The organism is Streptomyces sp. NPDC040405 (assembly GCF_055595765.1).
This window is the reverse complement of the sequence record NZ_JBVIVI010000006.1, coordinates 339,055-396,725: the sequence shown is the minus strand read 5'-3', so window position 1 is coordinate 396,725 and position 57,671 is coordinate 339,055. Positions and strand designations below refer to the sequence as shown.

39 protein-coding genes and 2 pseudogenes (2 of these 41 only partly in view) are annotated in these 57,671 nt (G+C 71.4%); 14 read left to right on the top strand and 27 right to left on the bottom strand.

Annotated features, from left to right (window positions below; genetic code table 11):
• The 4 genes in view from ACZ59A_RS26075 to ACZ59A_RS26060 are tightly spaced (each overlapping or abutting the next) and all read right to left on the bottom strand, a layout consistent with a single transcriptional unit that may run on beyond the window.
• Positions 1–1,014, bottom strand: the 5' portion of a protein-coding gene (locus tag ACZ59A_RS26075) for a Gfo/Idh/MocA family protein (RefSeq protein WP_470963164.1). 132 nt of this gene lie to the left of the window's left edge; 1,014 of the gene's 1,146 nt are visible here — the first part of the coding sequence; the start codon lies at positions 1,012–1,014; its stop codon lies off the left edge, out of view.
• Positions 956–1,816 carry a carbohydrate ABC transporter permease gene (locus ACZ59A_RS26070; RefSeq protein WP_470962763.1) on the bottom strand — a complete coding sequence of 287 codons (861 nt, stop codon included), beginning with the start codon at positions 1,814–1,816 and terminating at the stop codon, positions 956–958. Before ACZ59A_RS26070 ends, ACZ59A_RS26075 begins: the two co-directional genes overlap by 59 nt.
• Positions 1,813–2,790: a carbohydrate ABC transporter permease gene (locus ACZ59A_RS26065; protein WP_470962760.1), complete on the bottom strand. Its 978-nt coding sequence runs from the start codon at positions 2,788–2,790 to the stop codon at positions 1,813–1,815. Before ACZ59A_RS26065 ends, ACZ59A_RS26070 begins: the two co-directional genes overlap by 4 nt.
• On the bottom strand, positions 2,787–4,139 hold the full coding sequence (locus ACZ59A_RS26060) for an ABC transporter substrate-binding protein (RefSeq protein ID WP_470962757.1): 1,353 nt from the start codon (positions 4,137–4,139) through the stop codon (positions 2,787–2,789). The genes ACZ59A_RS26065 and ACZ59A_RS26060 overlap by 4 nt, the downstream gene beginning before the upstream one ends.
• Before the next feature lie 230 nt (positions 4,140–4,369).
• Here ACZ59A_RS26060 and ACZ59A_RS26055 point away from each other — a divergent pair, with 230 nt between their 5' ends.
• Complete coding sequence (locus ACZ59A_RS26055) at positions 4,370–5,617, top strand: ROK family protein (RefSeq protein WP_470962754.1); 1,248 nt, start codon at positions 4,370–4,372, stop codon at positions 5,615–5,617.
• Between the two features lie 136 nt (positions 5,618–5,753).
• Here the strand turns inward: ACZ59A_RS26055 and ACZ59A_RS26050 are convergent, their stop codons facing one another.
• The gene (locus ACZ59A_RS26050) at positions 5,754–6,986 is read right to left on the bottom strand and encodes an MFS transporter (RefSeq protein WP_470962751.1); all 1,233 of its coding nucleotides are present in this window, start codon (positions 6,984–6,986) and stop codon (positions 5,754–5,756) included.
• A gap of 134 nt (positions 6,987–7,120) precedes the next feature.
• Positions 7,121–8,071, bottom strand: coding sequence for a LysR family transcriptional regulator (locus tag ACZ59A_RS26045; RefSeq protein ID WP_470962748.1), 951 nt, complete (start codon positions 8,069–8,071; stop codon positions 7,121–7,123).
• A 153-nt stretch (positions 8,072–8,224) separates the two neighbouring features.
• Between ACZ59A_RS26045 and ACZ59A_RS26040 the strand changes: the two genes are divergently transcribed.
• The 7 genes from ACZ59A_RS26040 to ACZ59A_RS26010 are packed head-to-tail and all read left to right on the top strand — an operon-like array spanning position 8,225 to position 15,151.
• Positions 8,225–9,244, top strand: coding sequence for a fumarylacetoacetate hydrolase family protein (locus ACZ59A_RS26040; protein WP_470962745.1), 1,020 nt, complete (start codon positions 8,225–8,227; stop codon positions 9,242–9,244).
• Positions 9,241–10,197, top strand: a complete 957-nt coding sequence (locus ACZ59A_RS26035) for a cyclase family protein (protein ID WP_470962742.1) — start codon at positions 9,241–9,243, stop codon at positions 10,195–10,197. Before ACZ59A_RS26040 ends, ACZ59A_RS26035 begins: the two co-directional genes overlap by 4 nt.
• 34 nt (positions 10,198–10,231) lie before the next feature.
• Positions 10,232–11,362, top strand: coding sequence for an FAD-dependent oxidoreductase (locus ACZ59A_RS26030; RefSeq protein WP_470963161.1), 1,131 nt, complete (start codon positions 10,232–10,234; stop codon positions 11,360–11,362).
• Positions 11,359–12,357, top strand: a complete 999-nt coding sequence (locus tag ACZ59A_RS26025) for an amidohydrolase family protein (RefSeq protein ID WP_470962739.1) — start codon at positions 11,359–11,361, stop codon at positions 12,355–12,357. Before ACZ59A_RS26030 ends, ACZ59A_RS26025 begins: the two co-directional genes overlap by 4 nt.
• Before the next feature lie 44 nt (positions 12,358–12,401).
• Positions 12,402–13,340: a VOC family protein gene (locus ACZ59A_RS26020; RefSeq protein ID WP_470962736.1), complete on the top strand. Its 939-nt coding sequence runs from the start codon at positions 12,402–12,404 to the stop codon at positions 13,338–13,340.
• Positions 13,341–13,385: 45 nt separating this feature from the next.
• The gene (locus ACZ59A_RS26015) at positions 13,386–14,363 is read left to right on the top strand and encodes a fumarylacetoacetate hydrolase family protein (RefSeq protein WP_470963158.1); all 978 of its coding nucleotides are present in this window, start codon (positions 13,386–13,388) and stop codon (positions 14,361–14,363) included.
• The gene (locus ACZ59A_RS26010; RefSeq protein ID WP_470962733.1) at positions 14,360–15,151 is read left to right on the top strand and encodes an SDR family NAD(P)-dependent oxidoreductase; all 792 of its coding nucleotides are present in this window, start codon (positions 14,360–14,362) and stop codon (positions 15,149–15,151) included. The genes ACZ59A_RS26015 and ACZ59A_RS26010 overlap by 4 nt, the downstream gene beginning before the upstream one ends.
• 51 nt (positions 15,152–15,202) lie before the next feature.
• On the opposite strand, the pseudogene ACZ59A_RS26005 reads toward ACZ59A_RS26010, so the two are convergent.
• Positions 15,203–16,540: pseudogene (locus ACZ59A_RS26005) on the bottom strand ((Fe-S)-binding protein); the annotation flags it as partial.
• Between the two features lie 331 nt (positions 16,541–16,871).
• On the opposite strand from ACZ59A_RS26005, the gene ACZ59A_RS26000 reads away from it, so the two are divergent.
• Positions 16,872–17,792, top strand: coding sequence for a LysR family transcriptional regulator (locus ACZ59A_RS26000; RefSeq protein WP_470962731.1), 921 nt, complete (start codon positions 16,872–16,874; stop codon positions 17,790–17,792).
• A gap of 6 nt (positions 17,793–17,798) precedes the next feature.
• Here the strand turns inward: ACZ59A_RS26000 and ACZ59A_RS25995 are convergent, their stop codons facing one another.
• A complete protein-coding gene (locus ACZ59A_RS25995; RefSeq protein WP_470963155.1) occupies positions 17,799–19,208 on the bottom strand; it encodes an amino acid permease in 1,410 nt (469 codons plus the stop codon).
• Between the two features lie 308 nt (positions 19,209–19,516).
• Between ACZ59A_RS25995 and ACZ59A_RS25990 the strand changes: the two genes are divergently transcribed.
• A complete protein-coding gene (locus tag ACZ59A_RS25990; RefSeq protein WP_470962728.1) occupies positions 19,517–20,617 on the top strand; it encodes an AI-2E family transporter in 1,101 nt (366 codons plus the stop codon).
• Positions 20,618–20,715: 98 nt separating this feature from the next.
• Here ACZ59A_RS25990 and ACZ59A_RS25985 read toward each other — a convergent pair.
• Positions 20,716–21,346, bottom strand: a pseudogene (locus ACZ59A_RS25985) (amidohydrolase family protein); the annotation flags it as partial.
• Between the two features lie 86 nt (positions 21,347–21,432).
• Here ACZ59A_RS25985 and ACZ59A_RS25980 point away from each other — a divergent pair.
• Complete coding sequence (locus tag ACZ59A_RS25980; protein WP_470963152.1) at positions 21,433–22,545, top strand: alpha/beta hydrolase-fold protein; 1,113 nt, start codon at positions 21,433–21,435, stop codon at positions 22,543–22,545.
• A gap of 24 nt (positions 22,546–22,569) precedes the next feature.
• Here the strand turns inward: ACZ59A_RS25980 and ACZ59A_RS25975 are convergent, their stop codons facing one another.
• From ACZ59A_RS25975 to ACZ59A_RS25940, 8 genes are all read right to left on the bottom strand, one after another.
• Complete coding sequence (locus ACZ59A_RS25975) at positions 22,570–24,270, bottom strand: ABC transporter ATP-binding protein (protein WP_470962725.1); 1,701 nt, start codon at positions 24,268–24,270, stop codon at positions 22,570–22,572.
• Positions 24,257–35,215: an amino acid adenylation domain-containing protein gene (locus ACZ59A_RS25970; RefSeq protein ID WP_470962722.1), complete on the bottom strand. Its 10,959-nt coding sequence runs from the start codon at positions 35,213–35,215 to the stop codon at positions 24,257–24,259. Before ACZ59A_RS25970 ends, ACZ59A_RS25975 begins: the two co-directional genes overlap by 14 nt.
• 76 nt (positions 35,216–35,291) lie before the next feature.
• On the bottom strand, positions 35,292–37,079 hold the full coding sequence (locus tag ACZ59A_RS25965) for an ABC transporter ATP-binding protein (RefSeq protein WP_470962719.1): 1,788 nt from the start codon (positions 37,077–37,079) through the stop codon (positions 35,292–35,294).
• Complete coding sequence (locus ACZ59A_RS25960; protein ID WP_470962716.1) at positions 37,076–38,131, bottom strand: iron-siderophore ABC transporter substrate-binding protein; 1,056 nt, start codon at positions 38,129–38,131, stop codon at positions 37,076–37,078. The genes ACZ59A_RS25965 and ACZ59A_RS25960 overlap by 4 nt, the downstream gene beginning before the upstream one ends.
• 87 nt (positions 38,132–38,218) lie before the next feature.
• Complete coding sequence (locus tag ACZ59A_RS25955; protein ID WP_470962713.1) at positions 38,219–39,118, bottom strand: ABC transporter ATP-binding protein; 900 nt, start codon at positions 39,116–39,118, stop codon at positions 38,219–38,221.
• A 39-nt stretch (positions 39,119–39,157) separates the two neighbouring features.
• Positions 39,158–40,222 (bottom strand): FecCD family ABC transporter permease, encoded by a 1,065-nt coding sequence (locus tag ACZ59A_RS25950; protein ID WP_470962710.1) that lies wholly within the window; start codon positions 40,220–40,222, stop codon positions 39,158–39,160.
• Positions 40,219–41,277 (bottom strand): FecCD family ABC transporter permease, encoded by a 1,059-nt coding sequence (locus tag ACZ59A_RS25945; protein WP_470962707.1) that lies wholly within the window; start codon positions 41,275–41,277, stop codon positions 40,219–40,221. Before ACZ59A_RS25945 ends, ACZ59A_RS25950 begins: the two co-directional genes overlap by 4 nt.
• Before the next feature lie 17 nt (positions 41,278–41,294).
• Positions 41,295–42,665, bottom strand: a complete 1,371-nt coding sequence (locus ACZ59A_RS25940; protein ID WP_470962704.1) for a lysine N(6)-hydroxylase/L-ornithine N(5)-oxygenase family protein — start codon at positions 42,663–42,665, stop codon at positions 41,295–41,297.
• A 246-nt stretch (positions 42,666–42,911) separates the two neighbouring features.
• Between ACZ59A_RS25940 and ACZ59A_RS25935 the strand changes: the two genes are divergently transcribed.
• On the top strand, positions 42,912–43,859 hold the full coding sequence (locus tag ACZ59A_RS25935; RefSeq protein ID WP_470962701.1) for a methionyl-tRNA formyltransferase: 948 nt from the start codon (positions 42,912–42,914) through the stop codon (positions 43,857–43,859).
• Positions 43,860–43,942: 83 nt separating this feature from the next.
• Entirely contained in the window at positions 43,943–44,311 is a 369-nt protein-coding gene (locus ACZ59A_RS25930) for a hypothetical protein (RefSeq protein WP_470962698.1), read from the top strand.
• A gap of 70 nt (positions 44,312–44,381) precedes the next feature.
• On the opposite strand, the gene ACZ59A_RS25925 is transcribed toward ACZ59A_RS25930, so the two are convergent.
• The 10 genes from ACZ59A_RS25925 to ACZ59A_RS25880 form a co-directional block, all read right to left on the bottom strand.
• Positions 44,382–45,380, bottom strand: coding sequence for a sugar phosphate isomerase/epimerase family protein (locus tag ACZ59A_RS25925; protein ID WP_470962695.1), 999 nt, complete (start codon positions 45,378–45,380; stop codon positions 44,382–44,384).
• Between the two features lie 25 nt (positions 45,381–45,405).
• Positions 45,406–46,602 (bottom strand): Gfo/Idh/MocA family protein, encoded by a 1,197-nt coding sequence (locus ACZ59A_RS25920; protein ID WP_470963149.1) that lies wholly within the window; start codon positions 46,600–46,602, stop codon positions 45,406–45,408.
• Positions 46,603–46,653: 51 nt separating this feature from the next.
• The gene (locus ACZ59A_RS25915; protein ID WP_470962692.1) at positions 46,654–48,096 is read right to left on the bottom strand and encodes a sugar porter family MFS transporter; all 1,443 of its coding nucleotides are present in this window, start codon (positions 48,094–48,096) and stop codon (positions 46,654–46,656) included.
• Between the two features lie 59 nt (positions 48,097–48,155).
• Positions 48,156–49,661, bottom strand: coding sequence for a CoA-acylating methylmalonate-semialdehyde dehydrogenase (locus tag ACZ59A_RS25910; protein WP_470962689.1), 1,506 nt, complete (start codon positions 49,659–49,661; stop codon positions 48,156–48,158).
• Between the two features lie 9 nt (positions 49,662–49,670).
• Positions 49,671–51,551 (bottom strand): 3D-(3,5/4)-trihydroxycyclohexane-1,2-dione acylhydrolase (decyclizing), encoded by a 1,881-nt coding sequence (iolD, locus tag ACZ59A_RS25905; RefSeq protein WP_470962686.1) that lies wholly within the window; start codon positions 51,549–51,551, stop codon positions 49,671–49,673.
• Positions 51,548–52,420, bottom strand: coding sequence for a Cgl0159 family (beta/alpha)8-fold protein (locus ACZ59A_RS25900; protein WP_470962683.1), 873 nt, complete (start codon positions 52,418–52,420; stop codon positions 51,548–51,550). Before ACZ59A_RS25900 ends, iolD begins: the two co-directional genes overlap by 4 nt.
• 4 nt (positions 52,421–52,424) lie before the next feature.
• Positions 52,425–53,402: a 5-dehydro-2-deoxygluconokinase gene (iolC, locus tag ACZ59A_RS25895; RefSeq protein WP_470962680.1), complete on the bottom strand. Its 978-nt coding sequence runs from the start codon at positions 53,400–53,402 to the stop codon at positions 52,425–52,427.
• 114 nt (positions 53,403–53,516) lie between these two features.
• Positions 53,517–54,410 carry an ATP-binding cassette domain-containing protein gene (locus ACZ59A_RS25890; protein ID WP_470962677.1) on the bottom strand — a complete coding sequence of 298 codons (894 nt, stop codon included), beginning with the start codon at positions 54,408–54,410 and terminating at the stop codon, positions 53,517–53,519.
• Between the two features lie 5 nt (positions 54,411–54,415).
• The gene (locus ACZ59A_RS25885; RefSeq protein WP_470962674.1) at positions 54,416–55,492 is read right to left on the bottom strand and encodes an ABC transporter permease; all 1,077 of its coding nucleotides are present in this window, start codon (positions 55,490–55,492) and stop codon (positions 54,416–54,418) included.
• On the bottom strand, positions 55,492–56,517 hold the full coding sequence (locus ACZ59A_RS25880) for a sugar ABC transporter substrate-binding protein (RefSeq protein ID WP_470962671.1): 1,026 nt from the start codon (positions 56,515–56,517) through the stop codon (positions 55,492–55,494). The genes ACZ59A_RS25885 and ACZ59A_RS25880 overlap by 1 nt, the downstream gene beginning before the upstream one ends.
• 219 nt (positions 56,518–56,736) lie before the next feature.
• Between ACZ59A_RS25880 and ACZ59A_RS25875 the strand changes: the two genes are divergently transcribed.
• A protein-coding gene (locus tag ACZ59A_RS25875) for a LacI family DNA-binding transcriptional regulator (protein WP_470962669.1) crosses the window boundary here: on the top strand, positions 56,737–57,671 show its 5' portion. It continues 100 nt past the right edge of the window; 935 of the gene's 1,035 nt are visible here — the first part of the coding sequence; it begins with the start codon at positions 56,737–56,739; its stop codon lies beyond the right edge, outside the window.

Genomic DNA, 57,671 nt, shown 5'->3' with positions numbered 1-57,671 from the left:
GATACGGACGGCGGCCACGCCGTCGCGGGCGCTCACCCGGGGCGGCGGGCCGCCCGCGAACGCCTCGGCGAACTCGCGTATCTGGGTGAGGTAGGGGGACTCGCCGAAGTCTCCGGCCGGGATCCCGTCCTCCTCCTCGGCCACGGCGCCGGTGACGCGCAGGCCGGGCGCGGCGAGCGAGTCGTAGCGTATGGTCCCGCCCGTTCCGGCCACGTGGAAGGTGGTGCGGAACCGGGTGGCCGGGGGCGCCCAGACGCCCACGACCTGGCTGATCACACCGCCCTCGTGGGTGAGCACCGCGCCTCCGGTGGCGACCGCGCCGACCGGGGCGGGGGCGGTGAGGTGGCCGCGCTGGTAGGCGTGGACGCGTACGACCTCGCCGAACAGCCAGCGGGCGATGTCCAGGTCGTGGATCATCTGGTCGACCAGGATGCCGCCGGAGCGGGCGGGGTCGGCGAACCAGCGGCTCCAGGTGGGGTAGCGGCCGGTGCGGGTGAAGCGGGCGACGGCGACCCGGCCGAGTTCGCCGTCCGCGAGGGCGGCGCGGAGCCGGGCGTAGGCGGGGAAGTAGCGCACGACGTGCCCGGGGTAGAGCAGCACCCCGGCGGCGTCGGCGGCATCCGCCATCTCCTCGGCGTCGGCGGCGGTCAGCGCGAGGGGCTTCTCGCACAGGACGTGGGCCCCGGCGGTGAGGGCGGCCAGCGCGATGTCGCGATGGGTGTCGGTGGGGGTGCAGATGTCCACCACGTCGGCGCCACTGATCGCGTCCTGCAGCGAGTCGGCCGCCGTGGCGCCGAATTCGTGGGCGAGCGTGGCGGTGTGAGGGTCGGGCGCGTAGACGCGTACGCGGGCGCCGAGCGCGGCCCAGGCGGGCAGGTGGGTGCGGGCGATGCCGCCCGCGCCGATGAGCGCGATGTCGAGTTCTGCCATGGCCTTTCCTGCCTTTTGAGGGCGTCTAGCCTTTGAGGGCTCCGCTGAGCACCCCGTTGATGAAGTGCCGCTGGAAGAACAGATAGACGAGGACGACGGGGGCGATGACGATCAGGGTGGCCGCCGCGAGGAGCGGGATGTCGACCTCGTACTGGCCGGTGAACAGGCCGAGTCCGGCGGGTGCGGTGCGTCGGCTCGGGTCCTGGATCAGGACCAGCGGCAGCAGGAACTGGTTCCAGCTCCAGACGAAGTAGAGGACGCCGAGGGTGGTCACGGCGGGTCGGGAGCTGGGCAGCAGGACCCGCCACAGCGTGGTCCACGACGAGGCGCCGTCCAGCCGGGCGGCCTCGATGAGGCTGCGCGGCATGGTCGCGAAGTGTGCCCGCATCCAGAACACGCCGAACGGCATGAACGCGCCGATCTCGGCGAGGGCCAGGCCCGGCACGGTGTTGGTGAGCCCGACGGCCCGCAGGTCGTAGTAGAGCGGGATGACGGTGACCTCGACCGGGATGGCCAGGCCGAGCAGCAGATACGCGTAGAGCTTGCCGCGGCCGGGGACGTCCATGGTGGCGAGCGCGTATCCGGCCAGGGTCGCGCACACGACGGCGGCGGGCACGACGCTGAGGGCGATCACCGCGCTGGACCGCAGCAGGGTGCCGAATCCGGCGGCGGACCAGGCGTGGCCGAAGTTCTCCAGGTGGATGCCGCGAGGCCAGGCGAAGCCGGTGAGCGGTGTCCCCGCGGGCTGGAGCGCGGCCAGCAGCAGGGAGAGGAACGGGATCAGCACGACGGCCAGGAACACGGCGAGGACGGCAGGCGCCGCGAGCCTGCCGGCGGCCGGGCGGGCAGTGGTGGTGGCGGCCGGAGTGGCGGTGGCGGTGGTCACGGGGCCTCCCTGGCGAGCCGGTTGATCACGAGGACGGCCACCGAGATGACGGCGGTCAGGACGACGGCCAGGGCGCTGGCGAGGCCGACGGCGCCGCCGCCGAAGGCGAGGCGGTAGATGAGGATGCCGGGGACGACGGTGGTGTTGCCGGGGCCGCCGCCGGTGGTGATGTAGATGAGGTCGAAGCTGGAGAGCGCGGCGATCACGGTGATCGACAGGGCGACCGCGATCTCGGGCCGCAGCAGCGGGACGGTGATCGACCGGAACTCGCGTACCGGGCCCGCGCCGTCCATCCGGGCCGCCTCGTAGATCTCCTGGTCGATGCGCTGGGTCCCGGACAGGAACAGGACCATGCACAGGCCGGAGACGACCCAGGTGCCGATGAGTCCGACGGCGGGCAGCGCCCAGGTGAAACTGCCCAGCCACGAGTCGGCGAGCCCGCCGAGGCCGATGGCGCGCAGCACCTGGTTGAGGGTGCCGTCGTCGGCATACACCCAGCGCCAGATGATGGCGACCGCGACCAGCGGGAGGACCTGGGGCAGGAACAGCAGCGCGCGGATGAGGGCGGTGCCGCGCCCGGTGCGGCGGGCGACGATGGCCGCCGAGACCAGGCCGAGGCAGATGGGCAGGACGGAGAAGAACACGATGAGCGCGCCCGCGTGCCAGGACGCGGCGCGCAGCTGCGGATCGGCGAAGACGCGCCGGTAGTTGTCGAGGCCGACGAAGGACGGCAGGGTCACGCCGTCCCAGTCGAAGAGCGACAGATAGGCGGTGTGCAGGGCGGGGAGGACGGCGAAGAGGGTGTACGGGAGGAGGGCGGGCAGGACGTACAGCAGCGCCACGGCCCGGCGGCGGCGCCTTCGTCCCGCCCCGGCCGTCGCGGGTGCGGTCCGGGCCGGGTGCGGGCGGGGACGCTGCCGGGCGGCGCGGGGGCGGCGGTGGGTTCCGGTGGCGAGGCGGTCGGTGGCGGTCATGCGTGGTAGTTCTCGTAGTCCTGCTGGAGGTTGGCCAGGAACTTCTCCGCGCTCACCTTGCCCCCGGCGAGCAGCTGGAGCTGGGTGGTGAGGGTGTCGGCCATGGTCGTGGTGGAGGCGTTCTGGATGAACGGCTCCAGGCCGGAGTTCTTGACGATGCCCTGCCAGCCCTGCTGCACCTCGGCGAGCAGTCCGCTCTGCCGGGGCATGGCGGCCGCGTCGGGTGCCATGAAGCCGCCCTTGGCGATGACGGGAGCGGCGCCCTTGCTCGCGGCGAAGTCCAGGAAGGCGGCGGCGACGTCGGGGTTGTCGCACTTGCTGGAGACGCTGTAGTAGACCCCGGCGCCGGTGGTGCGCGACGGCGCGCCACGGGTGGCGGGCGGCGCGTTGACGTAACCCGCGTCGTCGCCGAGGCCCTTGGCGACGGCCGCCGCGGCCCAGTTGCCGCTGATCCGGAAGACACCCTGGCCCTTGGCGAAGGCGGCGGTGGCGTCGTTGTCGCTGAGGCCGTTGGTCCTGGCGGTGACGTAGCCTTCGTCGACCCAGCGCTTCAGCGTCCGGGCGGCCTTCAGCGCCTCCGGTCCGGTAATGGTGGCGCCCTTGTGGCCGAAGGCCCATGCCTCGCGGTCGGCGGGCTTCATGAAGACCGAGAGCAGGACGTTGAAGGGGTGGTTGAGGCCGCCGTCGAGGTTGCCTTCGACGAGCGCGGTCTCCCCGGCCGCCTTGGCCTTGGCGAACATGTCCTCGAGGTCGCCCAGGGTGGCGGGCGGGAAGCGCAGTCCGAGCTTGCGGGCCTTGGCCTTGTTGTAATACACGCCCTCGAACGACAGCCCGGCGGGCACTCCGTACAGCTTCCCGGTGCCGACGGTCCTGCCGTCGTCGGAGAAGGTGATCTGGTCCAGGCCCGGGAACTTCTTCGGCCAGCCGTACGCACGGCTGTACGCGCCCATGTCGAGCAGCAGCCGACCGCGGACGAGGTTCTGCATGCCGGAGGTGAACTGGGCGATGTCGGGGGCGGTGTCCGCGGACATCGTGGTGTTGATGCTCTTGAGGTAGTCGTCCCAGCCGGTGTACTGGCGCTTGATGGTGACGTTGGGGTACTTGTCCATGAATGCCTTGACGAGGCCCGGCGTCATGGTGGTGTCGTCCGCGTCGGCGAGCACGAGGGTGAGCTTCTTGCCGGTCGGCACGGCGGTGGAGGCGGGCCCGGCGCTGCTCTTCTTGGCCGAGGAGCCGGGCGTCAGGCTGCCGCATGCGGCGAGGGCGGAGGCGCTGACCACGCCGGTGGCGGCGAGGAAGGCACGTCGGGACAGGGCGGTGGAGGACAGGGGCTGCGGGGTGGGTCTCACGGGGGCTCCTGAGACGGCGAGGAGGAGGTGCCGGGCTTCGCGGGGGAAGCGGCGGGGGCCCTGTGCGGGGGAGGCAGGGCGTGTTTTAATAAAGCAGTTGCCTTTCATAATCGGCATGACGCAAGGGCGCGTCAAGAGCCGATCCGAGGTCGGTGTCAGAGGTCGGTGTCAGCGATCACTGTCGGAGGCCGACAGCAGGAGCCGACGCCAGGAGGCTGAATCCGTTGGTCATGCCCAGGGGTCTCGGGGGCCGCGACGACGGGTCCCCCGCCACGGCCGCCGTCCCGCAGACGCGCTGGCCGATGGACCACGACGCGGAGCCGGGCCCGCCCCTGCCCGCGGTGGTCGGCGTGGCGGACCTGCGCGCCACGAACGCCGCCGCCATCCTGGCCGCCGTCCGCTCCACGGAGCGCCACCCCCGGCTGTCGGAGCTGGTCAAGGCCACCAAGCTGTCCCGCCCCACGGTGGAGGCCATCGTGGACGAGCTGGCCGACTGCGGCCTCATCGAGACCGCCGCGGCGGAGTCCGCGCGCGGCCAGCGCTCCCCCGGCCGCCCGGCCCGCCGGTTCCGCTTCCGGGCCCGGGCAGGCTTCGTCGTCGGCGTCGACGTACGGGCCCGGTCGGTGACCGCCTGCCTCGCCGACCTGGACGGGCGATCGGTGGCGGTCGAGCGCAAGGCGGTACGTGCCGACCTCACCGGCCGCGCCCGCGCCCGCGCCGTGACGACGGTGATCGACGCCGCCGTCGGCCGGGCGGGCGTCGACACCCGTCGAGTGTGGGCCGCGACGGTCGGCACCCCCGGCCTGGTCGACCGGGACAACCTCACCATCCGGCAGGCCGACAACCTCAAGGACTGGGCCCGGGCGGACATCGTCGGCATCCTGCGCGACCGGCTCGGCTGCCAGGTGACCGTGGAGAACGACGCCAACCTCGCCGCGCTCGGCGAGCGGTGGCGCGGCGTCGGCGGCGACACCGACGAGATGATCTTCGTGCTGCTGGGTGAGCGGCTCGGCGCGGGTGTGATCACCGGTGGCCGGCTGCTGCGGGGCCACCACGGGGCGGCCGGTGAGATCGGCTTCATCCGCTTCCCCGGCGAGCCCGCTCCCCCGCCCCCGGGCCTGGCGCCGCAGGCTTCGGACACCGTCCGGAACGCGGCCGCGGGCGACCCGGACGCGGCCCGGGCCGTCGCCTCGTACGGACATCGGCTGGCCGACGGCATCGCCCCGGTCCTGCTCGCGCTCGACCCGGCGCTGGTCGTGCTCGGCACCGGCCCGTTCGGCGCCCCCGACCTGCTGCCCGCCGCCGAACTCCTCCTCGACGCCGCTCAAGCCCACGCCGACGGCCTCCTCGTGGACCCGCCGCGCTGGCGGCTGTCGGCCCTCGGCGACGAGGCCGTGATCACGGGCGCGGTCCGCCTCGCGCTCTCCTCCGTCGAGGCCGTGCTGCGCACCCGCCCCACCAGCCTCGCCCCGAAGTAGGCGCCGAGGCGGTGCCCGCGCCTCGGGCTTCGTGCTCCAGCCGCACGCCAACGCGGGCAGGCACCATGGCCCAAGTTCGAGGCCGACAGCGCGGTCCGGTTCTTCAGTTCGACCTGATGGGTCGTCGGCGTGCGCGTCAGCGCTGCTCGAGTTCAGCGGCGGTCGCCACGGTCCGGCGGTGGCGGCCGCGCAGGAGCCCGGCCGCCACCGCCGCGGAGACCAGACTGAGGAGGCCGACGGTGGCGGCCATGCTGCCGACGGCGGACTCCACGCCGATCAGCACGAGGGGGCAGAGGAACTCGCCCGCGAAGAACGCCGCCGTCCACAGGCCGGTGCCACGTCCGCGGTCGGCGTAGCCCAGCCTGGACATCGCCACCGTGAGCAGCGAGGGCAGCAGGACACCGGCGCCGAGGCAATTGACGACGCCGCCGATGATCAGAAGTGCCGGGGAGCCGGAGAGGCCGATCACGGCGAAGCCCAGGGCGCACAGGGCGAAGACCGCCGGCAGCCTGCCCTCGGGTCTGCCGGGCAGCCTGGTGAAGGCGATCGCACCCGCCACGGTGGCAGCGCTGGCGAGTGCCGTGGCCAGTCCGATGGCCCCGGTGGACGTCACGCCCATGTCATCGAGCAGATACGGCATTTCGACGGGCACGGTGTAGAAGACCGTCCCGCCGAACACCGTCAGCCCGCAGATCCCGGCCAGCCTCCGCACGGGAAAGGGGCGGGCCTCGGCGGCCTTTTCGGCCGTGGCGGCGGTCGGCCCGCGCCTGGGTAGGGTGGCGGCCATGGCGGGCGCCAGGAGGAGGCCGATCGCGTAGATCCAGAAAGGCGCGCGCCAGCCCGCCGAGCCCGCCGCACCGCCGATCACGAAGAACGCGGTGGCGGAGGCCGAGGCACACATGGTCTGCAGAGCGAGGTAGCGGTCCCGGGCCCGGCCGGTGTAGTAGTCGCCGATCAGCGTGGTACAGCACGTCATGATCGCCGCCTCCGTGATGCCGACCAGGACGCGGCTGGCCACGATCGCGGCGAGCGAGTCCAGCCACAGCGGAGCGGTGCCGAACACCGCGTACAGCACGGTCGCGCCGACCAGCAGGCGCGTGCGGCCCAGCCGGTCGGCGATGACGCCCGCGAACGGGGCCAGCAGGGCGAGCGCGAGCGCCGGGATCGTCAGGACGATGGGGACGAGGGTCTTCGCGCCGGGCACCGAGGCGAAGTGGTCCTGCATCTTCGGCAGCACCGGAGCGATCAGGACGGCGCCGAGGACCGGCAGGCAGCTGCCCGCCATGAGGAGCGTGGCGCGCAGCGCGCCGCCCGTCTTCTCGGCACTCGTGGCGGGGTTGGAGGCGGGCAGGGAAACGGATCCGGGCATACGGGGACTCCACATGCGGCCACGGGGGTGCGACGCCGTACAGCCGCAGGGGCATCGGTGCACCCGAAAGGGGACGGCGCCCGGACAGCGGGCGCGGGAACTGCCCCGACTATCGGCCACACCGGCTGCCGCGCCTAGTCCTCGCGCGATCGGAAGTCCGGATCGCTTTCATCCGCCGGATCGATACCCATCGATGCCGCCACCCGGGCGGCCGCCTCGCGCAGCCACATGTGCGCGGCGTCGTGCGTGTGCACGGGATGCCACCACAGGGCCTGCTGAAGGGTCACCACCTCGTAGGGCGGCCGCATGATCCGCACCGGGCAGACACCCCGCAGGCGCTCCGCGAGCAGTCGCTGGACGAGGGCGATGCGGCGGGTTCCGGCGACCAGGAACGGCAGGGTCAGGAAGCTGTCGACGGAGACCTCGGCCCGGGGCTCGATGCCGAGCATGCCGAGTTGGTGGACCGCCGGAGCGTCGTAGGTGCGCAGGTACGTCACCCAGGGCAGCCGTGCCAGATCGTCCCGGGTGAGGTGTTCGCCGACCTCGGGGTTGTCCTCGGAAACCAAGAACACCCACTGGTCCTGGTACAGCTCGGTGGCGGGGAAGCCGCTGATGATGCCGTGCGGCATGAGCAGGCCGTCGGTGGTGCTCAGCAGGGTGCCGACGGTGTCGACGATCCCGGGCGGTGTCTGGGTGAACCGCAGCCGGATGCCCGGCGCCTCCTGGTGGACGATCCGGGCGAGTTCGGCGCCGAAGACGGCCACGGCGTAGTCGGAGGAGACGAGGGTGAACTCGCGGGACTCGGTGGCCGGGTCGAAGTCGGCCTGGCTGGAGAAGACGCGTTCCAGCAGGTCACAGGCGGTGGAGGTGCGATCGAGGAGGACCTGGCCGAGGGCGGTGAGCTCGTAGTGGCCGCCGGAGCGGGAGAGCAGGTCGTCGGCGAAGTGGCGGCGCAGCCGGGCCAGGGCGGCGCTCATCGCCGGCTGGCTGAGGCCGATCGCCCGTCCGGCGCGGGTGACGTTGCGCTCCTCAAGGAGGGCGCGCAGGGCGACGACGAGGTTGAGGTCGAGGCTGGCCAGGTTCACGGCACGCTCCCACGGGTCCGGCAGGCGAAGACATAACAGAAGGCATGGCCAGAAGCTATAAACAGCATGGATGATGCGCATCCACAGAATCGATTTCCCAGATTACGGCAGGTGGGGCCAGATTAGTTGCACCGCACTGAGGAGGACACGTCCGTGTACCCAGCCGCCCCGTCCGCGCCTTTCGCCGGGCCTTTCGCCCTCGGCACTCTCTCCGCCACCGAGGCTCCCCCTGCTCCCGATGGCTTCGCCGGGCGTCCCTTTCCCGCCCTGGTAACGCCGCCCGGCCGGGTGCTCGACCTGCGTACGGCCCTCGATGCCCCGGGGCTCACCCTCCGCGGACTTCTGGAACGCTGGGCCGAGGTTCTGCCCCGGCTGAACGCCCTCGTCGCGGAGGGGTCCGGCGACTGGCGGCCACTTGAGGGCATGACGGTGCACGCTCCCGTCGAACCCCGGCAGGTCTTCCAGTCCGGTGCCAACTACCGGCAGCACGTGATCGACCTGGAGGTCGCCCACCGCTCCCCCGACGACCCACGCACGGCCGAGGAGGCGCGTACCGAGATCGGGGAGATCATGGACCGGCGGGCGCGCGAGGACCTGCCGTACGTGTTCATCGGCCTGCCCGGCGCGATCACGGGCCCGTACGACGATGTCGTCCTCCCCGCATGGTCGGAAAAGCCGGACTGGGAGCTGGAGTTGGCGGCCGTGATCGGCAGGCCCGCGCACCACGTCGGTGTCGAGGAGGCCCTGGAGTACGTCGCCGGTTACACGATCGCCAACGACCTCACCGACCGGGCGACGGTCTTCCGCCGGGACATGCCCGCCATCGGTACCGACTGGCTGCGCAGCAAGAACGCCCCCGGCTTCACCCCGCTCGGCCCCTGGATCGTCCCCGCCGGGTCGCTCGCGGACCCGGGTGACCTGCGGGTCACGCTGAAGCTGAACGGCGACACCATGCAGGACGGGTCCACCGAGGACATGATCTTCAACGTCGCGCGGCTCGTGTCGTACGTCTCCCAGGCCGCCCGGCTCCTGCCCGGCGACCTGGTGCTGACGGGCAGTCCGGCGGGCAACGGCATCCACTGGGGGCGGCTGCTGCGCGACGGCGACATCATGGAGGGCTCCATCACCGGGCTGGGTGCGCAGCGCACCCGGTGCGTCAGGGAGACCGGGTGAACCGCCACGACCCCGAGGGCGCGATAGGAGAGGCCGCCACGTCGTACTCGAACTGGGGACGTTGGGGCGAGGACGACCGCCTCGGCACCCTCAACTTCCTCGACGAGGCCAAGCGCCGCGAGGGAGCGGCCCTCGTCCGGCGCGGTGTGAGCTTCTCCCTCTCGCAGCGCTTCGACATGGACGGCCCGCAAAAGGGCTGGCGGCGGCGGACCAACCCGGTGCACACCATGCTGGACACCGGCACCGACGCGGCCCTCGGCAACCAGGGCTTCCCGCACGGCATCGGCGGCGCGGACGATGTGATCGCGATGCCCCTTCAGTGCTCCACGCAGTGGGACGGGCTCGGGCACATCTTCGACCACGGCAAGGCATGGAACGGGCGCGACGCCGCCAGGACCGTCACCTCCGACGGCGACCTCGTCACCGGTATCGAGCACATGGCGCCGTATGTCGCCGGACGCGGTGTGCTCCTCGACGTCGGGCGCGGCATGGGCGAGGACGGCGAGCTGCGCGACGGTTTCGCCATCACCGAGGAGCATCTGAGTGCGACGGCCGAGGCGCACGGCGTGCGCGTCGGCCGTGGCGACATCGTCGTCGTACGCACCGGTCAGCTCGCCCGCGTCCGCCGCGAGGGGTGGGGCGACTACGCCGGCGGTCCGGCGCCCGGCCTGTCCTTCAGCACGGCCGACTGGCTGCACCGTACCGAGATCACCGCGATCGCCACCGACACCTGGGGGTTCGAGGTGCGGCCCAATGAGTTCGAGGGCGCCTTCCAGCCCCTGCACCAAGTCGCCATCCCCCACATCGGGCTGCTCATCGGCGAGATGTGGGACCCGGACGCGCTCGCCGCCGACTGCGCGGCGGACGGTGTGTACGAGTTCTGGCTCACCGCCGCGCCCCTTCCCATCACCGGCGCCGTCGGCTCCCCGGTCAACCCGATCGCCGTCAAGTAACCAGCGGACAAAGGGAACTTCTGCCATGACCGAGATGACCAAGGCCCGCAGCGTCCTCGTCATCGGCGGCGGCGCATCCGGCAACGCCGTCACCATCCTGCTGCGCCGGGCCGGGATCGCCGTCGACCTGGTCGAAGCCGATCCCGGCTGGAATGCCACCACCGGTTCCGGCATCACCCTGCAGGGCAACGCCCTGCGGGTCCTGCGCGCACTCGGCGTGTGGGAACGGGTGGAGGCCTCCGGATTCCCCTTCGGCTCGCTGGGCGTGACCGCACCCGACGGCACCGTCCTGCACATCGCCGAGGACATCAAAACCGGAGGCGACGACCTGCCCGCCACGCTCGGCATGCAGCGCCCCCAGCTTCAGCGGATCCTCATCGACGCGGTCCGCGCCTCCGGCGCCACCGTACGCCTGGGCACCACCGCCGAGGCCCTGGACCAAGACCTGGACGGTGTCTCGGTGCGGTTCAGCGACGGCACGCAGGGCCGCTACGACCTGGTCATCGCCGCCGACGGCGTCCACTCCGCGACCCGCGCCGTGATCGGCATCGTCGACAGACCCGAACCCACGGGCATGGCCATCTGGCGCGCCTCCGCCCCGCGCCCCGCGGGCGTGGTACGCACCGACCTCGCCTACGGCGGCCCGGCCTACATCGCCGGATACTGTCCCACCAGCGAGAACACCCTCTACGCGTACGTCGTCGAGGCCCGCCGCCACCGGGAGACCATCGACCCGGCCAGTTACGCGGAGGAGATGCGGCGGCTCGCGCGGGGCTACGGCGGGGCGTGGCCGGAGATCGTGCGGCACATCACCGACGCGTCGAGGGTCAACTACACCTGGTTCAACCGGCTGCTGGTCGAAGGGTCCTGGCACCGCGGCCGGGTCGTACTGGTCGGCGATGCCGCTCACTGCTGCCCGCCCACCGTGGCCCAGGGTGCGGCCATGTCCCTGGAGGACGCCCTCGTGCTCGCCGACCTACTCACAAGCGGATGGGAGTGGAACGACGAGCTGTTCCAGGACTACTACGAGCGCCGCGCACCCCGGGTGCGGGCCGTTGTCGACGCGTCGGTGCAGATCGGGCAGTGGCAGCTGGACGGCGTACACGACGCCGATGTACCGGGCCTGCTGGTCCGCACGATGAACCTGCTGAAGGAGCTGCCGTGACGGCACCCGTCATCGATGTGCACGCGCATGTCCTGCTACCCGAGGTCGAGGCCCTGGTCGCGGAGCTGCCCGGGGCGGCTGAGGCCAGGGCACTCGACGCCCGTCGCAATGGCCCCGCGGCACTCGCTGTGAACGGCCCCATGGTGCGCGAGCGCGTTCCGAAGCTGACCGACGCGGGACTGCGGCTGGCCGCGATGGACACGCAGGGCGTGGATGTGCAGCTGGTCAGCCCCTCCCCCTCGCACTACCACTACTGGGCCGACGAGGAAACGGCCGACAAGGTCTACCGGCTCGCCAACGAGGCGACGGCCGCACACTGCGCGCGGGCCCCCGGCCGCCTGTACGGACTGGGCCTGATTCCCCTCCAGCACCCGGGCCAAGCCGTACCCGCGCTCGAACACGCCTTGGAACAGGGCCTGTTGGGGGTGGAAATCTCCAGCCACGCGCCCGAGCAGGAGCTGTCGGACCCGGCGTACGAACCCCTCTGGACGCGGGCCGAGCAGACCGGCGCGATCCTCTTCCTGCATCCCTTCGGCTGCACGCTCGACGAGCGCCTGGCCCGGTGGTACCTGTCCAACACCGTCGGCCAGCCCACCGAGAACGCCGTCGCACTGTCCCATCTGATCTTCTCCGGTGTACTGGACCGCCACCCCGGGCTGAAGGTGATCGCCGCGCACGGGGGCGGCTATCTGCCCACCCATATCGGCCGCTCCGACCATGCCTGGTCCGCCCGTTCCGACGCGGCCGCGGGCTGCGCACACCTGCCCAGCAGCTATCTGCGCCGCCTGTACTTCGACTCCCTCGTCCACGACCCTTACGTAGTGCGGGAGTTGATCCGCGTCGTCGGCGCCGACCGCGTCCTGCTCGGCTCCGACTACCCCTTCGACATGGGCACCGAGGACCCGGTCGGCGCGCTGCGCGCCGCCCGGCTGCCGGACCATGACGCCGATGCCGTACGCGGCGGCAACGCGGCACGCCTACTGCGCCTGATCTGACCTCCACCTGCCCCCGCCTGACCCCACACAGGAGGAAACCCGCCATGAGCGCACGTCTGCTCACCCACCTGCGGCACGTCGACCTCGCCGTGCCCGACTACGACAAGCAGCTCGACTTCTACTCCGGCGTCTGGGGCCTGGCCACGGTCGCCGAGGACTCCGGCATCTCCTTCCTGGCCGCCGAGGGCTCCCCGGAGCAGTACGTCATACGGCTGCGCAGGGCGGAGGAGAAGCGGCTCGACCTCGTCTCCTACGGCGCCGCGAACCGGGCCGACGTGGATGCCCTCGCCGAACAACTCCTCTCGGACGGAGTGCAGTTGGTCTCTCAGCCGGGCAGGGTTGACACGCCCGGCGGCGGATACGGCTTCCGCTTCTTCGACGTCGACGGACGCACCATCGAGGTCTCGGCCGACGTCCGGGTACGGCAGCACCGCAGGATCGAGGAGAAGGAGCCGATCCCGGTCAAGCTGTCCCATGTGGTCCTCAACTCCCCCGATCTGAACCGCACCCGGGAGTGGTACGAGCGCCACCTCGGCTTCCGTCTCTCCGACACCCTGCACTCGCCGCACATGGGCGAGGTCATGCACTTCATGCGGATCAGCAGCCAGCACCACTCCATGGCCATCGCCCAGGGCCCGCACACCGCGCTGCACCACGTCTCCTTCGAGATGCGCGGCATCGACGAGTACATGCGCGGCACCGGCCGTCTGCTGCGGGCCGGGGTCCGCAAGATCTGGGGCCCCGGCCGGCACATGGCGGGTGACAACACCTTCTCGTACTTCCTGGACCCCCACGGCAATACCGTCGAGTACACCACCGAGCTGGAGCAGCTCGACGAGGACACCTGGCACCCGCACGTCTACGACTTCTCCCGGCCCGAGGTCACCGACCAGTGGGGCACGGCCAACCCGATGAACGAACTGGTGGCCAAGGAGTCGTTCAACGACGTCGACCGCGGCGTGTTCGTCGCCCCGCCGGTCTGATCCCCCACCACATCCGACCAAGAAATCCGAGCTGGAGCCGTGACGATGCGCTTCGCCGCCTACGAACACCACCATCAGCAGCACGTCGCCGTCGTCGGGGACCACGGCGCTCTCCATCCGGTCCCCGGCGCACGATCGCTCACCGAGCTGATCCCGCCGCGGCCCGCGGACGCGGTGGCGGCGCTCCTCGACGCGGGCACGGCCGCCCTCGATGCCGCGGCCGGACCCCATGTGTCCCAGGTGCGGCTGCTGCCCCCGCTACAGCCACCCACCGTACGGGACTTCGTGACCTTCGAGGAGCACGTGGAGGGCGTGCGGCGGTGGGTCGACGGGACCGCCGGGGTACCGGATGCCTGGTACGACGCGCCGGTCTTCTACTTCACCAACCCCTACGCGGTCATCGGCCCGTACGACGACGTCCCTGTGCCACCGGGCTCGCACGTCCTGGACTTCGAGCTGGAGGTCGCCGCCGTCATCGGCCACGAGGGCCGCGACCTCACACCCGCGCAGGCCCGCGACCACATCCTCGGCTACACCGTCTTCAACGACTGGTCGGCCCGTGACCTCCAGTCCCGGGAGATGCAGGTGCGCCTCGGCCCGTGCAAGGGCAAGGACTCGGCCACCACGCTCGGCCCGTACCTGGTGACCGCCGACGAGCTGGAGCCGTACCGGGACGCCGAAGGCTTTCTGCGTCTCGCGCTCACCGCCGAGGTCAACGGAGAGGTGGTCGGCCGGGACCTGCTGTCCAACATGAGCTGGACCTTCGAGGAAATGGCCGCCTACGCCTCGCGTGGCACCCGGGTCCGGCCCGGGGACGTACTCGGCTCGGGCACCTGCGGCAACGGCGGCTGCCTCGCCGAACTGTGGGGCCTGCGTGGGGAACAGACCCCTTCCCCGCTGAAGCCCGGCGATTCCGTCACCCTCACCGTGGAAGGCATCGGTTCCGTGTCCAACACCGTGGTGGCGGGGCCCGCCCCAGTCCCGCTCCCCGCCGCCCGCCGACGCGCCCGGGAGCGGCCATGACCGTCCCGCGCCGCTGGGCGCACCTCCCCCCTCCGGCGGAGCCGAGAGCTCGCGGGAGGCTGACGGGCAGACTCCTGGTCGTCACGGGAGCCGCCCGCGGCCAGGGTGCGGCCGAGGCCGAGGCGCTCGCCCGTGAGGGGGCCCGGGTCATCGCGACCGACATCGAGCCGGTGGGCGATTGCCGCCGTCTGGACGTCACCAGCGACCAGGAGTGGTCCGTACTCGCCGCCGTGCTGCGGGAGACTTACGGCCAGGTCCACGGCCTGGTCAACAACGCGGGCGTCACATGGCGGGCCCGCCTCGGCGAGGTACGCCCGGAGGACTTCGACCGCGTCCACACGGTCAACGTCACCGGGCCCCTGCTGGGCATCCAGCATCTGGCCCCGCTGATGCCACCCGGCTCGTCCATCGTCAACGTGGGGTCCGCCGCCGGGCTCACCGGCCACTATCCGGTCGCCTACACGGCGAGCAAGTGGGCGCTGCGGGGCATGTCGAGGACGGCTGCGACCGAGCTCGGTCCGCGCGGTATCCGTGTCAACACCATCCACCCGGGTTTCATCGAATCCGAGATGACCGCCTCCGCCGCCCCCGCATTCCGCGAGGCCAACATCCGCGAGACCCCGCTCGGCCGCACCGGCACCGTTGACGAGATCACCCCGCTCGTCGTGTTCCTGCTGTCCGGCGAGGCGTCCTTCATCACCGGCGCCGAGATCCCGGTCGACGGCGGCCTCACCGCGCACGGAGGCGCCAAGTCGATCTCCGACGCCTTGCGCGCCGAGGCACCGTGAGGCGGCCGCCCGCCGTCCTCAGGAGGCCTGGCACGGTGACGCTCGTCAGCGGCCGAAGTTCCCGGCCAGGCCGCAACAGCCAGAATCCAGGCTGGTGTTGTCGACGCCCATACGGTGCAGCAGTGTGCCGTCGGCGCCGAACCCGGAGGTCGCGTGCTGGTGGCAGTGGGTCTGGCTGATCGAGCGGGCCTCGACGGCCGGCGGCTGCCAGTCGGGTGCGTGGTGGACGAGGAGTTCGGCGAGGGTGACGGTGGCCAGGGCGCGGGCGTCGTCGCCGCCCCCGTCGCCCCCGTCGCCCCCGTCGCCCCCGTCGCCGTCGAGCAGTTCGGGCAGGTCGCTCTTGAGGGCTGCCGTGCAGCTGGGTTCGAGGCCGACGACCGGGATGCCCGCGCGCACCGCGGGAGCGAGCACGGCGGTGGTGCGCCGGGCGATACGGCGGGCGGTGCCGAGCTGCCCGGTGGTGATCCAGGTCAGCCCGCAGCACTGGGTCCCGTCGGGAACCTGGACGCGGAACCCGGCGTTCTCCAGCACCGCCACCCCCGCGCGGAGGACATCGGGGGTGAAGTGGTTGTTGAACGAGTCGGCCCACAGCACGACCGGCCCCCGGTGGCCGTCGCCCTGCGGCGCGCGCCTGCGGAACCACGACAGGAAGGTCTGGTCCGCGAAGCGCGGGATCTCCCGCTCCGCGGCGATGCCGCCCAGCCGTTTGACCAGGGGCGCGAGCCGTGACGACGTCAGCGCGTTGACCAGCCGCGGCATGCGGGCGGCCGGACGGGACAGCAGGGGCAGCCAGCCCATGGTGTAGTGCGAGGCGGGCCGGACGCGCCGCTTGTAGTGGTGGTGCAGGAACTCCGACTTGTAGGTGGCCATGTCGACGCCGACCGGGCAGTCGGTGCCGCATCCCTTGCAGGACAGGCACAGGTCCAGCGCGTCGCGGACCTCGTGGGAGCGCCAGCCGTCGGTGATGACCTCGCCCTGGGGCATCTCGTGGAGCAGGCGGGCGCGGCCCCGGGTGGAGTCCTTCTCGTCGCGGGTGACCCGGTAGCTGGGGCACATGACGCCACCGCTCGGGGCCGCGGTACGGCACTTGCCGACGCCGACGCAGCGGCGGGTGGCCTTGGCGAAGTCGCCGTCGTCGGCGTGGAAGGGGAACACCGTCGTCAGCGGGAGCGGCGTGCGGTGCGGGCTGACCCGCAGGTTGCCGTCCATGGGCAGTGGGCGCACGATCATGCCGGGGTTGAGGCCGTTGTCGGGGTCCCAGATGCTCTCGAACTCCTCGAACAGGGCGATGACTTCGGGCCCGTACATGAGCGGCAGCAGTTCGGAGCGGGCCTGGCCGTCGCCGTGCTCGCCGGACAGTGAGCCGCCGAGTTCGGCGAACAGCCAGGCCCTCGCGGCGGGCAGGGTGTCGATGGCCGCGCGTGTCTCGGGTCGCCGAACACCTCTCCGCAGTCCGCCCGGGCGAGGGCGCGGGTCACCGCTGCCGGGTCGACGCCGCCGCTGCCTGCTGCTGTCGTGCTCACCGCGCCCGCTCCTTCTGTGCTCACCGCTCACGTGGGACACTCACCGGTCGTGTGCGCCCGGCCGTCCCACGATGTGGGCGCGCGCGGACCCTCCACAAGGCCCAGCAGGGCGATAGTCTTGACGGAAGAGGGCAAGCGTTCCTTATGCTCCTGGTGCACCGTCTCCGCCGTCCGCCCCGTGTCCCCGAGGAGCCGCGTTGCTCAAGCCCCAGCACCTCCTCACGCTGAAGGCCGTCGTCGGCAGCGGCTCGTTCGCCGTCGCGGCCCGCGACCTCGGCTACACCGCCTCCGCGATCTCGCAGCAGATCTCGGCCCTGGAGAAGGACACCGGTCTGGTCCTGTTCGAGCGGGAGGCGCACGGGATCCGTCCGACCGCCGCGGCCCACCGGCTGGTCGACCTCAGCGGCCGGGCCCTGGCCGCCCTGGACGACCTGGACCAGCAGGTGCGGGAGCTGGCCACCGGGGTCACCGGGCGGCTGCGGCTGGGCAGCTTCCCGACGGCGAGCGTCCGGCTGGTGCCCGCCGCGCTGTCGGCGCTCGTCGAAACCCACCCCCGGGCGCGGATCCAGCTGGAGGAGGGCGAACCGGAGGATCTCATCCCCCTGCTCAGCAGCGGCGACCTGGACATCGCCCTGGTCTACGAATACGGGCTCAGCCCCCGGCAGTGGCCCGACGGGCTGACCCGCCACCCCCTGCTGCGGGAGGACCTGGTCCTGCTGCGGGCCGCGGACAGCCAACTGGGGTCGGCTCTCCCCCAGTTGGCCGAGGCACGCTGGATCACCAGCGGGGAGGGCACGGCCGGGGCCCGCTCGCTGGTCCGGCTCTGCGCGGCCGCCGGGTTCGACGCGGAGGTCGCGTTCCGCAGCAACAACTACGACGTCGTACGGGAGTTGGTGTCCACGGGGCTCGGCGTGGCCGTCGTCCCGGCGCTCGGCCACGCGCCCAGCGGGGCGATCCAGGCCACCCGGCTCACGCAGCGGTCCGCGCACCGCCAGGTGATGGCGCTGCACCGCGCCGAGAACACCAACCCCCTGCTCCGCACGGTGCTCGACACCCTGCGGCGCGCGGTGCCCGGCGGCGAGCCGTTTCTGCACCCGGTCGAGGAGCCCGCGCCGTGATCTCCGCTACCGGGGCGGGACCTGGCCCGCCTCGGGCTCGGGCTCGTCGGAGTCCGTCATGGCGTCGAGGGCGTCGAGGTCCACCGAGTCCCCGGGCATGACGCGCCGGGTGCGGCGGTATCCGTACAGCGCGTAGATGAGCAGGCCCGCCACGAGCCAGCCGCCCATCCGGACCCAGGTCTCCCAGTGCAGGAACGACATGAGCCAGACGGAGAACACCATCCCGAGGACCGGCACGACGGGCATGCCCGGACAGCGGAAACCCCGCTTGAGGTGGGGCTTGGTGTAGCGCAGGACCAGAACGGCCGCACAGACCACCACGAAGGCCAGCAGCACGCCGATGTTGGTGAGGTCGGCGACGGCGTTGATGGGCAGCAGACCCGCGAAGACGGCGGCCACGCCGCCGATGACCCAGGTGGCGCGGTGCGGAACCTTGCGCTTCGGGTGGATGGCGCCGAACCACGCGGGCATCAGCCCGTCCCGGCTGAGGGCGTACCACAGGCGGGACGCGCCCATCATGAAGGAGAACGTCACGGTGACGATGCCGATCACCGCGCCGACGGCGATGACATTGGCCAGCCCGTTCAGCCCGACGCTCGCGAAGGCGCTGGAGATGCCGCTGTTCGGGTTGAGTTCGCTGTAGTTCTGGACGCCGGTGAGCACGATGCACACCAGGACGTACAGCACCATCGAGATCGCCAGGGAGAGCATCATCGCCTTGGGCAGCTTGCTGCGTGCCTCCACCGACTCCTCCGCGGCCGTGCTCAGGGCGTCGTAGCCGAACACCGCGAAGAAGACCGTCGCCGCACCGGTGAACGCCCCGTCGAGGCCGAAGGGGGCGAAGGGCGTCAGATTGTCGGTGTCGACCTTGGTGAAGCCGACCACGATCACGACGAGCACGATGGCGATCTTGACGAAGGTCAGAACCGTTTCCACCCGTGCCGAGGTGCGGGTGCCGCGCGTCAGCAGCCAGGCCACCCCCAGGCAGATCAGGGCCGCCAGCAGATCGATCCGGTGGCCGTCGCCGGTGCCGGGCGCGCCCAGCGCCCAGGTGGGCAGGTGGATGCCGACGGCGTCCAGCAGGAAGCCCATGTAGCCCGACATGCCGATCGCGACCACGGCGACGATGGCGGTGTACTCCAGCAGCAGGTCCCAGCCGATGATCCAGCCGACGATCTCTCCGAGGACGGCGGCGCAGTACGTGTACGACGATCCGGCCTTGGGGACCAGCCCGGCGAACTCCGCGTAGGCGAAGGCGGCGCACAGCGAGGCCGCACCGGCCACCAGGAACGAGATCAGCACGGCCGGACCGGCGACATTCTTGGCCACGGCCGCGGCCAGGGAGAAGATTCCGGCCCCGATGATGGCGCCGATGCCGATCATGGTGAGCTGGGTGAGGCCGAGCGTGCGCACCATGCGCTCACCGGTGGGCTGTTCGGAGGGAAGGGTGCGCCGGAAGACTCCCTGCGGCCCTCTGCCCAGCAAGGGCGGAAGGGGGTATTTCGGGGTGTGGTTCGGGGACATCGCTCTCTCCCTGTCGGCCGGCGGCGGCCCGGAGGCCGCCGTCGTGGCGGGATCACCACTGGCCCGAAACCATCGCCCACGGCTCGCGGTGGGCAAAAGACACCTCAGCGCGACAACTTACGGGCCTGAGGCCAAGCAAAGCTGGCGCAGGCACGGGGCCGGTGACACCGGGGAAGCGCGCATGGGGTACGGGTTGTCCCATGCCTGCCACGTTGAGTCCCACGAAATCCCGCGCCGCGCTCCGCGCATCGGCGCGTATTTCCCTTGAGTTGTTGCTGGTCCTGGTGATGGCCTCGGTGGTCCTCTGGACGCTGGGTCAGATGTGGTCGGTGGTCTGGCCGCTCGTCGTCGGCCTGCTCCTCACCACGCTGACCTGGCCCCTGGCCCATTTTCTGCGCGGGCACGGGTGGCCTCCCGCACTGGCCGCCTCGGCCGTGACCGTGCTGTTCCTCCTGGTCGCCACGGGCATCGTGGCGCTGATCGCCGTACCGGTGGCCTCCGAGTCCGGTCAGCTGACCAAGGGCGTGGCCGAAGGCATCCGCCAGGTGCGCGAGTGGGCCGCCGGGCCACCGCTGAACATCGGCGACGCCCAGATCTCCGAGGCATCCGACACCGCGGCCGCCCGCATACAGAGCAGTGCCGGAAGCATGATCACCGCGGTGGTGACGGGGGTGAGCACCGTGATCAACGGTGTGGTCACGGCCGTCCTGGCGCTCTTCCTGATGTTCTTCTTCCTCAAGGACGGCCCGCGGTTCCTGCCGTGGCTCGCCCGCCAACTGCCCGGTCGGCTCGCCACCGACATCCCGGCGGTGGCCGCGCGCAGTTGGGACACGCTGGGCACCTTCGTGCGTTCCCAGGCGCTGGTCGGGCTGCTCGACGCCATCCTCATCGGACTCGGCCTGTGGGCCCTGGGGGTGCCGCTGGTCCTCCCGCTGGCGGTCCTGACCTTCGTGTCCGCGTTCGTGCCCGTCGTAGGCGCCCTGTTCGCGGGCGCGGTCGCGGTGCTCATCGCGCTGGTGTCCAGCGGTGCGACGGACGCGCTGCTCACACTGGCCATCATCGTGGTGGTGCAGCAGCTCGAGGGCAATGTGTTCCAGCCCATGATCCAAAGCCGTGGACTCGGCCTGCACGCGGCGGTGGTCCTGCTGGCGGTGACGCTGGGCGGCAGCCTGGCGGGCATCGTGGGCAGTCTGCTCGCCGTACCGGTGGCCGCGCTGATCGGGGTGGTCTGGAAGTACGTGCGCGAGCAGCTGAGCAACCCGCCACTGGAGCCGGACACCGAAGAGGAGCCACTCTATTGAGGTTAGGCTAAGCCAAGTCACCCTGACGGTTCGTATGGGGTGGGGGCACCGAGCGCGTGGACGCGGATCCGGCGGATGCGTCCGCCGGGCCGCCGCCCCGGCTGGACGACCACGCTGACGCCGAGGCGCGCGAAGCGCGGGAGCTGGTCGGGGCGGATCAGACCGGCGCGCTCGACGCGGTGCCGGGCGCCGGGGCGCGGGCGGAGGCGCTGGGCCCGCTCCAGGGCGTCCAGGGCGATGTCGGCCGCGCGGTCGCCGATGGCGTGGACGGCGAGCTGCCCCCGGCCAGGTGGCCGTCCACGATCGTGTCCGCGAGCACCTCCGGGTCGTCCTGCACCTCCCCCCTTCGGTCCAGCCCTTCGTACAGGCTGCTGAGCGCGGCGGTCCGGGCCATCATGCCGCCGTCGGTGAAGACCTTCAGCGCGCCCACGGAGAGCCGGTCGTCGCCGAACCCGGTGCGCAGGCCGAGGTCGAGGGCCCGGGGGACACCATGAGCTGGACGCGCAGCGGCAACAGCCCTTTCTCGCTGGCGAGTTGGTAGGCACCCAGCTCGACCGGGCTACGGCCGAAGAGGGTGCCGCCGATGCCCGCCTCGGCGCAGGCGGTGACACCCTCGGCCAGGCAGGTACGGGCGGCGCGCCCGATGGCCTCGGCGAGGTCCGCCTGGGAGTGCGGCAGGCGCAGTGCGCGGGCGGCCCCCATGGCGCCCTCGGCCAGGAAACCGTTCTCAACTGACGTGAACGCCAAACTTAAGTTAGGCTCGCCTAATTGACAGGAGCTTATCCGTGTCCCTTCCTTCTCACAAGGAGACGTTCATGCGCCTGGGCGCGACCGGCAGGGAGAACGCCTTCGTCGAGTTCGGACTGCCCGGCACCCCCGGCACCGACGAGTTCTGGGCGGCGGCGGGGGCACCCGCGTCGTTACCCGCCGACGGTGGCTGGGCGACCCTGTTCCTGTGGCGCGGCTCCCCGGCGGCCCTCGCCTTCGAGAGCTGGCCGGAGCCGGTGCCGCTGTGCCGGTGGGGCGACACGGACTGCTGGTACGCCGAGGTGCGCATGCCCGCGCGGCTGCGGGTGACCTACCAGTTCCTGGTGGACGACGAAGCACACGCCGACCCGTTCAACCCCGTCGGTGCGGGCGGCGACCGGTCCATCGCCGCCACCCCGGACGCACCGGCCCAGCCGCACTGGCCCGTCGTCGGGGACACGGACGTACTGCCCCTCCCGCGCACCCGGATCCGCTGGAGCAGCGAACGGCTCGGCGGGCGGCGCACCGTGCGCGTCCACCCGGTGGGCGGCGGCGGGCCCGTGGTCCTGCTGCTCGACGGGGACGACTGGCTGTATCTGCACCCGGCCATGACCGCGTTCGACTCGGCCGTCGAAAGCGGCGACATGCCCGCCGCCACGCTCGTCTTCCTTCCGGCCAAGGACCGGGAGGCCGAGTTCGCGTGCAGGCCCGAGCTGTGGGAGGCGGTCCGGGACGAACTGCTGCCGCTGGTGGCGGAGTCCGGCGTACCGGCCGATGTGGACCGGCTGGTGGTCGCCGGGCAGAGCCTGGGCGGGCTGAGCGCGCTGTACGCGGCGCTGGAGTTCCCGGACCTGGTGACCCGTATCGCCTGCCAGTCGGGGTCGTTCTGGTGGACGCCGGACGCCATGGACCTGCCGGACCCCTTGGGCGGCCCGGTCGGCGGCGCCCTCGCCGCACGCCTGCGGGAGCGCCCCGACCTGTCCGGCCTGCGGGTCGCGTTCGACGTGGGGGAACACGAGACGCGGATGCTCCCCCACTGCGAGCTGACCGAGGCCCTGGCCGAACGGAGCGGCGCGACCGTGCGGGTCTCGCGGTCGGCGTCCGGCCACGACCGGGCGGGCTGGCGGCACGCCCTGCTCAGGGATGTCGCCTGGGCCCTGGGCCAACGGGCCTTCGGCTAGCGGGCACCCGGCTGGCAGGCCGGTTCACCTCGCCACCGCCGCGCAGTAGCCCTCGTCGGTGGCGAGGAGGCGGCGGTGGGTGTCCTCGGCGGTGATGACGCCGTCGTCCAGGACGAGGACACGGTCGGCGGCGTCCAGCAGGGCCGGGCTGCTGGTGATGACGATGGTGGTACGGCCCCGGCGCACCTTCGCGACGTTGCGCGCGATGAGCTGCTCGGTGACCGCGTCGACGGCCGTCGTCGGGTCGTGCAGAACGAGCACTTCGGTGTCGGCGGCGAGGGCCCGGGCCAGGGACAGCCGTTGGCGCTGCCCCCCGGAGAGGTTCGCACCGCGGTCGCGGACACCGTAGTCGAGCCCCTCACGGTGGAGGGCGACCACATCGGTCAGCATGGACGCCTCGACGGCCTCCGGCACCATCCGGCTGGTGCCCGACGGGTCGATGTTCGTACGGAGGGTGCCCGCGAAGATCTCCCCGTCGTACGGGTTCACCAGCAGATACGCGCGAACCGCCTCGATCGACAGGTCCGCGAGCTCCTCCCCGCCGACCCGCACCACGCCTTCGTACGCCTCGGGCGGGACGTTCACGGCGAGGAGAGACGCCAGGTCGGCCGCCGCGCGCGGCTGGTAGGCGGCGATCGCCACGAACTCGCCCGCGGCCACCTGGAACTTCAGCCCGCGCAGGGTGCCGTACCGGACGCCGTCGATCGCGAGGTCGCCGCCCGCGGCCGGGTGCCCCGGCCCGGGGGTCGTCATCGGCGGCGCGGCCAGCACCAGCGCCATCCGCTCGGCCGACGCGCGCGCCATCATCACGTACTTCGGCATCTCCGAGAACAGCTTGAGCGGTTCCATGATGAACTGCGCCAGCCCCACGGCCATGACGAGTTCCCCGATGTTGATCCGGCCGCTCCACGCCAGCGAGCCCGCCGTCAGGGTCACGGCCGCGGCGAGGACCGCGTTGAGGGCCAGCGCGGTGCCCGCGTACACGCCGTTCACCTTGGCGACCGTGATCGCCTGGTGCTTCGCCTCCGTGCTGACCTCGCGGTAGGACCGGAACGCCGCGTGGTTGCCGCCGAAGCCGTGCAGCGGGCGCAGCCCGGTGATCAGGTCGGCGACCTTCGCGCCCGCCCGCGCCACCCGGGCCTGCTGTTCCTGGGTGCTGGAGCCGATCCGCCTGGACAGCACGCTCAAGACCGACAGGATCGCGACGGTGCCCACGATCACCAGCAGGCCGAGGCGGATGTCGGCCAGGCCCAGCGCGACCGCCGCGACCAGCACCGAGACCATGGAGCTGATCAGCAGCGGCACCACCTCGATGATGTCGGCGGTCTGGTCGGCGTCCTCGGTGGCGATGGTGAGCACCTCGCCGGACTTGAGGTCCACCTCCCTGGCCACCGGCTGGAGTCCACAGGCGGCGACCTTCACCCGCCAGTGGTGTGCCTCGGTCGTGTTGGCCTTCTGCAGGATGCGCATCCCGAACCGCCACGACAGCGACACCGTCGTGATGATCACCGCCAGCGCGGCGATCGACAGGCCGAGCGCGCCGAGGCTCCGGTCCCGCATCGTGTGCTCGACGATCAGGCCGAGCGCGATGGGGAAGGCCGTCTCACCGGCCTGGTACAGGCCCATGAGGACGGTGCCCCAGGTCATGGCGCCGATGTTGCGGCGCAACGCGGTACGGAGGATGTGGGACCCCGGTCGGGGCCGCTGCATGTCAAGAGTTGTCATGGCGGGCTCGGTCATCGAGGTGGCGGGCAATCGCTTCCGGGGTTCGCAGGGTGAACAGGTCTCGGATCGTGACCACAGGACCGTACTCGCGGCGGAGCAGGCCGATCAGCCGCACCGCCAGCATGGAGTGTCCTCCGAGGGACACGAAGTCGCTCACCGCGCTCACCTCGTCGTCGTCCAGATCCAGTGCCTCGGCGAAGAACTCGCACACCACGGTCTCGGTCTCCGTCGCGGGCCCCCGCTCCCCCGCCGTGGTCAGCGCGCCCAGCGGCTTGGCCTCCGGCAGGGCCTTGGTGTCGGCCTTCCCGTTCACCGTCAGCGGGATGCTGTCGACCTGGGCGTAGTGCGTCGGGCGCAGGAAGTCCGGCAGTCCGGCGCCCACGTCGGCGGCGACCGTTGCCAACTCGGCGTCCTCCAGCACCAGATAGGCGGCCAGCCGGTACGCCCCGTCGACCTGCGGGTCGGGCTGGGCGACCGCGGCGACGAACCGCACCGCCGGGTGTGCCGCGAACACGGCCTCGACCTCGCCCAGTTCGACCCGGTGCCCCCGGATCTTGACCTGCTGGTCGGTGCGGCCCAGGTACATCAGGTTGCCGTCGGGCCGACGGATCACCAGGTCCCCGGTGCGGTACATGCGCTCGCCGGGTGCGCCGAACGGGCACGCCACGAAGCGATGCGCGGTCTGGGCGGGCTGGCCGAGATAGCCGCGTGCGATGCCGATGCCCGCCACGTACAGCTCGCCGGGGACCCCGTCGGGCAGCGGCCGCAGCCAGGGATCCAGGACATGGACGTCGGTGTTGTCGATCGCCACGCCCACCACCGGGTCCTGGCATTCGAAGGTGCCGACGCCGAGGGTGTTGATGGTGTACTCGGTGGGTCCGTAGAGGTTGTAGCCGACCGTGCCCTCGGTCTCGGCGAGCCGCTGCCACAGGGCCGGGGTGACGGCCTCGCCGCCCAGCAGCACCAGCGCGGGCCGCCCGGCCGGGTTGTCGAGCAGGCCCTCGGCCACCAGCTGCTGTGCGTAGGTCGGGGTCACGTTGATGACGTCGATCCCGTGCTCGAGGCAGTACTCGACCAGCCGGGGCGCGTCGCGGCGCAACTCCTCGTCGCAGATGTGCACTTCGTGGCCGTCGGCGAGCCACAGCAGCTCCTCCCACGACATGTCGAAGGCGAACGACACGGTGTGCGCGATCCGGAAGATCCGGTGGCCGTGCTCGGCCAGCACCGGTTCGAAGATCCGGCGCTGGTGGTTGATCAGCATGTTGGTGAGCCCGGCGTACTCGGTCACCACGCCCTTGGGCTTCCCCGTCGATCCGGAGGTGTAGATGGTGTACGCGGGGTGGCGCAGCCGGTCCGGGTCGTCCGGTGCGAACGTCCGATACGGCTCGGCCTCGGGCAGCGGGCGGTCCAGCTCGATCAGGTCGCCGGTCAGCCGGGGCGACACGGCGCTCACGGTGAGGATCACGTCCGGGCGGGCGTCCGCGACGATCGCGGCGATCCGCTCGTCCGGATGGTCCAGCTCCAGCGGCACGTACGCGGCGCCGACGCGCAGCACGGCGAACAGCGCCACGATCGAGTCGAGGGAGCGCGGGATCGCGAGGCCCACGGTCGTCTCGGGGCCGAGGCCGCGCCGGGCGAGCACACCGGCCACGGCGCGGCTGCGGTCCCGCAGCTGGGCGAAGGTCATGGCCGAGCCGTGGGCGACGAGCGCCACCCGCCGCGGGTCGCGGTCCGCCGCCCGGTCGAACCGGTCGACCACAGTGTCCGTGCCGATGTCCGTGCGCTCGGTCGGCTCGGGATCCGGTCCGAGGCCGGGCAGCGCGCCGACCGGCCCGGTCGACCGGGCCAGGTCTTCGAGCACCCGCAGATAGTCGCCGAGGAGACGGCGGGCGTTGTCGGCGTCCTCGTCGCGGTACTCCAGCTTGACCGTGAGCCGGTCGCCGGGCGTGACGACCCAGGTGAACGGGTAGTGGGTGGAGTCGTCGGCCGTCACCGAGGTGATGCCGTGCGTGGCGTTCATCTCGGCGAACGCGTCCATGTCCAGGAAGTTCTGGAGCACGAACAGGTTGTCGAACAGGGTGTCGTGCCCGCTGGCCCGCTGGATCTCGCCGAGCCCGAGGTGCTCGTGCTCCATCGCCTCGACCCTGGCCGTCTGGATGGCCGACAGATACGCGCCGACCGTGTCGTCCGGCCGGGCCCGCGTCCACAGGGGCACGGTGTTGAGGAGCACGCCGACGATGCCGTCCAGCCCCTCGCCCTCCCGGCCGGAGACGGTCACGCCGAACACGGCGTCGCTACGGCCCGTATGGGCGCCCAGCAGGAGGCCGAACGCGCCGGTCAGCACCGAGTTCAGCGTGACACCGTGTGCCCTGGCCGCTTCCCGCAGCAGGTCCGAACGCTCGGCGGACAGCGTGTGCACGAGAGTGGCCGGGAGGCCGTCGGTGAGGGACGGCGCCGGTCCGGCGAGCAGCGTCGGGCCGGGGAGGCCGGTCAGGTGTTCCGCCCAGAAGCGCTCCGATACGGCGGAGTCCCTGGCGTCGAGCGCCCGGGCGTGGTCCTCGAAGCTCGGCGTGGCCGGGACCGGTGTGGTCGACTCGCCCGCGAGGACGGCCCGGTAGGCGGCGAACAGGTCCCGCAGCACGATCTCGCGGGACCAGCCGTCCCACAGCAGCAGGTGGTAGCTGAACAGCAGCCCGTCGCGGTCGTCGGGCAGCCGCACCACGGTCAGCCGGATCAGCGGCGGCTCCGCCGGATCGAACCCGGTGTCGCGGTCCCGGGCGCGCAGGGCGTCGACGTCCGCGTCCGTGGCGAGAGCGACCGTACGGACAGCGACCCGGCGGCCCGCCCCCAGGACCTGGACCGGGTTTCCGTCGTCGTCGGTGGCGAATCCGGCGCCCACGACCGGGTGCCGCGCGATCACCTGCGCCATCGCCTCGGCCAGCGCGTCGGTGTCCAGGCGCCGGTCGAAGGTGAACCAGCTCTGCGCCACGTAGTGTCCAGCCGAGCCCGCCAGCTGGGCCTGGAAGTACAGGCCCCGCTGGAGCGGGGTGACCGGGGCCGTGCGCTCGGCCGTCATGGCGGCGTCCGCGAGGTGTTCCAGCGCGCGCCGCCAGTGCTCGGTGATCTCGTCCGGGATGCCCTCGGCGAGGGTGAAGTCGGCGTGCAGGCTTCCCGACGCCGCGTCGGTCCAGGCGTTGACCTCGACGGCGTACGGACTGCCCTGATCGCCACCGGTGAGGCGCAGGGCCTGGGACTCACCGCCCCGGCCGAGGTAGTTGAACAGCACCTGCGGGCGGGCGCCCAGCAGCGGGGCCGTCTGCGGGTTGAGGTATCTGAGCTGCCCGTAGGCGACGTGTCCGCGCTCGTCCGGCTGGCGTTCGGCCACCTCGTACGCCGCCGCGACGGGGTCGGTGTGCGCGGTGAGCCGTACGGGCGCGATGGAGGTGAACCAGCCGACCGTGCGGGTGTAGTCGTGGTGTTCGAGCGCCGGGACCCGGCCGTGCCGCTCCAGCTCGACCGCGAGGTCGGTGGGCGAGGGCTGGATGTGGGTCAGCGCGGTGCGCAGCGCGCCGCACAGCAGCTCGGTGAGACCGACGCCGAGAGCCGCGGGCGCGGTACGCGTCACGCGGTCGCTCACCTCGGGGTCGAGCACGACAGTGGTTTCGCGCGACTCCCCGATGTCAGGCAGCAGTCCGGGGGCCTGGAGGGTGGTGACCCAGTGGCCGAGGCCGTCGATGACCTGGGCCGACTGGAGGGTCAGCGCTTCGGCGTACTCGGCGTACGACGTGGTCGGCGGCGCCAGGGCCTCCCCGCGCAGGGCGGCGGCCAGGTCGTCCAGCAGGATCAGCCAGGACACCGCGTCGACGGCGAGGTGGTGCACGGTGACCACCAGGGTCCGGCTCGCCTCCCGCCACGAGAACCCGGCCACGTCCCCCGACTCGGGATCGAGCCGCCCGGCGGCCTCGTTCGCCACGGCCGTCACGTCGGTGGTGTCCGTCGTCACGACGGTGACCTCGCGGGCGGGCTCGGTGCGCAGCGCCCACACCCCGTGCTCGACGCGCAGCCGCAGCCGGAGGGCCGGATGCGCGGCCACGACGGCGTTCACGGCGCGCCCGACGTCGGCGAATCCGGTGCCCTCGGGGGCCACCACCATTCTGGCCTGGGCGAACCGGGCGAGCGATCCGCCCAGTTCCCGCTGGCGCAGGATGATCGGTGTCGGCGTCAGCGGGCCGTCCTCGCGGCGGGCGGGCGCGAGGGCGACCCGCGGTGTGCGCGCCCCCAGGTGCTCGGCGAGTGCGCGCGGTGTCCGGAACAGGAACACGTCCCGTGGCACGATCGGCAGGCCGAGGGCCCTGGCCCGGTTGATGACGGTGATGGCGACGATGCTGTCGCCTCCGGCGCGGAAGAAGTCGGTGTCAGCGTCCACGGCGGAGCCAGGCAGGCTTTCGGCGAAGATGTCGACGAGCAGGGGCAGTGCGGCCACCGCGGCGTCTTCGTCCGCGAGTGCGTCGTGGCTGGTCGCGCCCCGCGGCGGAGCCGCATTCGGATACAGCCCCGCGCCCGTTCGGGCGCGTTCGGTCAGGGCCTTGCGGTCCAGCTTGCCGTTGACCGTCAGCGGCAGGACATCGACCGGCAGCACCCGGCCCGGCACCATGTGCACCGGCAGCTTCGCGGACAGCAGGGCGGTGACATCGGCGGGCACCCGGCCCACGACGTGCGCGACCAGGTGGTCGCCGCTGTCCGCGACGGTGACGGCCACATCGACCACCCCGTCGAGTTCCCTGAGCGCGGCCTCCACCTCGCCCAGCTCGATCCGGAAACCCTTCAGTTGCACCTGGTCGTCGGCGCGGCCGGTGAACTCCAGCTCGCCGTCGAGGGTACGGACGGCGAGGTCGCCGGTGTGGTACATGCGGGAGCCGTCGCCCGCGAACGGGTTCGCCACGAACCGGCCCGCGGTGAGTCCCGGCCTGCCCAGGTAGCCGAGCGACACCTGATCGCCCGCCACATAGATGGCGCCCACCCGGCCCGGCGGCACGGGCCGGAGGCGGTCATCCAGCAGATAGGTGACCAGGCCGGGAATCGGACCGCCGATCGGGCTGACGTCGCCGCCGGTGCGGAAGTCCTCGTCGGTCAGCACCCGGTGGGTGACATGGACGGTGGTCTCGGTGATGCCGTACATGTTGACCAGCTCCGGCGATCCGGTGCCATGCCGCTCGACCCAGCCGCGCAGCCGCCCGAGGTCCAGCGCCTCGCCGCCGAAGATGATCCGGCGCAGCGCGGGCAACGGCTCGTCGGCATGCCGGTCGGCCTCGATGAACTGGTAGAACGCCGACGGGGTCTGGTTGAGCACGGTCACTCCGCGCTCGCGGACCAGCCGGTGGAAGTCGACCGGCGAGCGGGTCAGCCCGTACTCCGGCACCAGCAGCTCGCCACCGTGCGCCAGCGCGCCCCACAGCTCCCAGACCGCGAAGTCGAAGGAGAAGGAGTGGAACTGGACCCATACGTCGTGCGGGCCGAAGTCCATGTCGGGGCGGGTGTGCGCGAGCAGCGACACCACGCTGGAGTGCGGGACGACGACGCCCTTGGGCCTGCCGGTCGATCCGGAGGTGTAGATCACGTACGCGGGGTCGTGCCAACTCGCAGTGACAAAGGGCTCGTTGGATGCAGATGGCGACTCGTCCCCCTGTACCAGCACGCGGGCCCGCACCCCCGCCCGGGCCAGCAGCCGCGTGAAGCGCTCGCGCTCTTCGCGCTCGACGAGGACGACCTGCGGAGCGGCGTCGGCGAGGATGTACTCCAGCCGTTCGTCCGGGTACGCCAGGTCCAGCGGTACGTACGCGCCGCCCGCGCTGACGATCGCGACCAGGGCGACCACCTGCTCGACGGAGCGCGGGACGGCCACGGCGACCCGCTTGCCCGGCCCGGTCCCGGCGGCGCGCAGGGCCGAGGCCAGCTCGTCCTTCGCGGCGGCCAGTTCGCCGTAGGTGAGGGAGCGGGTGCCGCCGTCGAGGCGGCACTGGGTGACGGCGGTGGCGGCCGGGTCGCGGCGCGCGGCGGCGTCGAACAGCCCGCCCAGGGTGGTCGGGGCGACCGGCGCCGCGCTCCCCCGGGCATCCTCCGGAGTCAGGGCGTCGACCGGGGCGTCCGGGCGGGTGAGCAGGCCGGTGAGGGCCCGGGTGAACGTGTGCAGGATCGCCCGGGCGGTCGCCTCCCGCAGCAGTTCGCCGTCGTAGATCAGGTTGAAGCGCGGACGGCCGTCGAGCGCGCGCTCGACCACCAGCGTCAACGGGTAGTGCGGCGCGCCCTCGTTGACCATGTCGGTGATGACCAGCGTGTCGCCGGGCCGTCGCAGCCCGTCCACGTCGGTCGCCACGTCGAACACCACCAGGGTGTCGAACAGCGTGCCCGTCGCACCGGCCTGGCGGCCGATCCTGGCCAGGGAGACATGCTGGTGCGGCAGCACCGCGCTCTGGTGTTCCCGCACCGAGGCGAGCAGATCGCGGGCCGTGGTGGCACCGGCCCACCGGGCGCGCACGGGGATCGTGTTGATGAACAGCCCCACCATGTCCTCGATGCCGGGCACGTCCGCGTCCCGCCCGGACACCGTGGAGCCGAACACCACATCATGGCCGTGCAGGATGCCGCCCAGCGTCACCGCCCAGGCGCTGTGCACGGCCACGCTCAGCGGCACACCGGCCGAGCGGACGGCCGCGTCGATGTCGTCCTCCGGCTCCACGGCGGTCTCGGCGAACCGGTCGGACGGGGTGTGGCCCTCGGCGACCAGCGAGGGGCCGGGCAGGGCGGCGAGCTGATCGCGCCACACCCGGTCGCTCTCGTCGTCGTCGCGTCTCGCGAGCCGCCGTACGTAGTCGGGGAAGCCGCCGAGCGGGTAGCCGGTCCCCGGCGTGTGGTACTCGGCCAGCAGCGCACGGAGCATCGGCGGCACCGACCAGCCGTCGGCGATGATGTGGTGCACGGTCTGCACCAGGACGTTCCGGCCGGGGCCCCCACGGATGAGGGTGCAGCGCATCAGCGGGCCGGTGGCCAGGTCGAACCCGGCGCGGCGGTCGCGCTCGGCCAGGGCGCGGATCTCGTCGTCGGTGATGCCGGGGCGGTCCAGCGTGGTGAAGGGCGCCTCCACGCCGCTCTCCAGCACCGAGACCACCCGGCCGTCGGCCAGCGCCGTGAACCGCGCGGCCAGGTTCGGGTAGAGGGTGAGCAACCGGGTGGCCGCCGCCGCGAGCCGGTCGGCGTCCACCTCGCCGTCCAGGGTGAGCAGCTGCTGCTCGACGTAGGCGCCCGCCGAGTCGTCGTCGAAGACCGAGTGGAAGTACAGGCCCTCCTGCAGCGGGGTCAACGGCAGGATGTCGCGCAGCGCCGGGCCGTCCAGGGCATCGACATCGGCCTGCGTCAGCGGCACCGGGGCGAAGTCACTGGGCGAGTGGCCGCCCCGGTCGAGCGCGGCCAGCCCGGCCAGGGCCTCCTGGTAGTACGCGCCGAGCGTCGCGATGTCCTCGTCGGTGAACATCCCGTCCGGCCAGGAGATGGCGGTGACGAGTTCGTAGGCGCCGGTCGCGGCGGGTTCGGTGATCGCGTTGAACTCCAGGGCGCGCGGCAGGCGCATCCCCGGATCGCGCTTCTCGCCCAACTGCCCGGTGGATTCCGCGAGTTGCCAGTCCCCGGACGCGCCCGCCTCGAAGCGGCCCAGGTAGTTGAACAACACCTGCGGTGCGGGCGCGTCGAAAGCGGTGTCGTGCAGATACCGCAGGGCACCGTAGGAAACGCCGTTTCCCGGCACCCGGGCGAGGTCTTCCTTGACCGCTTTGAGCGCGGTGGCCAGATACTCCGGTGCGGTGAAGTCGGCTGCCGCGCCGGGGTCCACGGTCACCGGGAACAGGGTGGTGAACCAGCCCACGGTCCGCGACAGCTCCGGCTCGAAACCGGCGGCGTCCGCCACAAACCGCCCTTCGCGGCCGTGGCCCTCCAGTTCGATGTGCGCGAACGTCTGATCCTGTCCGAGATCGCGGCGCCATCGGGCGAGGGTGACGGCGAGCGCGGTCAGCAGCACGTCGTTCACACCCGCGTGGAATTTCGCGGGAATCTCGCCCAGCAGCGCGGCCGTGACCTCGGAACCGGCCGATACGGTCCGCACCCGCTCCCGCGCGACGGTGTCGGCTACCGACAGCGCGCGCCTGCCCACGGGTGCGTCCGCTCCCGGCAGGGGACGCCGGTAGTGGGCGCGGTCCGCGTCGAACGCAGTCTGCCCCAGCAGCTGCGTCCAGCGCCGGAACGACGTGCCCACCGGGGGCAGCGCGATCGGCTCGCCCGCGGCGAACTGCCCTCCCGCCGTGACCAGGTCGTCCATCAGGACACGCCAGGACACGCCGTCGATCACCACATGGTGGACGACCACCACCAGCTGCCGCGCCTCGCGCCGCAGGACGGCACGCAGCATCACACCGCCCGCCGGGTCCAGCCCGTCGGTGGCGAGCGCGACGCACTCCTCCAGCGGCCGGTCGCTCTCCCGCCACGACGCGACCGCCCGGTCCGCCTCCGGGATGTCGAAACTCCAGCGGTCGCCGCGCACCAGCCTGGCGCGCAGCATGTCGTGCCGCCGGACCAGGGCGGTGAGGATCGCGTCGAGGGCGTCGGCGGTCAGGTCCGCCGGGGTGTTCAGCACGACCGACTGCACGAAGCCACGAATCGCGTCCGTGGTCTCGCCGAGCCACCGCACGATGGGCGATTCCACGGCGGAACCGGTCGCGACATCGCCGTGGTCCACGGTGGCGGTGTCCTCGACGGTCGCCACCGCCGCCAGCGCCCCCACGGTGCTGTTGCCGAAGATGTGCCGCGCCGTGAGGTGCAGGCCCGCGTCGCGCACCGCGCCCAGCAGCGAGATCGCCAGCAGGCTGTCCCCGCCGAGCTGGAAGAAGTCCTGGTCGACACCGACCTCGTCCAGCCGCAGCACCTTCGCGACCGCCGCGCACAGCACGCGCTCGTTCTCGGTGGCGGGCGGAAGGAGCGAGCCCCTGCCGACGACGGGTTCCGGCAGTGCGCGGCGGTCGAGCTTGCCGTTCGCGGTGAGCGGGAACTCCTTCATCACGACGAGGTGGGCGGGCACCATGTACTCCACCATGTGCGCGGCGGCCCACTCCTTGACCTCGTCCGCGCGCAGCTCCTCGCTCCCGGCGGCCGGGATCACGTACCCCACCAGATAGGTGCCGCCCGCCGCGTTCTTCTTCGCGACGACGCAGGTGTGCCGTACCCGGGGGTGCTCCGCGAGACCGACCTCGACGTCCTCGATCTCCAGCCGCATGCCGCGGATCTTGATCTGGTTGTCGGCCCGGCCGAGGAAGTCCAGCGACCCGTCCGGGGCGAACCGCGCGAGGTCACCGGTCCGGTAGAGCCGGGAGCCGTCCCCCGCGAAGGGGTTCGCCACGAACCGGGAGGCCGTGAGGCCGGGGGCGTTGATGTACCCGCGCCCGAGGAGGAACCCTCCCGCGTACAGCTCGCCGCCGACCCCGACCGGGACCGGGCGCAGTTCGTCGTCCAGCACATAGAGCTGGGTGTTGGGGTTGGCCTTGCCGATTGATGTCGACAGGCGTTCCGCCGCGCCCCGGTAGATGACGTGCGAGACGCCGATCGTCGTCTCGGCCGGGCCGTAGCCGTGGTACAGCGGGATGTCGAGCCGGGTGCGGAACCGCTCGTACAGCTCCGGGGTCAGCACCTCGCCGCCGCACCAGACGTGCCGCAGGCTGTCCAGCCGTCCGGAGTCGCCCGCGATCTCCAGCAGGACGTCCAGCATGGACGACACCAGATAGGTGAAGGTGACGCGCTGCTCGGCGATCACGCTCAGGAGATGGTGCGGGTCGCGTTCGCCACCGGGCCGCAGGACCACCAGCCTGCCGCCGCGCACCAGCGGCAGGAAGATCTCGTTGATGGAGATGTCGAAGGACAGCGGCGCCTTGAACAGGGACGCGTCGTCGTGGCCGAAGCCCAGGATCTCGTTGCTCTGCCACAGCAGGCGCTCGCTGATCGCCTCGTGCCGGATCATCGCGCCCTTCGGCCGCCCGGTGGAACCGGACGTGAAGATCACGTACGCCAGGGCGTCCCCGGGGACGGCGACCCCGGTGTCCTGCGCGGGGTACGAGCCGTAGCGCCAGTCGCCGAGGTCGACGGCCACGGCCTCCGGTTCCCCCGGAACGTGCTCGCCCGAGTCGTTGAGCTGCGCCACGACCCGGGCATCGTCGATGACGACGGCGCGGCGCGCGGCGGGCCACCGCGGATCGAGCGGAACGAACGCGCACCCCGCCTGGAGCACGCCGAGCAGCCCGATCACCATGTCGGCGCAGCGGCCGAGGGAGATACCGATGACCTGCTCGGATGTCAGCCCGCGGTCGAGCAGATGGTGCGCCAACTGGGCGGACAGTTCGGCTGCTTGGGCGTAGGTCAGCGATCGGTGCTCATCGACGATGGCGACGGCGTCCGGCCGGGTCCGCGCCTGCTCGCGGAACATCTCCACGATGGTCGGGCGGACCCGGTCGGCGTGGGTGTCGTTCCACTCGGCCAGGGTCTCCAGCCTCGCCGCCACGCTGGACGGGCCGATGGTGCCGAGGGGACGGTCCGGGAAGTCGGCCAGGTCGTCCAGCGCCAACTGAGCGTCGGCGGTGACGACGCCTTCCGGGAGGGCGATGCCGCGGTCGTCCGCGCCGACCTCCCAACCGCCCGGCCCCGCCCCGCCGTTGTCGACCCAGCCGAGGACGTCGGCGAACAGGGTGGCGGGGGTGAGGTCGATGCCGTCGGGGCTCAGGCCCGTCGCCCAGTACGACAGCCCGATGGCGCACGCTTCGGCGATGGTCCGGTCGGAGAAGTCACCGGTTCGCCGTCGTACGTCGGCAGCGCGCGTGGGAGAAAGCAGTACGCGACGAGCACTCGGTTCCATCATCGAAGACTCAGCATTCCTTCCACGTCATGAAGACCTCGCCTGACATCAGGGGGCCTGGGCTGTGCATCCGGGATGCCTAGCTGCCTTCTCGCCAGGCCCGCCACAGTCGCGCGTACCGGCCGCCCAGAGCCACCAGTTCCTCGTGCGTTCCCTGCTCGACCACGCGCCCCGCGTCCAGCACGGCGATCCGGTCGGCCGCCATCGCCTGGGTCAGCCGGTGCGCCACGAACAGCGTGGTCCGGCCCGCGCACGCGGCCAGGACGGCCCGCTCCAGTTCGGCGGCGCCCTCGCTGCCCGCCTCCGCGGTCGACTCGTCGAGCACCACCACCGGCGCCCGGCCCAGCACCAGCCGGGCCAGGGCGATCTGGGCGACCTTGGTGACGTCCAGACGCTCGCCGCCTTCGCCGACCATGGTGTTCAGCCCGTCGGGCAGCGCGTCCGCCCACTCCTCGGCGCCCACCGTGCGCAGCGCGTCCCTCAGCTCGGCGTCGGTCGCCTCCGGCGCGGCCAGCCGCAGGTCGTCGGCGAGCGGCCCGGAGAACACGTGCGTGTCCTGCGTCAGGATGCTCACCAGGGCCCGCGCCCCGGCCTCGTCCAGACCGGCGAGGTCGGTCGGCCCGATGTGCACCGACCCGGCCTGCGGGGTCCCGATGCCCGCGATCAGCGCGGCCAGAGTCGTCTTGCCCGCGCCCGTCGCGCCCACCAGCGCGAGCGAACCACCGGCCGGGATCGTCAGGCTGACGTCCTGAAGGACCGGATCCTCGGCGTCGGGATAGCGGTACGTCAGCCCCTTCACCGTCACCGGGTGCGGCGCGGCGTCCGCCGGGGCGACGGCCGCGTCGCCCACCAGCCGGTCCTCCGCGGCCTCCCCCAGCACCCCGACCAGCCGGGTCAGGCTTGCGCCCGACTTCTGCGCCTCGTCGAAGGTGAACATGATGGAGCCCAGCGGGGTGAACAGCCGGTGGAACATCAGCGGGGCCGACGACACGTCGCCGAGGGTGGCGGCGTCGGCCTCCAACAGGGCGTATCCCACGACGAGGATCAGGGTCAGCCCGATGAACTCGGCGCGGTTCTCCCTGCCGACGAACCGGCCGAAGAACCGGAACACCTCGATGCCGAAGTCGCGCACCCGCCACGACTCACGGGTGACCTCTTCCCGGAAGGCGCCCTCCAGGCGGTACGCCCGGACCGTGTCGATCCCGTTCAGGCCGCTGATCAGCGCCTGCGCCCGGTCGGCCTGGGCCACCCGCTGCTTCTGGTAGAGCGGGGCGGACCGGGGGAGGTACCAGCGCAGGGCCAGCGCGTACGCGGGCAGCGCGCCCGCGCCCGCCAGGCCGAGCCGCCAGTCCAGTCCGAACATGCCGACCGTGGCGATGAGGACCAGCACGCCCGCCGAGAACACCGTGGGGACGGCTGTCCTGATGCCCTTGGACAGGACGGCCACATCGTCGCCGACCCGGGACAGCACGTCCCCCCGGCCGACCTGCTCGATCCGTGCGCTCGGCATCCCCAGCACCGCGCGGACGGCGCCTTCCCGCAGCCGCGCGAGCAGATCCGCGCCCAGCCGCCCGATCAGATAGGTCGACACCGCGGTGGCCGCCGCGCCGAGCAGCGCGGCGGCTCCCATCAGTACCCCGATGGTGACCAGGGCCGAGCGCGGTTCGCCCTCGGCAACCCCGTCGACCACCCGGCCGAGCAGCAGCACCGGGAGCACCTGGAGCGCCGCCCCGGCCACCGTGGTGAGCACGGTGGCGGCCGTCAGCCAGGGCACCGCGCGGCAGTGCGCCGTGACCCATCGGGTGGCCACGCGTCCGGTGGCCGTGCGCAGGGTGGCCGGGGCGGCGCGCGTGTCGGTGACGCTCACACCTGACCGGCCGACTTGACGAGCTGGTCGATCGCGTACGGCAGGGACAGCAGCGTGCTCTGGGACATGGCGGCGCCGACGGCCGGGCCCTCACTGTCCAGCAGGTACGACACGTTGCCCTTCTTCACGGCGTCCAGGTTGGTGAACAGCTTGAACTTCTTCAACGCCTGCTGGTCCGCCTTGTCGTTGATGACGAAGATGCGGTCGGCGTCGACCAGGTCGACCCGCTCCGGGGAGAGGACGGTGAAGAACTTTCCGTCCGCGACCTTGTCGACCTTGGTCTGATAGGTGAAGCCGATGCCCGTCACCAGCCGTCCGCGCACATCGGTGGAGGTGAACGGCGCCACCGAGTTCTTGTACCAGGACAGTGCGACGGCGGTCTGGTCCGCGAACTTCGGATGCGCCTTCTTGGCCGCGCCGAGCTTGTCCTGAATGCCCTGCACCAGCTTGGTGCCCTCGTCCTCCTTGCCCAGCGCCTTGGCGATCTGCACGGCGTTGTCCTGCCAGGGGGCGCTGAACGGCTCCTTCTCGCCCTTGGTGCGGCCCACGGTCGGGGCGATCTTGGAGAGCTTGTCGTAGGCGGCCTTGTCGATCTCGGAGTAGACCGCCACGATCAGGTCCGGCCGCAGGGAGGCGATCTTCTCGTAGTCGGGTCCGGCGTCGCCGTTCTTCATGACGACCTCGGGCCGGGTGTCACCCCACTTGTCCTTCACCCAGGGCCACTGGGTGTTGATGTCGGGCTTCTTGCCCGCCGGGTTCGGGTACTGGTCGACCATGCCGACCGGCTTGACGCCGAGCGCCAGCATGGCCTGATCGTCCGTGTAGCCGAGGGAGACGACCCGCTTGGGCGCCTCGGCGATCTTCGTGGATCCGAACGCGTGCTCCACGGTGGCCGGGAACGCGCCGGAGGCGGCGGCCGGGGCGTCGTCGCTCGTCTCGTCCGACGAGTCGGAACCGCATCCCGCGAGGAGGCCGACGCCGAGGGCCGCGGCGGAGAGAGCCGCCGCTAACCGCCGCCAGGGCGTCATACGCGTCGTTCTATGGAGGAGCATCCGGATTCCCTTGCTGTCGCACTGTCCGCTACGCCCCAATCTCAGGGCAGGCAAACTTTATCCCGCACAAGTGAGGCTAGCCTAGCCTTACTTGGATATTTCTTGGCCGTGACCTGCCCGGGACCCGTCGGGCCGGACGTGGGTGCGGCCGATCGGCACGATCAGCGGCCGGTCCCCCACCGGGTCGTCGACGACCGCGGCGCGCAGCCCGAACGCCTCGTCGAGCAGCTCGGCGGTGATCACGTCACGCGGATGGCCCTGCGCCAGGATCGAACCCTCCCGCATCACGATGAGGTTGTCGCTGTACCGCGTGGCCAGATTGAGGTCGTGCAGCACCATGACCACGGTGCAGCCCGACTCGTGCAGGTCGTCCACCAGGTCGAGCACGTCGATCGCGTGCGCCAGATCCAGGTACGTGGTCGGCTCGTCGAGGAGCAGCAGATCGGTGCCCTGGGCCAGGGTCATCGAGATCCATACGCGCTGACGCTGCCCACCGGACAGCGAGTCGACCGGGCGGTCGGCCAGATCCGCCACCCCGGTCATGGCCAGCGCGCGCTCCACGACACCGGCGTCGTCGGACGACCACTGCCGCAGCCAGCTCTGGTGCGGATGGCGGCCCCTGGCGACCAGGTCGGACACCGTCAGCCCCTCCGGCGCGACCGGCGCCTGCGGCAGCAGACCCAGCTTCTTCGCCACGTCCCTGGTCCTGAGCTTGTCGATGTCCTCACCGTCCAGCACGACGGTCCCCCTGGCCGGCTTGAGCAGCCGGGTCAGGGTGCGCAGCAGCGTGGACTTCCCACAGCCGTTGGGACCGATGATCGTGGTGATCACGCCCGGCGGGATCGCCACGTCCAGGCCGTCGATGACGTTCCGTCCGCCGTACCCGACCGTGATGCCCCTGGCCGCCAGCCGGGCGACGCCATGGTGCCCGGACTCGCTCTCGGTGCCGGTCTCGGTGTCGGTCTCCGTGACGCACTCGGTGCTCACACGTCCCCCTGTATTCAGGATTGCCCAATGTCTTGCCATCTACCTGAGGTTCGCCCGCACCAGCAGATAGACGAGGAAGGGGCCGCCGATCGCGGCGGTGACCACGCCGACCGGGAGCGCGATCGGCAGTGCCGTGCGCGCGACCAGATCCGCACCGATCAGCAGCAGCGCGCCCACCAGGCCAGAGGCCGCCATCGGCGGCGTCGGGCACCTGCCCAGACGCATCGCCACCTGCGGCGCCACCAGGGCGACGAACAGTACGGGGCCCGCCACGCTGACCGCCACACCGGCCAGCAGCACCGCGCACAGCAGCATGACGGCCCGCACCGCCGAGTACCGGACGCCCAGGCCCGCGGCGACCTCGTCGCCCAAGTGCAGCGGCTTGAACTGGAACGCGGCACAGGCCACGACGACCAGCAGGACGAGCGTGCACCACACGCCCATCCGGACCTCGCCCCACGACCGGTTGTCCAGCGAGCCGACCAGCCACGCCTGGGCCTGCGCCACGTCCTTGATGTCGGCCGTGACCAGCAGCCATGTCGTGATCGCCTCCATCACGGCGCTCACCGAGATGCCGATGAGGATGAGCCGGAAGCCGTCGATGCCGCGCCGCCACGCCAGGAAGTACACCAGCAGCCCCGTGCCGAGGCCGCCCGCGAGCGCCGCCACGGACAGGCCCACGGCATCGGTGACCGCCGCGGCCGCCCCGCCCGACACCGTCACCAGGAACACCGAGACCGCTCCGGCGCCCCCGGTGATCCCCAGGATGTCCGGGCTGGCCAGCGGATTGCGCGCCACCGACTGCGTAATCGCCCCGGACACCCCCAGCGCGATCCCCACGACGAGCCCGGCCAGGGCGCGCGGCAGCCGCAGGTCCATGATCACGAACTGGTCGACCCGCTCACCCCCGCCGAGGATCGTGGCGATCACCCGGGACAGGCCGATGGGGAACTCCCCGACGCCGATGGACAGGCAGAACACCAGGAAGGTCGCCGCCGCGAGCAGCAGCGTGACGCATACGAGCCACGGCCGCCACACGAACGACACCTGGCCGAGCCGCACGCCCGGCGCGACCACCGGTCGCTTCATCTCTGTTCCGCTCATGTGTCCTTGAACTTTCCGCGCCACACCAGTGCCGCGAAGAACGGGGCGCCCAGCAGCGCCACGACCACACCCGCGTCCAACTCCCCCGGCCGCACCACCAAACGGCCCACGATGTCGCAGACCAGGAGGACGACGGCGCCGAGGAGCGCCGCGTACGGCACCAGCCAGCGATAGTCCGGCCCGGTCAGATACCGGGCCACATGAGCCACCATGAGCCCGAGGAACGCGATGGGGCCGCACGCCGCCGTCGCCGCGCCCGCCAGCAGGGTGATGGCGACGATGCCGAGGGTCCGGTTCAGCGCGATGTTCACGCCCAGCCCCCGCGCCACGTCGTCCCCCAGGCTGAGCAGGTTGAGGGCGGGCAGCGTGATCAGGGCCAGCACCAGCCCGACCGCGATGAACGCGGCCACCGGCCAGATGACGTCGAATCCGACACCGGCCACGGAGCCCGCGTTCCAGAACCGCAGCGCGTTCAGCGACTTCTGGTCCGACAGCGCGACCGCCGTGGTCATCGCCGCCAGGAACACCGTGATCCCCTGACCGGCCAGGGCGAGCGTCAACGGATTGCCCGCGCCCCGGCCGATGCTCGCCAGCCCGAACACCACGACCCCGGCGACCGCCGCCCCCAGGAAGGCGAACCAGACGTACTGGAACGGATCGGCGAACCCGAACACGGCGATCACCGACACCACGGCGAACGAGGCGCCGGCGTTCACCCCCAGCAGGCCCGTGTCGGCGATCGGGTTCCGCGTGTACCCCTGGATCAGTGCCCCGCCGACCCCCAGGGCGATGCCCGCCACGATGGCGAGCACCGTCCGGGGCACCCGCACGGTCCGCACGATGAGCCTGATCTCGGTGAGCCGCTGGTCGGCGTCCGGCCCGGCGAACAGCCCGTGCCACACCTCGGCGGGGCTCAACGCGCGCGCACCGACGGCCAACGACACCGCCCCCATGGCCACAAGGACCACCACGAGCGCGCCCAGCCCCACACCCCGCCGCCGACGGGCCTCCGTCACGCCCCCGGATACGGGGCGCTCGATCGCAGTTGTGCCCATGTCTCCGTACGTCATCCCTACCGCGCGGTGCTGCCGACTCCGTCGGCGACCGGCCGGGTCTCGCCGGAGGCGGACGTGCCGCCCCGGTCGAGGAGCGAGTCCAGGATCTCGCCGACTCTGATCGCGGTGTTGGACAGCAGGGACGAGGTGATGCCGTGCGTGTGCTCCGTGCCGCCCTGCAGATAGATGCCACAGCGCAGACCGGGATCCGTCGCGATGCGGTAGTCGCGCTCGACGCGGACCCGGCCCTCGTCGTCGCGGAGGCAGCTGTCGGCGACCTCGCCCAGGAGGTCGATGGGGTCGACCGGGCTGTAGCCGGTGGCGAACACCACGACGTCCGCGTCGAGCAGCGTCTCCTCGCCCGTGACGAGGGACTTCACGGTGGCCCGGACCTGGGCGGGGGTCTCCTTGACGTCGGTGAGCCGGGAGACGTTGAGGAAACGCAGCCGCTCGGCGCCCAGGACCTTCTCCCGGTAGCTCTGCCGGTACAGGTCGTCGATCAGGTCGATGTCCACCACGGAGTAGTTGGTGTTGCCGTGGTAGTCCATCAGCTGCCGCTTGACGTGCTCGGGCGCGGCGAAGTAGTCGTCCACCGCCTCGGGATCGAAGATCCGGTTGGCGAAACCGCTGTCGTCGGCGGGGCTGTAGCCGTAGCGGGAGAACACCGCGCACACCTCGGCCTCGGGGAAGCGGCGGTGCAGGTAGGCGACGTTCTCGGCGGCGCTCTGGCCGGCGCCCACGACGATGAACCGGGAGGGCGAGGTGCCCTCCAGCCCGTCGGCCTTCGCGAGCAGTTCGGATGTGTGCCAGACGCGGTCGCCGCGCTCCACGCCCTCCGGCATGAGGGGACGCAGCCCGGTGCCGATGACGAGGTTGCGGGCCCGGTGGACCTCCAGCCCCTCCCCCGACCGGACCGTCACGTCCACGTACTCCACGGCCCCGTCACGGAAGACGGGCACGACGCCGACGACCTCGTGGCCGTACGAGACCATGCCGTCGACCTTGGCCGCGGCCCACTCGAGGTAGTCGTGGAACTCCACCCGCAGCGGGAAGAGGTTCTTGTGGTTGATGAAGTCGATCAGCCGCCCCTTGCTCTGCAGATAGCAGAGGAAGCTGAACTCGCTGGCCGGGTTCCGCAGCGTCACCAGGTCCTTGAGAAAGGACACCTGCATGGTCGCGTCGTCGATCAGCATGCCCCGGTGCCAGCCGAAGCGCGGCTGCTGCTCGAAGAAGTGGGCGCTGATCGCCTCGTATCCGCCGACCGTTGCGTTGTGCTCGCTGAGTGCGATCGCCATGGCCACATTGGACGGCCCGAAGCCGATGCCTATGAGGTCGTGGACCGGTAAATCGCGGACCGGCAATGCGTCACCAGGAAGAACCCGTGACATGTCACTCCCATCGTGCGGGGCAATCGCCTGTCAGGCGTGCGGAAGGTGCAAAGGGTGGGCACGCCGACAAAGCGACACGCCAACAACTTAGGCGAGCCTAAGCTAAACCCGTGGGGCTGTCGATAGGTCACCGACGGGGATTTGGGCGCCGGGCGCGCCAACTGAAGGGACAGAGGGGCCCGTTGCGAAATAAGGTAAGCCTTGCTTTACTTTCCCAGGTCAACCCCTGCTTCGAGGAGGAACCCCATGCGGGTCGTCATGTTCGGTTACCAGACCTGGGGGCACCGCACCCTGCAAGCCCTCCTGGACTCCGAACACGACGTCTTACTGGTGGTCACGCACCCCAAGAGCGAGCACGCGTACGAGAAGATCTGGAGCGACTCGGTCGCCGACCTCGCCGAGGAGCACGGCGTCCCGGTGCTGATCCGCAACCGCCCCGACGACGACGAGTTGTTCGAGCGCCTCAAGGAGGCCGACCCGGACATCATCGTGGCGAACAACTGGCGGACCTGGATCCCTCCGCGCATCTTCGACCTGCCGCGCCGGGGCACGCTGAACGTCCATGACTCGCTGCTGCCGAAGTACGCCGGGTTCTCCCCGCTGATCTGGGCCCTGATCAACGGCGAGTCCGAAGTGGGCGTCACCGCGCACATGATGAACGACGAGCTGGACGCCGGGGACATCGTCCGACAGGAGGCGGTCCCGGTCGGGCCGACGGACACCGCCACCGACCTCTTCCACAAGACCGTCGGCCTCATCGCCCCGGTCACGGTCGGCGCGCTCGGCCTCATCGCCTCCGGGCAGACCGAGTTCACCAAGCAGGACCGGTCACAGGCGACCTTCTTCCACAAGCGGTCCGTCGAGGACATCCGCATCGACTGGACCTGGCCCGCGGAGGACCTCGAACGCCTGGTCCGCGCCCAGTCCGAGCCGTACCCCAGCACCTACGCCTTCCACAAGGGCAAGCGCCTCGAAATCCTGGCCGCGGTCGTGTCCCAGGGCCGGTACGGCGGCACTCCCGGCCGCATCTTCTACCGCGAGGGCGACGGCGTGGTGATCGTCGCCGGAGCCGACGCCCGCACCGGCCGCAATCGCGGCCTGGCCATCACGCGCGTACGGACCGAGGAAGGCCACGAGATGGCTGCCACCGAGTACTTCACCTCCATGGGCGGCTACCTCACCAGCCGTCCCTGAGTCCGGGCGCTTCGGGAGGGGTCCCGGGACCTCCGGGTTAGAAACTCCGGGCAGCATCCCCTCGACAACCGGAGGTCCAACTGATGAGTACGGGCATGCGGCGGCGCGCCGCGACCACGGCCGCGACGCTGACCATGGCGGGCACACTGGGATTCGGCCTGCTGACGCCGATGGCATACGGGGCCGGTCACGGGCCGTGCTACGACGGGCGGTGCACCCTCACCGTCTCCAAGCCCCGGACCATCCAGGTCAACAGCCGCACGTTCGGGTTCGGGAAGCTGAAGGTCACGCACATCAGCTCCCGGACCGTGAAGTTCTCGGCCACCAGCGGCGGAACGCGCCTGGGCGGCAGCACCAGTCCGGGTGGCACCGTCAAGCTCAACAACCTGAAGATCTGGGTGAAGTCGGTCTCCGGGAGCAAGGCGAAGCTCAGCCTGTCCCGCGCCCGGTAACAGGTCCCCGGCACGCCGTGGCCCCGTACCCGCGTCTGCGGATACGGGGCCACGGTGCCGCCGGGGTGGATCAGAGGTCGGCCGCGGCGCCGCGCAGGTTCTTGGCGGCGAGGGCGAGCCCCTCGGTCTGGGAGTAGGCGGCGTCCTCGTGCTCGATGTTCACGGCCATGTCCGGGTCGACCTCCGCGAGGGCGCGCAGGAACTCGGTCCAGTAGGCGGTGTCGTGTCCGACGCCGACGGCGACGAACTTCCACGCCGGGTCCTTGGGCCAGGCGTTGCACCAGAAGCCGTAGCCGGTGGGCACCTTGCCGGAGGCGTCGGCGGGCACCCGGGTGAACGACGAGTCCAGAACGCCGCGGATGTCGGCGCCGGGGCAGAGCATCGCGTCCTTCGCCGCGGCGTGGAACACCAGCGGGCCGAGCCACTTGATGGAGGCCACGATGTCCATGCCCTGCCACATCAGATGCGAGGGGTCCATCTCCGCGCCGACGTTGGTGGCGCCGGTCTCGTCGACCAGCCGCTTCAGGGTGACCGGGGAGAACACCAGGTTGTGCGGGTGCATCTCGACGGCGACCCGGACGTCGTTCTCCCGGGCCAGCGCGTCGATCTCCTTCCAGAACTCGACGGCCAGGCCCCACTGGTAGTCCAGGACGTCCATGTAGACGCCGTCCCACGGGTTCACGACCCAGGAGGGGTACTTGGCGTCGGGGTCGGAGCCCGGGGTGCCGGACATGGTCACCACGTGCTTCACACCGAGCAGGCCCGCGAGCCGGATGGTGCGGCGCAGGTCGTCGGCGTGTTTCGGGCCGACGCCGGGCAGCGGGTTGAGCGGGTTGCCGTTGCAGTTGAGGCCGGTCAGCTCCATCCCGCGGTCGGCGAAGGTCGCCAGGTACTCCTCCCGCGCGGTGGCCGAGGACAGCAGCAGGTCCACCGGGCAGTGCGGGGCGGGGATGAAGCCACCGGTGTTGACCTCCACGGAGGTCAGCCCGTTCTCCTTGAGGATGTCGAGGGCCTCGGTGAGCGTGCGGTCGTGCAGACAGGCGGTGTAGGCGCCGAGCTTGAGAGCCATGGGTATCTCCTTCGTATGGGGGTGGTCAGGAGGTGGCCGGGATGGTGACGGCGGCACCGCCGTTGTGGGAGGACTCGACGATGGCCCGGATGATCTCCATGGTCCGCAGCCCGTCGGCGAAGGTGGCGCAGGCGGGCAGCGGGTCGGCGACGCCCGCGACCTGGTCGAGGAAGGCCCGCGCCTGGTAGGTGAACATCTCGGCGTTGCCGCCACCCACGCCCGGCGCCTCCATCGGGTAGCCGCCCTTGAAGTACGGCATCTGCGGACCGGCGATGATGTGGCGCGCGCCGCGGGTACGGGCGTCCGGCTGGGCGTCGTCGAAGAGGTACTCGGCGGGCCGGTGCTGGTCGAACGCCGCCCGGCCGCCCAGCCCCACGATGTCGAAGCCGAGCCCGTTGGGCAGGCCGAAGGCGGTGCGGGACACCGAGAAGGTGCCCACGAGACCGGACTCGAAGCGCGCGGTGAAGGACGCGGTGTCCTCGTTCTCGACCTCGCCGAACTCATCCGAGACGGGGGCGGCGTTGTGCCCGACGACCGCGCCCAGCGGCAGCGGGCGCTTGGGGATCTGCGTCGACAGGGCGGCGCCGGAGACCGCGGTGATGGGACCGGCGATGTACTCGGCGGTGTCGATCACGTGCGCGCCGACGTCCCCGAGCGCGCCGGCACCGGGACCGCCCTTGAAGCGCCAGCTCAGCGGCCCGTTCGGGTCGGTGGCGTAGTCGCACCAGTAGCGGCCGCTGAACAGCGTGAGGTCGCCGAGCTCACCGCGCTGGACGTGGTCGCGGACCGCGGAGATGGCGGGAGAGCGCCGGAAGGTGTACCCGACGGCCGTCACGACGTCGGCGGTGCGCTCCAGCTCGGCCATCGCGCGGGCGTCGTCGAGCGATCCGGCCAGGGGCTTCTCGCAGAGCACATGCTTGCCCGCGGCGACCAGGGCCTCGGCGATCGGGCGGTGCAGATCGTTGCCGACGACGATGCTGACGGCGTCGATCGTCGGATCCTCCGCCACCGCCTCCCAGCTGGGGAGCGCCTTCTCGTACCCGTACCGGCGGGCGGCGTCCTCGCCGAGCTCGACGTTGGCGTCGGCTATGGCGGCCAGGCGGACCGGCGGCAGGCCGGCCGCGAAGACCGTGTTGACGTTGCGGTAACCGGCGGCGTGGGTGCGGCCGGCCATGCCGGCTCCGATTACCGCGACGGAAAGGGGCTTGCCGGACGTGGCCATGGATGTGCCTTTCAGCATGTGGGGGTGGTCAGGTCGACGTGAAATGGATGGTCAGGCGGCGGACTGGCCGCGGAAGTGGGCCTCGATGGCTTCCATCGAGCGGCCTCGCGTCTCGGGGACGGTACGGAGGTAGTAGAAGATGGTGGCGACGTTGACCGCCGCGAAGAGCAGGAACGTGGCACCGCCGACCGCGGAGATCAGTGGCGGGAAGACCAGGGTCACCACGAAGTTGGCCGTCCAGGTGCCGAACACGGCCATGCCCATCGCGAAACCGCGCAGGCGGAGGGGGAAGATCTCGGAAAGCATCAGCCAGAAGACGGTCGCGACACAACCCTGCATGAACAGCAGGAACATCAGCATGGACGCCAGGACGAGGTAGCTGCGTACGGCCGTCTCGGGAAGTACCAGGAAGCAGAAGGCGATCAGGAGCAGCGACACGGTGACGCCGATCTGTCCCGTCAGCAGCATCGGGCGTCGCCCGTACCGGCCCAGCAGCCACATGCCGGTGGAGACGGCGAGCACCGCGACGACACCGTTGGCGATGGTGGCGGTCAGCGCGGCCTGGGTGCCGAGTCCGGTGTCCAGCAGGATCGTGGGCGCGAAGTACATGATCGAGTTGACGCCGGTGAGCTGGGTCAGCGTGGCGAGCGCGAAGCCGAACACCACCAGGCGCCGCACCCACGGTGTGCGCAGGTCGCCCCAGCTTGCCCGCGGTTCGTCGGCGTCGGCCATGACCCGCTGCTTGATCTCGGCGAACTCCGGCTCGACCACCTCCGGGTCGCGGATGAGGCCGAGGGTGCGGACCGCGTCGTCGAACCGGCCGCGGGAGGCGAGCCAGCGCGGCGACTCGGGCACGAACAGCATGCCGATCCACAGCAGCACGGCCGGGATGGTGGCCAGGGCGAGCATCCAGCGCCAGACGCCGCTTTCGCCCATGGTCTTCGCGATGACCGCGTTCGAGGTGTAGGCCAGGAGCTGGCCGGTCACGATCATCAGCTCGTTCTGGGTCACCAGGCGGCCGCGGTGTGCGGCGGGGGCCAGCTCGGCGATGAAGACGGGCACGGTGGCGGACGCGCCGCCGACGGCGAGCCCGAGCAGGATCCGGAACAGCACCATCACCACGAGGTCCGGCGCGAGCGCGGTCCCCAGGGCGCCGATGAAGAACAGCACGGCGAGGCCGAGGATGGCCCGCTTGCGCCCGTACCGGTCGGAGAGGCGTCCGCCGTACAGGGCGCCGAAGGCGGCACCCGCCACGAGGGAGGACGCGACGATCCCTTCGGTCAGGGGCGTGAGTCCGAGCCCGCCCTGGTCGGCCGAGAGGGCCATGAAGGGGAGCGCGCCGGAGATGACACCGGTGTCGTAGCCGAAGAGAAGTCCGCCGAAGGTGGCGATGATGGTGATGACGCGCAGTCGCCGGTAGACCTCGGGCGAGGCATGGTCCGTGACTGCGTCGCTCTGTGTGGGGGCCTGGGGCGTGTCGTCCCTGACATCCATGGCCACCTCCTACGGGTTGGTGTGCGGGTGTGGGAAACCAGTCGGGTCCGGGTTCCGCGTCAGTGGGATGTGGGGAAGGTGAAACCGGCCGTGAGCTGCTGGGCCGGTTCCGGCCAGCGGCTGGTGACGACCTTGGGGCGGGTGTAGAAGCGGATGCCCTCGGGGCCGTGGACGGGCGAGTCGCCGATGAGCGAGTCCTTCCAGCCGCCGAAGGAGTAGTAGGACATCGGCACGGGCACCGGCACGTTGACGCCGATCATGCCGACCCTGACCCTGCGCTGGAACCGGCGGGCGGCCTCGCCGGAGCCGGTGAACAGGGCGGTGCCGTTGCCGTACGGGTTGGCGTTGATGAGGTCGATCGCCTCGTCGAGGGTGTCGACGCGGACGACCGCGAGGACCGGGCCGAACAGCTCCTCCCGGTACGCGTCCATCTCGGCGGTGACGTGGTCGAGCAGGGACGGGCCGGTGAAGAAGCCCGCGGCGCACTCGGGGTGGCCGTCCAGCTTCAGCCCGCGGCCGTCCACGACGACGGTGGCGCCCTGGGCGGCGGCGGTGCCCACCGCGTTCTCGACGCGCTCCCGCGCGACCTGGGTGACCAGCGGTCCCATGTCGACGCCAGGGGCGTCGCCGGGGCCGACCTTCACCTCGCGGGCCTTGCGCTCCAGGACCTCGACCAGCCCGTCGGCCGCCGTCCCCACCGCGACGGCCACCGAGACGGCCATGCAGCGCTCACCCGCGGAGCCGTAGGCGCCCGCCGTGATGTGGTTGGCGGCGAACTCCAGGTCGGCGTCGGGGAGGACGACGGCGTGGTTCTTGGCGCCGCCGAGCGCCTGCACCCGCTTGCCGGTGCTGGTGGCGTGCTCGTGCACGTACTTGGCGATCGGGGTCGATCCGACGAAGGACACCGCCTCGATACCGGGGTGGCCGAGGATCGCGTCGACCGCGTCCTTGCCCCCGTGGACGACGTTGAACACGCCGTCCGGCAGACCGGCCCGCCGGTACAGCTCCGCCACGAAGCTCGCGGCCGACGGGTCGCGTTCGCTGGGCTTGAGGAGGAAGGTGTTGCCGGTGGCGATGGCCACGGGGTGCATCCACAGCGGCACCATGGCGGGGAAGTTGAAGGGGGTGATGCCCGCCACCACGCCCAGCGGCTGCCGGAAGCTGTGCACGTCCACACCGCGCGACACCTGGTCGGAGAAGCCTCCCTTGAGGACTTCGCCGAGACCGCAGGCGAACTCCACGACCTCCCGGCCGCGCACGATCTCGCCGCGCGCGTCGTCGACCGTCTTGCCGTGTTCGGCCGAGATGATCCGGCCCAGCTCCTCCTCGTGCTCCACGAGCAACTGCCGGAAGGCGAACATCACCTGGGTGCGCCGGGTCAGCGAGGTCTCCGACCACTCCTCGAAGGCCCGCGCGGCGGCGGTGACCGCGGCGGCGACGTCGGCGGAGCCGCCGAGGGCGACCCGCGCCTGCTCCTGCCCGGTGGCCGGGTTGAACACCGGCGCGGTGCGGGGGTCCGCGCCCGTGGCCGGGGACCCGTCGATCCAGTGCTGAATGGTCTTCACGAGGTGTCCTTACAGGTAGTGCCGCTGAGCGAGCTTGTGGGCGGCATACGTCGCGTATGCGTCGCGGGTGGAGTCCAGGGCGGACGTCTGGCTGACCGGCACGTCCCACCAGCCGTGTCCGGGCGGGTTCGGTCCGTAGAGGTCGGTCTCGACGTGGACGACCGTCGTGCGCCGGGTGGCCTTGGCCTTCTCCATCGCGGTGCGGAACTCCTCGACGGAAGTGGCGTGCAGGACGTCGGCACCGAGGGAGGAGGCGTTGGTAGCGAGGTCGACGGGAAGCACTTCGCCGTCGAGGAGGCCCGAATCGCCGTCGCGGAAGCGGTACTTGGTGCCGAAGCGCTGTGAGCCGAGCGCCTCCGACAGCGACCCGATGGACGCGAACCCGTGGTTCTGGACGAGGACGATGATGACCTTCAGGCCCTCGCTGACCATGGTCGCGATCTCCTGCGCCATCATCAGGTACGAGCCGTCTCCGACGAGGACGACCACCTCGCGCGACGGATCGGCCATCTTGGCGCCCAGCCCGGCGGCGACCTCGTACCCCATGCAGGAGTACGCGTACTCCACGTGGTACGCCTTCGGGTCCCGCGCCCGCCACAGCTGCTGGAGGTCGCCGGGCATGGAACCGGCGGCGTTGATGACCACGTCGCGGTCGCCGAGCGCTTGGTTGAGCGCGCCGAGGATCTCCGTCTGGGCGGGCCGGGGGCCATGGCCGCGGTGGAAGCACTCCTCCTCGATCTCCCGGGTACGGGCGATGAGGCGGCTGGTCCGGTCCCGGTACTCCGCGTCCGTCCCCCAGCCGGTGAGTGCCGCCGCCAGCGCCTCGATGCCGAGCCGGGCGTCGGCCACCAGCGGCTCCGCCGAGTGCTTCACCGCGTCGAGGCGCGCCACGTTGAGGTTGACGAACGTGACGTCCGGGTTGCCGAAGACGGTGTGGCTGGCGGTGGTGAAGTCGGAGTAGCGGGTGCCGATGCCGAGGACGACGTCGGCCTCCTTCGCCAGTTCGTTCGCCGCGTAGGAGCCGGTCGAGCCGATGCCGCCCACCGCGCACGGGTGGTCCCAGGGCACCGCGCCCTTGCCCGCGTGGGTGTCCGCGACCGGGATGCCGGTAGCCTCGGCGAAGGCGCACAGGCGGGACCGGGCATCCGAGTAGACGACGCCGCCGCCGGCCACGATCAGCGGCTTCCTGGCGCCCCGCAGCAGTCGTACGGCCCGCTCGACGGCGGCGGGCTCCGGCAGCGGGCGGCCGATGTGCCAGACCCGGCGCCGGAAGAAGGACACCGGCCAGTCGAAGCTTTCCGCCTGCACGTCCTGCGGCAGCGCGAGCGTGACGGCGCCGGTCTCCACCGGGTCGGTCAGCACCCGCATGGCGGCCAGGGCGGCCGGGATGAGCTGTTCCGGGCGGGTGACGCGGTCGAAGTACTTGGACACGGAGCGGAAGGTGTCGTTGACGGTGACGTCCCCGCCGCGGGTGTCCTCCAGTTGCTGGAGCACCGGGTCGGCGGCCCGGGTGGCGAACATGTCGCTCGGCAGCAGCAGGACCGGGATCCGGTTGGTCGTCGCGAGCGCGGCGCCGGTGATCATGTTGGTGGAACCGGGCCCGGTGGACGCCGAGCAGGCGAAGGTGGCCAGCCGGTCGCGCATCTTCGCGTACGCCACCGACGCGTGGACCATGCCCTGCTCGTTGCGCGCCAGGTAGTACGGGAGATCGGCTTCCCGGGTGACGGCGGCCTGGAGCAGCGCCTGCCCGATCCCGGCGACGTTGCCGTGCCCGAAGATGCCCCATACGCCGGGGATCAGCCGCTGCTCGCGGCCGTCGCGCTCGCTGTACTGGTTCGCCAGGAAGCGGACCAGGGCCTGGGCCGTGGTGAGGCGGATCGTGGTGGTCACAGCAGGCTCACCGCCCGGTCCACGGCCCCGGCCACGTCGCCGCCGGAGGGGTAGAGCAGGGACCGGCCCACGACCAGCCCCTGCGCGGTCGGGAACTTGAGGGCCTTGCCCCAGGACGCGAACGCCGCGTCAGGGTCGGTGACTTCGCCGCCCAGCAGCAGCGCGGGCAGCGTCGAGGCGGACAGCACCCGCTCCATGTCGGCCACGACGGGCAGCTTGAGCCAGGTGTAGGCGGTGCGGCGGCCCAGTCCGGAGGCGATGCTGATCGACTTGATGACGGCGTCGGGCGACAGGTCGTTGCGGATCCTCCCGTCCTGCCAGCCGCTGAGAAACGGTTCCACCAGCGCGATGAGCCCGCGGTCGTTCAGCTCGTCCACCGCGCGGGCGGTGTTCTGCAGCGCGGACGGGGTCGCGGGGTCGTCCAGGGCGATGCGGGTGAGCATCTTGCCGCCCTCGAAACCCCTCGCGGCGAGCGTCTCGGCGTCGTAGCCGGTGAACCGGTCGTCGATCTCGAAGGCCGAACCGGCGAGCCCGGCGCGGTTCATCGAGCCGAGGACGGTCTTGCCGTCGAGGACGCCGAGCAGCAGCAGGTCCTCCAGGATGTCGGCGGTGGCCAGCACCCCGGTCACACCGGGCCGGTCCAGGGCCGCGCACAGGCGGTCCAGCAGCTCGAAGCGGTCGGCCATGGCGTTGGGGTCGCCGCCGACGCCGTTGGCGCCGCGCGCCGGATGGTCCGCGGCGATGATCATGGCCTTGCCGTGCTCGCCGAGCAGCGAGGTGGCCTTCACGCGTCGGGTGGCCGCGGCCGCGATGGCGCCGGGGTCGTGGACCCGGGCCCCCACGATCCGGCTCACGTTGTCGGACGGCACGTCGTCACACCTTTCGCTGAGGGTCGTCGGCGGAGGCGGGGCTCGCGGAGCGGAGCTTCGCCTCCACCTCGGCCTCCGTGGGCATGGCGTCGGAGCAGGCCAGACGGCCCGCGACGAGGGCGCCCGCGGCGTTGGCGAACACGACCGTGCGGCCGGTGTCCCAGCCGGAGAGCAGGCCGTGGCAGAGCGCGCCGCCGAAGGCGTCCCCCGCGCCGAGCCCGTTGACGACGTCCACCGGCACCGGCGGTATCTCGGCGGCCGAACCGTCGCGGCCGACGGCCAGCACCCCCTTGGGGCCCTGCTTCACCACCGCCAGCTCCACACCGGCGGCGAGCAGCGCCTTCGCGGCGGCGTACGGCTCGCGCTCGCCGGTCGCCACCTCGCACTCCTCGAGGTTGCCCACGGCCACGGTGGTGTTCCGCAGGGCCTCGGCGTAGTACGTCCGCGCCTGCTCGGGGGCGTTCCAGAACATCGGCCGCCAGTCGAGGTCGAAGACCGTCGTCCCCGCCTTCGCCCGGTGGGCGAGCGCGGCGAGGGTGGCCGAGCGGCTGGGCTCGTCGCACAGCCCCGTCCCGGTGACCCAGAAGATCCGGGCGTCGCGCACGGCGCCGAGGTCCAGTTCACCGGGACGGATGTCGAGGTCCGGGGCCTTCGGCAGCCGGTAGAAGTACAGCGGGAAGTCGTCCGGCGGGAAGATCTCGCAGAACGTCACCGGGGTCGGCGCGATGTCCGACGTACCGACGAAGCGGGTGTCGACGCCGTAACCGCTCAGCGCGGTGCGGACGAAGTCCCCGAACGGGTCGCGGCCCGTCTTGGTGATCACGGCGGAGGGGTGCCCGTGGCGGGCGGCGGCGACGGCGACGTTGCTCGGGCTGCCGCCCAGGTACTTGCCGAACGACGTGACCTCCGCCAGCCCCACGCCGGTCTGGAGCGGATACACATCCACTCCCACACGACCCATGGTCAGCACTTCCAACGGCATGACGTGGTTTCCCTTCGCTTTTCGCGGGCCCGGGGACGGCGGAGTTAAAGCGCTTTAAACGCGGCTTCTGCGAGTACGATGCCTTCGCGTAAATGTCATGTCAATAGGTTGTCACTACGGTGTTGCGTGACCCGGAGACGTGAGGTCCGCCTCTTCGGGGAGCTTTTCCACGTCGACTCCGTGCACCGGCGCCAGCTCGTGCTTGAGCGCCGCCAGTTCGGCACCACCGGCCATGTGGTTGGTCAGCTCTTCGAGGCCGATCTCGCTGCGGTCGGCGCTGAGTTCGAGCGTGCCCAGGCGCAGCACGCTGAAGTGGTCGCCGACCATGTAGGCGTGGTGCGGGTTGTGGGTGATGAAGATGACGCCGAGGCCGCGGGCGCGGGCGGCGGCGATGTACTTCAGCACCACGCCGGACTGCTTCACGCCGAGGGCCGCGGTCGGCTCGTCCAGGATCAGCACCCGGGCGCCGAAGTAGACGGCGCGGGCGATCGCCACGCACTGGCGCTGACCGCCCGACAGGGTGCCGATGGGCTGCTCCAGGTTGTCCAGGACGATGCCCATGTTGCGCAGTTCCTCGTCGGCGGTCTTCTTCATCCGGTCGATGTTCAGGCGGCGCAGCGGCCAGGGTCCCCTGGTCATCTCGGAGCCGAGGAAGAAATTGCGCCACACCGGCATGAGCGGGACGGTCGCCAGGTCCTGGTAGACGGTGGCGATGCCCTTGCCGAGGGCCTCGCGCGGGGTGGTGAAGCGCACCGGTCCGCCGTCCACGAGGAACTCGCCCTCGGTGTGCTGGTGCAGCCCGGAGATGATTTTGATGAGGGTGGACTTCCCGGCGCCGTTGTCGCCGAGGACGCAGGTCACCCTGCCGGGCCGGACGGCGAGGTCGACGCCGTGCAGCGCGCGAACGTTGCCGTAGGACTTGCCCGCCTTGCGGAGTTCGACGACGGGGGCGCCGTCCGCGGGCGGGGGCTCCGCGATGGCCTCGTGGGTGGCGTTGATGGTGGTCATGGGGGTCACCTCCGGGTCGCCGTGCGGCGGACCCACAGATTGATCAGGGCGGCGCCGAGCAGCATCACGCCGAGGAATGCCTTGAACCAGTCGGGGTTCCAGCCCGCGTAGACGATGCCCTGCTGCACCATGCCGAACATGAAGGCGCCGAAGACCGGGCCGATCGCGGAGCCGTAGCCACCGGTCAGCAGGCAGCCGCCGATCACCGCCGCGGCGATGTAGATGAACTCCTGGCCCACGCCCTCGCCGGACTGCACGGTGTTGAAGGAGAACAGGTTGTGCATGCCGACGAACCAGGCACCGAAGCCGACCAGCATGAACAGCGAGATCTTGGTGAAGGTCACCGGGACACCGACCGCGCGGGCGGACTCCTTGTTGCCACCGACCGCGAAGATCCAGTTGCCGTATTTGGTGCGGAGCAGCACCCAGGTGGCCAGGGCCGCGAAGACCAGCCACCACACGACGGTGATCTTCACTTGGGCGCCGCCGACGTCGAACGAGGAGGCGAACAGCGCCTTGGCCTGGCCGAACCCCTCCATGCCGCTGATGTCGTCGGTCGAGACATTGCTGGTGACCAGCTTGGTGACCGCGAGGTTGGCGCCCTGGAGGATCAGGAACGTGCCGAGGGTGACCAGGAAGCTCGGCAGCCCCGTCCTGACCAGCATCCAGCCGTTGAACATGCCGACGGCCAGCGACACCACCAGGGCGATGATCACGCCCGACCACACGTTCAGGGTCAGCTGGTAGCTGAGCATGCTCGCGGTGAGCGCCGAGGTGATCACGGCGACGCCGGACGACAGGTCGAACTCGCCGCCGATCATCAGGAGCGCCACCGGCAGCGCCATGATGCCGATCGTGGACGACTGGTACAGGATGTTGGCCATCGACCCGGCGTCGCGGACCGGTGGCGCCGCGACGAGGAAGAACACGAACACGGCGACGGCGCCGAGGAAGACCCCGACCTCCGGCTGCGCGAACAGCCTGAACACCAGGGAGCGCCGCGTCGTCCGGCCGTCGGTCTGCTTCGAGCCGGGAGCCGGCGGCGTGCTCACCGCCGGGGCCGCGTGCTGGGCCATGCTCATCACCGGTTGCCCTTCGCGGCGAACGTGGCGACGGTGTGGACGTTGCTCTTGTCGACGAAGGCCGGGCCGGTCAGCACGGGCGCCTCACCGCCACCGCTGTAGTTGCCGTTGTTCTTGTAGAGCCACAGCGAATCGACCGCCAAGTAGCCCTGGAGATAGGGCTGTTGATCGACCGCGAACTGAACACTGCCCTTCTCGATGGCGGAGATGAGGTCCTTGTTGAGGTCGAAGGTCGCGACCTTCGCCTTGCTGCCCGCCTCGGACGCCGCCTGCGCGGCCGTGATGGCGAACGGGGCGCCGAGCGTGACCACCTCGTCGATGGACTTGTCCTGCGAGAGCTTGGCGTTGATCGTCGACTTCACCGAGGGCATGTCGGTGCCGTTGACATAGAGGATGTCGGTCTTGCCGCGGAACGCCTTCTTCACTCCGGCGCAGCGCTCTTCGAGGTTGACGTCGCCCTGGGCCTGGATCACGCACAGGGCGTGCTTGGCGCCGGTGGTGTTGATTTTGCTGCCGAGGGCCTGGCCGGAGACGGATTCGTCCTGGCCGAAGAACGACAGCAGGCCCTGCTTCTTCCAGACGGAGAGCCCGGCGTTGAAGCCGACGACCGGGATACCGGCCTTCTCGGCCTTGGCGACCACGGCCTTCAGCGCGTCCGGCTTGGCCAGGGTGACGGCAATGCCGTCGACCTTCTGGTCGATCGCGTTCTGCACCAGGTTGGCCTGGTCGCCCGCGCTTTCGTCGTTGGAGTAGATGAACTTGACGTTGTCCTTGGCGGCGGCGGCCTGGGCGCCCTTGCGGATGGTGTCCCAGAAGGTGTCGCCGGAGGGCGCGTGGGTGATCATCGCGATCGTCATGCGGGGTGTGTTGGCCTTGCCCGCGGACACGTTGTTGCCCGCGTCTTCGGCCTTCTTCCCGCCGGAGCTGCTGGAACAGCCCGCGAGGATCAGGGCGGCCGAGGCGGCCACGGCGACGACGGGGACGACTCTTCGGGAGCGGGAGCGGGACGGGGAAACACGGTTCATGGCTCGTGCGCCTCACTGTGCGACGGGAAGAGAAGAGCGGAGGAAGAGCGGAGGGAAGCCGGGCGCACGGCATGCGGTGCCGTACTCGCGAGCCGGCTTCATCGAGGTGACCAGAAGTGGCCAAGAGCAATTAAAGCGCTTTAAGTGCTGGTACTATCGGCTCGTTTCGAGAGCGTGTCAAGGGTGTTGTGCGAGGAGATCGCTGTCCGGGAGGTACAGGTGGACGATGCCGATTCCGAGCGGCGCCAGAACGGCGGGAACAAGCGCCCCCGGCTCGAGGACGTCGCGGCCCGCGTAGGCGTGTCCACCGCGTCCGTCTCCCTGGTGCTGCGCGGGGTGTCCGGCCCCAGCGAGCGCACCCGGCAGCGCGTCCTGAAGGCCGCCGCCGAGCTGGGCTACCAGGCGGATCGCACCGCCAGCCTGCTCGCCAGCAGGCGCACCCGGCTGCTCGGCGTCATGGTCGACATCCACAGCCCCTACCACGCCGAGCTGGTCGACTACCTGCACACGGCGGCCGAGGAGGTCGGCTACGACCTCGTCCTCTCCACCCTGACCCGGACCCGCGACGAGCACACCGCCGTCGAGACGCTGCTGGCCTTCCGCAGCGAGGCCCTGATCCTCCTCGGCCCGACCTCCCCCGCCGGCACGCTCGCCGCCCTCGACCGCAAGGCGCCGGTGATCGTCGTCGGCCGCCGGATCACGGACGAGCAGCTGGACGTCGTCCGCAGCGCGGACGACGACGGAGTCGGCCAGATCGTCGACCACCTGGTGGGGCTCGGCCACCGCGCCATCACCTACATCGACGGCGGCAAGGGCGTCATCGCCACCGACCGGCGCCGCGGCTACCGCACCGCCATGCGCCGCCACGGGCTGGACACGCACATCAGGATCCTGCGCGGCGAGAACACCGAGGCGGCCGGTGAGCGCGCCGCCCGCCACCTCCTCGACGACGGCGCCGCCCTGCCCACCGCCGTGGTCGCCTTCAACGACCAGTGCGCCATCGGCGTCCTGGCAGCCCTCTCCCGCGCCGGGGTCGCCGTCCCCGGCGAGGTGTCCGTGGCCGGATACGACGACGACACCCTCTCCCGGCTGAGCTGCTTCAACCTGACCACGGTCAGCCAGAACGCCGAGCAACAGGCCCGGAACGCGGTGGC

Excerpts from the sequence above, each read along its gene's own strand:
- ACZ59A_RS25975 (WP_470962725.1), bottom strand. The coding sequence starts at position 24,270 with ATGACAACTCTTGACATGCAGCGGCCCCGACCGGGGTCCCACATCCTC.
- ACZ59A_RS25990 (WP_470962728.1), top strand. The coding sequence starts at position 19,517 with ATGCCTGCCACGTTGAGTCCCACGAAATCCCGCGCCGCGCTCCGCGCA.
- ACZ59A_RS25915 (WP_470962692.1), bottom strand. The coding sequence starts at position 48,096 with ATGGATGTCAGGGACGACACGCCCCAGGCCCCCACACAGAGCGACGCA.
- ACZ59A_RS25995 (WP_470963155.1), bottom strand. The coding sequence starts at position 19,208 with ATGGTGCGCACGCTCGGCCTCACCCAGCTCACCATGATCGGCATCGGC.
- ACZ59A_RS26010 (WP_470962733.1), top strand. The coding sequence starts at position 14,360 with ATGACCGTCCCGCGCCGCTGGGCGCACCTCCCCCCTCCGGCGGAGCCG.
- ACZ59A_RS25930 (WP_470962698.1), top strand. The coding sequence starts at position 43,943 with ATGAGTACGGGCATGCGGCGGCGCGCCGCGACCACGGCCGCGACGCTG.
- ACZ59A_RS26030 (WP_470963161.1), top strand. The coding sequence starts at position 10,232 with ATGACCAAGGCCCGCAGCGTCCTCGTCATCGGCGGCGGCGCATCCGGC.
- iolC (WP_470962680.1), bottom strand. The coding sequence starts at position 53,402 with ATGCCGTTGGAAGTGCTGACCATGGGTCGTGTGGGAGTGGATGTGTAT.
- ACZ59A_RS26055 (WP_470962754.1), top strand. The coding sequence starts at position 4,370 with ATGCCCAGGGGTCTCGGGGGCCGCGACGACGGGTCCCCCGCCACGGCC.
- ACZ59A_RS25920 (WP_470963149.1), bottom strand. The coding sequence starts at position 46,602 with ATGGCCACGTCCGGCAAGCCCCTTTCCGTCGCGGTAATCGGAGCCGGC.
- ACZ59A_RS25925 (WP_470962695.1), bottom strand. The coding sequence starts at position 45,380 with ATGGCTCTCAAGCTCGGCGCCTACACCGCCTGTCTGCACGACCGCACG.
- ACZ59A_RS25980 (WP_470963152.1), top strand. The coding sequence starts at position 21,433 with ATGCGCCTGGGCGCGACCGGCAGGGAGAACGCCTTCGTCGAGTTCGGA.
- ACZ59A_RS25935 (WP_470962701.1), top strand. The coding sequence starts at position 42,912 with ATGCGGGTCGTCATGTTCGGTTACCAGACCTGGGGGCACCGCACCCTG.
- ACZ59A_RS26065 (WP_470962760.1), bottom strand. The coding sequence starts at position 2,790 with ATGACCGCCACCGACCGCCTCGCCACCGGAACCCACCGCCGCCCCCGC.
- ACZ59A_RS25950 (WP_470962710.1), bottom strand. The coding sequence starts at position 40,222 with ATGAGCGGAACAGAGATGAAGCGACCGGTGGTCGCGCCGGGCGTGCGG.
- ACZ59A_RS25945 (WP_470962707.1), bottom strand. The coding sequence starts at position 41,277 with ATGGGCACAACTGCGATCGAGCGCCCCGTATCCGGGGGCGTGACGGAG.
- ACZ59A_RS25940 (WP_470962704.1), bottom strand. The coding sequence starts at position 42,665 with ATGTCACGGGTTCTTCCTGGTGACGCATTGCCGGTCCGCGATTTACCG.
- ACZ59A_RS25885 (WP_470962674.1), bottom strand. The coding sequence starts at position 55,492 with ATGAGCATGGCCCAGCACGCGGCCCCGGCGGTGAGCACGCCGCCGGCT.
- ACZ59A_RS25880 (WP_470962671.1), bottom strand. The coding sequence starts at position 56,517 with ATGAACCGTGTTTCCCCGTCCCGCTCCCGCTCCCGAAGAGTCGTCCCC.
- ACZ59A_RS26020 (WP_470962736.1), top strand. The coding sequence starts at position 12,402 with ATGAGCGCACGTCTGCTCACCCACCTGCGGCACGTCGACCTCGCCGTG.
- ACZ59A_RS26050 (WP_470962751.1), bottom strand. The coding sequence starts at position 6,986 with ATGCCCGGATCCGTTTCCCTGCCCGCCTCCAACCCCGCCACGAGTGCC.
- ACZ59A_RS25890 (WP_470962677.1), bottom strand. The coding sequence starts at position 54,410 with ATGACCACCATCAACGCCACCCACGAGGCCATCGCGGAGCCCCCGCCC.
- ACZ59A_RS26015 (WP_470963158.1), top strand. The coding sequence starts at position 13,386 with ATGCGCTTCGCCGCCTACGAACACCACCATCAGCAGCACGTCGCCGTC.
- ACZ59A_RS25970 (WP_470962722.1), bottom strand. The coding sequence starts at position 35,215 with ATGATGGAACCGAGTGCTCGTCGCGTACTGCTTTCTCCCACGCGCGCT.
- ACZ59A_RS25960 (WP_470962716.1), bottom strand. The coding sequence starts at position 38,131 with ATGCTCCTCCATAGAACGACGCGTATGACGCCCTGGCGGCGGTTAGCG.